A 57,671-nucleotide genomic window follows, 5' to 3' on the forward strand; every position below is an offset into this window, starting at 1 on the left:
CCCAGATTTTTTTGATTCCCTTTTCCAAAGGGGAAAATCCGGTGATAAAGGCGAGCGTTTCGCTTTTTCAGGTTTTTTCTGTCCTCTCCGTTATAGTGTAAATGAATAGTTCAACTTATATCGTATCAACTTGATGGCACAAGCTTTACCGATTTGATTTCATAGGGTTTAAACGTCAGTTTAAACACTCCACCCTCGCAAGTGAGCGGGACAAGCTCATCTTCCAGCAGATTAATGATTGAAGCACTCACGTTTTGTTCATTCCACTGCACCTGTACCGTTTCCCGGCCCCCACTCGATTCATAGAAACGCAGTACCGTTCCTGCTCCGTCCTCCGACACCTTGATCGTATCCAAAATGACATGTTCACTATGGAACTGAACCCAGCTGTGTTCCGAGGGTTTTGTGCCTCTATGTGGTGTAGGTGCAATCACTTGAACCGGATGATTCAGTTCCATCGCACGTTGCACGACATTAGCCTGGCGCCAGTCACCTGCATGTGGCAGTACGGAATATGTGAATTCATGCTGTCCTTGATCGGCATGTACATCCGGCCATTTTGGCGCTCGCAACAGTGAAAGACGAATCGTGCGATCCTTAATGTCGTAGCCATACTTGCAGTCATTCAGCAAACTAAAGCCGCTATTGCCCTCCGAAAGATCAGCCCAACGATGCCCGCACACCTCGAACTGCGCCCGTTCCCAACTCGTATTGTTATGCGTTGCCCGTTCCAAGGCACCAAACGGAATCTCATAGGTTGCTTTAGCCGCCACCAAATCTGCCGGGAACGCCACCTTGAGCAGCTTGTGACTTTCATTCCAGTCTACCCGAGTTTTAAAATCAACGCGCCGTTGATGATGAAACAAAATTACATCCTGGCTAATCTCGGATTCATTCAGCTTCCAGCGGAAACGCAGTACATCCTGCACAGGGCCGCGCTGAACAATCTCTCTGGAGATCAGCTGCACAGCACTCGCCCGCTGAGATTCAAATCTTGGGTCTATATCCCATGCATCCCAGTACGTCGGTTTGTCGTGGAAAAACTGCCACTCATTTGCTCGATCGCCCGGCCTCAACCATTCACGCTCTACCGTCTTGTCATACCATCTTGTGATCTCACCCAAGTCGTTGAATTCGAGCAAATAGAACTCGGTTTCCCAACAAGCAGGTATCTGCTCAAGCTTAGCTGTCTTTTGGATCGCTGAACTCACTTCTAGATCTGCATTTGTTGTTTTTTTCCCTACTGGAATGTCGCTCTCACCTGTTGCTCCTAATGCGCTATCCGCTCCCTGTTCTACAGTTACCGCTATTTCTTCTTTTGAATATCGTTCTACTTCTTCTTTTGTCTCGCGCAACCATATGGTGATATACCCAAAGGCAGGAATCGAAGGAACAAGAACATGCAATCTAACCCTATTTTCTTGCTCTTCCCGCTCTACCTCGCTAATCAAACGATTTCCATAGCGATCATACGCCGCCAAGCCCTCCCAATCTGTATCCCCTGCGATACAGATCACTTCACTCCGCTCCCAGCCAAGACTGTTGAATACAACGTACGGCTTACCTGATACTTCATTCGTTGCAATGTTATCCGTGAGCACATCGAGTGACCCCTGTAACACGTCATCACCAAGCGCAAACACCTTCGTATACTCCTCAGCAGAAGTTACATACACTTCGGGAATCGACGTACCCGGAATAATATCATGGAACTGATTCAACATGATCAGCTTCCAGCCTTCATCAAGCACTTCCTTGCGATCCAACATCCGGACGCGATTCTGATCCCACTGGCTCCAGATTTCTGCTTCGCGATAGAGTACCTCGGCCTTACGGTTGCTGCGTTTATTCCGTGCATGGGTTGTATATGTGCCGCGATGCAGCTCCAGATATAGATCACCATGCCACTTCGGTAGTGTTGGCTTACTCGCTGCAATGCCTTCAAAAAAGGCGCCCGCCGTGCTGAATTGACTGATCGGCTGCCCTGCCATCAGGTGAGAACGCTCCGCAAACTCCACCATTTCGTTCGTCACACCGCCGCCACCATCGCCGTGTCCATAAAGCAACATCTGCTCTGCATGAACGTCTTTTTGCTTGTAAGACTGCCAGTGTTCATGCACATCTTTGGGACGCGTATGTTCGTTTACACCATGATTCAGGTAAGACAGCACGGAGGTACCGTCAATCCCCACCCAGTCGAACAGATCATACGGAAACACATTCGTATCATTCCAGTTTAGTTTGGTCGTCATAAAATAAGGAATGTCGGCAAGCCTCAGAATCTGAGGCAGTGAAGCACAATATCCAAACGTATCCGGCAGCCATTCAATGCTCGAACGTTTGCCAAACTCCGACTGATAGAACTGCTGTCCGTACAAAATCTGCCGCACCAGGGACTCACCACTTGGGATATTCAGATCCGGCTCCACCCACATGCCACCGACCAGTTCCCAGCGCCCTTCGGCAATTCGTGCCTTCACCCGTTCATACAGCTCAGGATAATGCTCCTTAACAAAAGCATATAGTTGAGGCTGGCTCTGGGAGTACACAAAATCCGGGTATGTGTCCATAAGCGTACACATCGTAGAGAACGTTCGGCTCGATTTGCGCACGGTTTCCCGCACAGGCCAGAGCCAAGCCACATCAATATGAGACTGTCCAACCAGATGCATAAACCCGCTTCGATGCTGCTCCGGGTCTTCCCGCTCCACGGTCTGGACGATTCTCTGCTCCAGCTCATGTAGCCATACACCATCCTGCCAGCGTCCCGAATCATGGTACATCTCATCCATCACCTGATGGACAGACCGAACCAGTGTTGTGCGTTTCAAATCCTTCTCCGGTAAAGCCTGCAGCGATTCTGAAAGTACCATTATGCTGTACATCAGGCTCTGCAACGGTTGATTCACATGCACCAGCGCCGCTCGTATCCCCTGAATCGGGGGCTGAATTACCGCTTGCCGATTCAAGGGATCATGCGGTTCAGGGATGGGGTCATACAGCTCGATCTCCAGCTGTGGCGAGATTCCCACACGTTCTCTTGGGAGAGGTACGAAGGTATGATTACGATCCAGACCGTGATACGGAACACCGTTGACCTTCATCAACCCTTCCCCACCCGCTTCAAAAATGAATCCGATAGCCTCACCCTGCCACGTCTCAGGAATCTGCACTCTTTTGCTCAGAAAATACGTCGTTCCGTGTGTGCTGTTCAACGGATTCAGGGAATGCTGGATCTCCTCGTGCCCTTCCTGTTCAGATGCGCGCTCCTGACCATACGCATATCCCTGCTCATGTGCATATTCTTGCTCATACTCGTATTCTCCCGGCCGAATATATCGTGCTCGCTGCATCTGCCACTCGGGAAGCTCAACGACTTCCAGCCACTGCTTCTGCTTCAAGTCTTCGATAAACCTCTGCATTCGGATCATACCTTCACCTCCACCTGTTGTACATGCAGACTGCAAGCCGTCCAGTCCGCAGAGCTGCGTCCAACCATCAGCTTGAATTCACCCGGTTCCACCACAGACTGGAGACGGGAGTCGATCAGTGCGAGATGTTCCTTTTGTACAGAAAACGTTACGGTTTGAGTCTCTCCTGGTGCCAGATGGATTTTGCTGAAACCTTTCAGGGCAATTTCAGCCCGGGTAACGGAAGCCGTCACATCGCTAATGTACAGTTGTACGACCTCTTTGCCTGCCACAGCACCCACATTCGTCACTTCGACCTGCACCTGTGCCTCCTCGTCCGGGCCAATCACTTCCGGTGTCACTCGAACATTGTCGTACTTGAAGTCCGTGTAACTAAGCCCATGTCCGAAAGCATATTGCGGCGTTAGATCCATCTCCAAATACCGTTTGCCACGCGTCCGTTTCGCATGATAGTACACGGGAAGCTGACCTTCATGTTTGGGAATGGATACGGTCAGTCGCCCCGATGGATTCACATCCCCAAACAGTACATCGGCGATGGCATTGCCCCCTTCCTGCCCCGGATACCATGCTTCCAGAATGGCTGGAATGTGCTCGTCGATCCACGGTTCGGCAATAGGGCGCCCGTTAATATACACCACAACGACTGGTTTCCCCAGCTTATGTATTTCTTGCACCAGTTCCAGCTGCACACCCATCAGGTTCAACGAAGAACGGTCTATGCCTTCCCCGCACTCCATGTCATTCCACGGATCGTCGGTTACCACGGATGCCCCTGTTCGCAGATCAATTGTACCTTCGCCGAAATCACGCGCACTCGATCCACCCATCACCATAACGATGACATCGGCCTGCTCTGCACATGTCAGCGCCTGCGCAAAGCCTTCTCTCGAATCCCCCTTGATCCGACATCCGGGTGCATACAGCACCTGAGCAGAATCGGTCCCACCGAGTTTGCGCGTAATACCATCCAGCACCGTCACAATCTGCTCTCTCGGCTGCGGTGAGGTATAATCTCCAAGCTGGTTATAGATATGGTTGGCGTTCGGCCCGATCACAGCCAGTTTGGCTCCCTGAGTAGCAAGCGGAAGCACATGTCCTTCATTTTTCAACAGGACGATTCCCTCTTGTGCCACCTCCCGTGCAAGCCCAACATGCTCGTCACACCCGATAACCTTTTCTGCAAAATCAGGATCAACATACGGCTGCTCAAACAAACCAAGCCTGAATTTCATCTCCAATACCCGTCGCACCGCCAAATTTAGTTCTGCCTCTTCCAGTAAACCCTGTTCAAGCGCTTGTGCCAGATGTTTGCGATACATGAATCCAGACATCTCCATATCTACACCTGCCAGCAGGGACTGGGCCACGGCTTGCTCTCCATTCTCTGCCGTATTGTGTCCGTTCACTAGCATCTGGATCGCCCCAAAATCGGTAATGACAAATCCGTCAAAACCCCACTCTTCCCGCAAAAGATCATGAAGCAGATACGTACTGGATGTACACGGCACACCATCGATCTCGTTATAGGCCGTCATGACCGAGCAGGCTCCGGCTTCCACCGCTTGTTTGAACGGCAGCAAGTCGATTTCGTGCAACTCACGCATTCCCATATGCACTGGCGCCGCGTTGCGTCCTCCCTCTGAACTGCCGTACGCTGCAAAATGTTTAAGTGTCGCTATCACCGTCCGGTCTGAATTAAGACGCTCTCCCTGCAATCCATAGATGGCTTCTACGGCAAACTGCCCGATCAGATAAGCGTCTTCGGCAAAACATTCCTCCGTCCGTCCCCATCTCGGGTCACGCACAACATCCAGCACTGGAGAATACGTAGCTGCGCCGCCCTGACTCCGGGTTTCCACAGCGATCGCCTCGCACATCCTGCGATATAGATCGGTATTCCATGTGCTCCCTACCGTTAAAGGCACAGGAAAGACCGTTGCACCAATGGCCATATGCCCGTGGGAACATTCTTCTCCGAACAGAATCGGAATGCCTAACCGGGAATGTTCTATGGCATATTGCTGAATCACATTTGTGGCTACTGCTCCTTGCCGCGGTGTCAGTCCTGTATCCAAAGTAACTCCTGTCCATGGATCAGCCCTGAGTACACCATACAACGAGCCGACACCACCCTGCGCCATGTCCGCCTCGAACTCTTCGGTTACCTGTACCGTACCGTCTGCCGCTTTCTTGTACGTTTTCCACCCCATAGGTTGGATCAACTGCCCAATCTTCTCTGCGGTAGTCATTCGTTCGAGCAGATCCCGTACCCGCTCCTGAATGGGAAGTGATGCATCTTTGTAGCCCATTTGCGTTTGCATGTGCACATTCTCCTCCTGCCTGTGAGTTGGTCATACGTGGAGCTTACATCGCCTTGCGATAGTCACTTGGAGCCATGCCGACCACATTTTTAAAAGCACGATTGAAGGAATTGTAATTGGTATATCCCACTTCCTCACTGATCTCCTGAATGGCTTTGTCCGTCTGTTGCATGAGCTGTTTTGCTTTTTCGATCCGGTGACTGATGAGCAGATCCACGAATTTCTCCCCGATCTCATCTTTGAAAAGCTTGCTCAGATACTTCGGATTGATATCGAACAGATCGCTAAGGTAATTCAGCGACAGATCGGGATTGTTGTAATGCTCTTCGATATATTTGCGAATCTCCAGAATATGTGACCGATGTTTGCGAGAGCATTGCAGTGTCTCCATCTGCTTCGCCAACTCACGGAACCCTTCCAGGCACAGCTCGCGCAGATCATCCAGCGTCTCCCAACCTTCTAGCCGTGGTAACAATGGCGTAAATATCGCTGCCCATGACTCCTGATATTCACGCGGAAGCTCGGCAAACTCACGATTATAATGCTGGAACAACAGCTGAACCGTGTTCATAATCTCCTGACGAGACAGAACAGACTGACGAATCTGCTTAAACAGCCGTTCAAAATGCTGTTCCCAAACATCGTCTGATAGCCGCATTGCCTGCACGAGCAAGGAGATGGTCTTAAGAAACTCATACACGTCATTCGTCGAACTCGGTACATCTCCGCACGGTATGATCTGATTGGTGCCCAGAACCGCCTTGTACTCCAGGGCATGCACAGCCTCTTTAAGCGAAGCTCGAAGCCCGCGAATATCCACAGCAACCCGGCCCACACCAATGGTTACGGTAAAATTCAAATACTGACCCACCTGATCCAGATAACCACTGAGCAAGCGTCGCTCTGTCTCTTCAGATTGTTCGGCCTCAGGTAGCCACAGGATGGCATACAACCTTTGACTCGAAACCCACTCTGCCCATACCTCGGTTCCTTCTTGCCTTGCACTTTCCTGCAAAATGCTCGACAGCACAAATTTCAGGAGAGCTTGATCCTGCTGATGATACTCATCCACAAACACGTCATATCGATCCATCTCCACCACCATCACCGCCCAGCGATGCTCTAATTCCGGTAGCTTGAACTTGCTCATCTCCGCAGATAACTTATGACATGTGTAATCCCGCGTACCTTCCAGCAGTTCCTGAAAGAAGACCTTCTTTTGCAAAATCAGATTCTCTTCATGCTCCTCCTGATATTGCTTCGTCTGGTCGATCATGCGCTCCAGCGTGGTATGAATGAAACGGAATTCATTCTCCTTGCCATAGTTCAGTGCAGACGGTTTCTGTGAGGAGACCGTCTGAATCAGGGTAACAATCTGCTGGATCGGTTTATAGTTTCTGCGCGTCACATAAACGACCCATACAACTCCGATCAGTACAACAGCGACCGCGAAAATAAACCAGATATTATAAAATTGCAACGTAAACTTGATGATTTTCCCGTTATTTAGCCCCGTCTGCACCTTCCAGCCACTATAGCTGGATGTGAATTCAGAGAAAACCTCTCCTGAAGCGGAAGCTGGCTTGGAAGCAAGCATCTCAGCATCAGGCGTACCACCATGCCACAGACTTCCCCCGGATCGGTTGTAGATGTTCACAAACGTAAATTCAGGGTCGTACATCTGCATAATGGACTTTTGCAGCGTATTCAACTCCACGTTGGTCACTACAAGACCTCTGCCGTTCCCAACATTTCGCACAATCGTAATGACCTGCTCCGCCGATTGGGAAGGAAACGCCTTGAATGATCGTGCGCCGACCCACTTCTGCTCATCCTTCGTCCGGCTGTCTGCGATAAAGGCTGCATCGGGGAATTCGTTAATCGGAACAGCCTTGCCATTGCTAAAAACGGTGTTATCGCTGTACCTGACCAGGTAGACCGAGTCGATCAGCGGATATTCTATCTTCAATTCATCGATGACCTTAACGGCCTGAATGCCGGCATAGACATCCTCGCTGCCAGATACCGAGAAATAATTTTTCAGATTCGAGTTGGTCAAAATCTCGCGCAGTACCTTGAAATCGATGGAACGCAAGGAATTATCCAGATACTGTGTCACCTGTGAAGCCAAAAATTCATTAGCCTTGAGCGCTTCTCTCCGGTTCTGCTCATTAAATACCTGAAAGAAAATAAAAAATAAAATCGTCGTCACAATAAAAAAAATAGGCAAATACGATAACAGCAAACGTCTGAACCAATTGTTGTTCATCTCCGCGCCCCCCACCAATCCATTTCATGTTGCATGACGACAAACCACTTGCACCTTGCCTCTGTTCACAAAATTTTCATAATTATGCGTTCATTATATCGAATGACGTGGGGTTGTCATAGGAGAAGACTGCCCCGGTCACGGGTGACAGGCGGGACAGTCCTTTTGCATCACTTTTTCTCAATTGCACGCTGATAAATATCCAGATAATTGCTTAATCCAAGCCCATCGAAACCTTTCACGTATGAGTCCCAGTCCTTATCAATGCTCTTACTGCCGATGATGAACTGAGCCATATTCGTCTGCACATAATCTTTGATCGCGGTGGTCAGTTGAGCTGCTGTCTCGGTATCTTCTGGACGAATAAATACGTTGGCAGGGTATACTTCTTTCGGAGCGTATGGAGCATATACTTTCGTCGCTTGAGCAAGCCTTGTACCGTATCCTTCAGCAGACAGTGGATCTTGACCCTCTGCAAACAGATTACGGAACGTATTGGACAAATCATGCGCACCAATCTGTGACCAGCTCTCGTTCACAACCACGTTAGGATCTCGTTCAGGCAGGTTGTAATAGCTGTATTTGGCAGGTTCGCCGTTGATGTTTTTCTCATCCGGGCCTGCTTTCTTCCAGCCCTTTCCTTCCGTTGGGCCGTACTCTGCATAGAGTGCACCCTCTTCACTGAACATGTAATCTACAATTTTGATCGCTGCGATCTGTTGTGCTTCGGTCGCTTTGTTGGTGATGGCAAATTCAAACTCACCTACACTTTGCGTTGCTCCAGTCGTCTGCACACCATCCGGTCCTTTGAGTGGGGGCACAATCTCCCAGTGCTGGTGACGGGTAATTTTTTTGTCATACGTATTCACCAGATAGCTCACCAGTGCCGTTGTAATGGAACCAACCACTTCATCTCCTTCTTTGTTCCCCAGTTGACCAATCGCCTGGTCATTCTGTGTGAAGGAAGCCGGGTCGATCAGGCCATCCGCGTACAGCTTGTGCATGTACTCCAGCCCTTTCTTCCATCCCTCCTGGTTGGCGGCAAAACTCACCTTGCCATCGTTCACGATCAGGTATTTATCGTTATCGTTGTATATGAAGCTGTTCATCAGATAGGCATCGATGTTGCCGTTCCACACATATTTGTTTGGTGCACCTGTGAGCGGAATCTCATCGGCTTTGCCGTTGCCGTTCGGGTCTTGGGTTTTGAACGCCTTCAGAACGGTATACAGTTCATCCGTCGTCGTTGGCATTTTCAGTCCCACCTTATCCAGCCACTCTTGGTTGATCCAATACTTCTGCGCATACGTACAGTGGTAACATTCATTAAAAATAGGCAATGCATAGATGTTACCGTCCGGTGCCGTTATGGCATCCTTGAAATAAGGCTTCTCTTCCATCACTTTGGTGAGGTTCGGGCCGTATTGCTTGATCAGGTCTTGAAGCGGGAGGAACACGCCTTGTTTACCATAGGTTTGAAGATCCGAGGTGGTGAATTTGCCGTGCAGGAATACTTCAGGATAATCCCCACTGGCTAGCAGCAATTGTCTGCGATCCTGCAAAGCGTCTGTCGGGGCCAGATCCCATTTCAAGGTCACGTTGAACTTTTTTTCGATAAACTTGGTGAATTCATTGTCTTCCATCGGTGCTTTACCTTGTGGGGCAAAAAAAGTCATCGTCACCGGGCCGCCGCTCTCGCCGCTCCCCTCGCTACCTGTACCCGCTTTTTCAGATGAACTGCATGCAGATAATATCGTTATCGAAGCTAAGATCAGACACAAAATTGAAATCCAGGATTTTCTCAAGCTGACTCCTCCTTTTTATTCATAACGACAAACCTTTAGTTAAGCTGTTGGGTTGATATAGCCGGCGTGTGCCCCCACCTCCTTTCATAAACCGGCTACCATCTATCCTTTAAGTGAACCGACCATAACCCCTTTGACGAAGTGTTTTTGCACAAAAGGATACATAATCAGAATCGGAATACTTGCGACCACAATCAGCGCATATTTCAGCACCTGCTCAAACCCTTGATCTCGCATCTGCTGGCTTGTATTCGCAAGCATGGCCGGGTCAGCCGCATTCAGAATTAACAAGTTGCGAAGTACATATTGCAGCGGGAACAGTTTCTCGGAACGCAGGTAGATGAGTGCATCAAAGTAGGCATTCCAGTGACCTACAGCGTACATCAGGGTCATGACCGCCAAAATCGGTTTGGAGAGCGGCAGCACCACGCTGATCAAATAGCGAATATCCCGGCACCCGTCCATCTCGGCAGCTTCACCAAGTTCCTCGGGGATCGACGACTGAAAGAAGGTACGAGCAACGATGACCTGGAACACGGCAAGCGCTCCGGGCAGCCACATCGCCCAGCGGGTATCCAGCAGATGCAGGTCTTTCATCAGCAGGTAGGTCGGAATCAGACCCCCGTCAAAAAACATCGTAATCATCATGAAGATGATGATCGCTCCCCGTCCATAGAACGACTTACGGGAGAGAGGGTAGGCTAGCATAACCGTCAGAGCCACATTGATGAACGTACCAACCACGGTGTAGATGATCGTGTTGTAAAACCCGAGCATGAGCTGCTGGCTTTTGAAAATGGAGATGTATGCCTTGATGTTGAAATCAACCGGGAACAGCCACACCTGGCCGGATGTTACGGCACGTGACGAGCTGAATGAGGAACTGACAATGTACAAGAGCGGGTAGAACACCGTTAACAGAATGGCAATCAGAAAGATATAGTTGATGGTCATGAAAATACGGTCGCCAATGGGATCTTTGATTCGGTTCCGATTGATCAGATTAAACATGGACATGCTCCTCCTTTACCACAAGCTGTTCTCGGATACTTTGCGTGAAATGCTATTGACGATGACCAGCAGAATCAGGTTGATGATGGAGTTAAAGAATCCGACAGCCGCGGAGAAGCTGAAATTCGCTCCGATCAGACCGACCTTGTACACGTACGTGGAGATGACCTCCGAAGCACTTGTATTCAGCGGATTTTGCATAAGATAAATTTTCTCGAAACCTACGCCCATAATGCTGCCCAGACTTAGAATCAACATGATTACGGTGACCGGAACAAGGGTGGGAAGGTCGATGTGCCAGATTTTACGCAACCTTGAGGCGCCATCCATCTTGGCCGCTTCGTACAGGGATGGATCAACTCCCGCCAAGGCCGCGATGTAGATAATCGAGGAGTACCCCATGCCCTGCCATACCCCGGACCAGACATAGATTGATTTGAAATATTCGGGAATCCCCATAAAGTTGGTCATCGGGAAACCCAACCAGGTAAATAACTTGTCTACGACGCCTACATGCGGCGAGAGCATTAGAATGATGATGGATACCATGACAACGGTGGAGATAAAATGCGGTGCATACGTGACCATCTGTACGGTCTTTTTAAAATAACCCGTTCGAATCTCGTTCAGCGCCAAGGCGAGCAAGATCGGTATAGGGAAGCCGGCAATCAGGGAATAGAAACTGATGCCAATGGTGTTCTTGATCAGTAGCCAGAAGTTCGGGGAATTGAAGAAGGCTTCAAAATGTTTGAGCCCCACCCATGGGCTACCCCAGATGCCTTTGACTACGCTGAAATCTTTAAAGGCGATCTGCACACCAACCATCGGGATGTATTTGAAGATCAATAGATACAACACAGGAGGCAGCACAAGCAGGTACAGCTCCCAGTGCTTTTTGAAGCTTTTGATAAACGGATGCTGCTTCTTGGGCGCTGTCTGACGTAATTGCTGCAGCTCCATGTTCGCAGGTATGCTATCTGTACCTCGACTCATTTGCGTCACTCCTTCTCAGCCTCAAGTGTAATAATACATTACATTCACATCTCTTAAACGTTCATTTTCGATGCTCATTTGTTGCCTTGAATCCAATCAATGTTAACAATCATATCAGGTAGCGCTTTCTTGAATTGATATTACCTTGCCGGGGTCTTTTTGATCAATTTGCAATTTTCTCCGACCTCTCTTTATTCTAAAAACCCTTGTGCAGCAAGTGTTTAAAGCCCTGTTCTTTGGGGTTCTGTAAGTTTATATGTACAAAAATAAAATTCCGGAGGCCCTGATATCTCCCCCGGAATTGACATGCATTTTTATGATTTGGTGATCAATCTAAATGTATGAGTGATCGGTGCTTGGTTGCTTGTAGCGGATCGTGGCAACTCCACGAGCAGCCCTTCTTCGGTCTGCTGAAACGAAAGTACGTCATTCGTACCGATGAGTTCAATACGCTCCACCTTTTCCACATAAGGAATGATCAGGCGCTCTTCCGGGGTCTCGCTCTCGTTGCGATACATGCGGAAGGCATAGACGGTGTGTACGTCTTCTTTCTGTGTAAATGCCCAATCCTTCGTGTAAAACGGTGCGCAAATACGGGTGCTATAGATGCCTTCGCCGTGTGTGTTCAACCATTCGCCGAGCCCCTGGATGCCTCGAATCGCCCCTTTAGGTAGACGTCCGTCCGGCTGCGGCCCGACATTCAGTGCCAGATTCCCGCCTTTGGATACCACCTCAAGCAAAATATGTGCAAGTTGCCGTCCAGATTTATACTGATCGTCGAAGCCAAAAGCAAAGGAGTGCCCGACGGTAATACAGCTCTCCCACGGGATATTCATCGGATGCTCGGGGATCGTCTGCTCCGGGGTGACGATGTTTTCATACGGCCCGCCTACAGTGCGATCTGCGGACAGAAGCCAAGGCTGCGTGCTCTTTCTCGCCCGCTCGACCACTTCGCCAAGCCGAATATCCTGACCGTGGCGGCCTTCACGTACCCAGCCTGCATCAAGCCACAAACACTCGATCCGTCCGTAATTCGTCAGCAATTCCATGATCTGCTCATGAGTGAACTCCACGAACTTTTCCCACATCCAGGGATACTTGTGCGGATCATAGGAAGGCCCGCGCCACATATGCCGTCCACGCTCCATGCCCGGTGCCCAGTAATAAGGGGTGTGCCAGTCTGCTTTGGAAAAGTACGCCGAGATGCCAAGTCCCTTCGCTCGGAACGCGTCGAATAGCGTACGGCAGATATCGGCATATTTGTGCGTGTGAAACGGCGTATCTTTGCCCGTAATCCGGTAATCGGTTGTTTTGGTATCCCACATGCAGAAACCGTCATGGTGCTTGGTCGTAAACAAGAAGTATTTGAAGCCGTTGTCGGCGGCCATCTGTGCCCATTCCTCGGGCTGGAACCGGATCGGATTGAAGGTTTTGTTCAGGTCAAAATATTCACGTTTGAAGTCCTCCATGTCGTCCGTCCAGTCCACATCATCCCTCGACCAGTCGCCATCCTCATCACTCAGCGCCCATGATTCCACCAAGCCGAGCTGTGAGTATGGCCCCCAGTGCATCATCAAACCGAGCTTCTGATCTTTGAACCACTCCAGCCGCTCTAGTAGCAGTGGATCATCCGGCTTTACCCATTCGTCTTCTTTGCTAAAGTTGTGTACGCCTGCTTCAACGATCTGCTCTTCCTGCTCTGGCAGGGGGGAATTGGTTTGAGTCAAAATAAAGCATCTCCTTTAGTTGAAATTTCTCGCGCTGTAAAAAAAGATTAAATTTACACTAGGCCACTCCGATTGCAGTACCATCTTTCGATCGCTGTTACCCCCAGATTTCTATGAATTATTTCCCTGATGGGGAAATCCGGTGGTAAAGGCGAGCGCTTCGCTTCTCCAGATTGGTTCTGCACTCTCCGTTTCACGTGTAAATGGATGTTTTTACAACGCCAAAGACAGTTTCACCTCGTCGATCGGGTAACTTGGATACGTCGGGTTACTTATCCCTCCGTTTTGGGTAGAGCAAATGACTTAAGATCACTGGTGAATTTACACTAGACCACTCCGCGGTCAGAACAATCCTCCGAGCGCTGTTACCCCCGGATTTCTTTGAACTATTTCCCTGTTGGGGAAATCCGGGGATAAAGGCGCACGCTTCGCTTCTTCGGCTTATTTCTGACCTCTCCGTTTTCGTGTAAATAAATGCTGATACAACGGGCAATGACGGTTTCACCTCGTCGATGGGGTAACTTGGATACGTCGGGTTACTTATTCCTCCGTTTTAGGTAGAACAAATGACTTAAGATCACTGACAGATTTACACTTGAGCACTCCGTTCACGTGTAAATGGATTTTTTACAACGTGATCTCCTTGCCCTCGCGCGCCGATTCGTAGATAGCGCATAGCATTTTCATGACTTCTACACCGTCCTCGACGGGGCTGAGGGTTTCTTTTCGGCCCTGCGTGCTATCGATAAAGTGGTTGATTTCATTACGGAATGAGCCCATGAAGTCAAAGGATTTGAAATCGACCTGCGGTGTCATGTTCAGAATGGTATCGAACTTGTCGCCAACAATTGAAATCTCGGGCTCCAGCTCGGCTCCGCCTTTGTCGCCATACAGCTTAACTGCTGTTTCATCAGCCTTTGCATGCAGAGTGAAGCTGACATCGACCAGCAGGCTTGCCCCATTTTCAAAACGGATCAATGCATTCGCCATATCTTCCACGGTGTTCTGTTCCGCATCGTAATCGGCGGCCTTATAAAACGAAAGATTGCGAATGTTAGCCCGGTTGCCGAGACGATTGGAGACGTTAGCGGAAACGGATTTCACCTTCGGTCTACCCATCAGATACCAGCAAATGTCGATGACATGTACGCCGATATCAATTAACGGGCCGCCGCCGGAGCGACTTTTATCCGCAAACCAGCCACCAGGGTTGCCAAGACGGCGCAGACTGGAAGCTTTGGCATAATAGATTTCGCCGAGCTCACCTTCGTCGATGAACTTTTTAAGAATCTGAGCATTGTCACTATAGCGGCGAACAAAGCCGACTTGTAGCAACTTACCACTGCGATGAACGGCTTTTTCTACCTCAAGTGCTTCCTCCACCGTCTGGCAGAGGGGTTTCTCGCAGAGCACGTTTTTGCCCGCATCAAGCGCAGCAATACTGATCTCCGCGTGCGAGTCATTCCAGGTACAGATGCTAACCGAATCGATTTCCGGTAGAGCGAGCAGATCTTTATAGTCCGTAAACACATGGGTTGCTCCATACTGCTTCGCCACATCGGTTGCACGGGTTTCGTTCAGATCACAGATCGCATAAATCTCTACTTCCGGATTACTGGCATACGCTTGCAGGTGGCAATCGGATATTGAACCGGCGCCGATAACGGCAACTTTTAATTTGGACATTTCACTACCCCTCCAGAATTTAAAAATGAAAATGAATACCGTTCAGCTCGGCAGAGCCATCTTTTATAAAAAGTTGTACGACCTTGAATCATTCATACTGATCACATTTCAATGTATTTCATCTGAGAGAGAACTGATAACGACGTCTTCTTTCATACAGCCTACTTTTTTACTAAACCTCCTGTATAGAAGACTCCCTACACTGCATCTCACAGCACTAGACCAATCGACACGGGATAGCATAGCGATCCCATAATAGCAAGACACATACCGACACGGTTTCACGCCTCATCCCACAAACGGCGCACGTTATCCATTGCAATGCGCGAGGCGGTTCGGCAATCCTCCATGCCTTCGAATTCAACCGAGATATACCCGTCGTAACCGGACTGCTTCATCACACGGAACACTTCAGGCATGTCGATATCACCATGGCCCACGATAGCACCACGCAGATAATTGCCATGGGAAGTCTGGAACCAGCCTTCGCCGGGATTCCGGGTGGAAGGACGCCAGTAGAAGTCTTTAGCGTGAACGATGGACGCGTAAGAAATGTTATTTTTCACCGCACTCACCGGATCTTCATCCACACAGAGGAAATTGCCGATGTCCAGTGTCGTTTTGAAATTTTCCCGACCCGTCTCATGTAACAGCCGCTGAATCCGCTCGCTCGATTGCACATAATATCCGTGGTTCTCCACACTTGTTGTAATGCCAAAGCCTGCGGCATAGTCGGCAATTCGCTGACAGGCTTTGACGAGTACGGGCAGGTCGGCTTCAAACTGTGCTACAGTCCCCTCCGGTGCAGGCCGGAAAGCCACATCGTGGCGCATCAGCTTCACACCCAGGGCAGCGGCGACATCCACGTGGCGCATAACGCTTTGAATTTCTTCTTCCAACGTCTCGACATTCTCCTGAACCGCAAAGTTTGCTCCAATGGCATAATTCGAGATGTCGATACCAACCTCCCGAGCCGTAGCTTTGATTTCCTCAATTAACACTGGATTATCAATCAAACTGAAGCCCATCGGTACAATCTCCACATGCTGCCCGCCCTGCTCCGCAATCCACCGAACGGCATCCGGCACAGTTAGCTCCTTACGATCCAACGCTTGCTGCAAACTGTATGTGCTGAGTCCAACTTTCATCTTCCTCATCCTCTCCCTCTCCTGTGATGGGTGTCCATACCCAACGTATACCTTGTTCCAGTCCATAGAGCAATTGCCAATAATCGCATGGCTCACCGATTTTCCTTTTCTAGCCCAAATCCGGCTGATCCACGAACATGACAGCGGCATCTGCCGTCCCATGAAGCTCAAATATGATGATCTCGTTCTCCCCTAGACGGAGAAGAGGCGCAGGGACATACAACGTCTGTTGCGGGCCTTTATTCCAGTAGCGCCCCAGATTGAATCCGTTTACAAATGCAACCCCTTTTGTCCAGCCGTCCAGACGAAGAAAAGTATCCTTTATATCCAACACATCTTCAATATGAAGACTTCCTCGATAAAAAAATGGCTCCTCTGTTACTGTTCTTACGCTACTCTCAAGCTCAGACAGCACAGCGAAAGATAAACCCGAAAGATCGGTCATCGGCAAACAATGAATCGTCCAATCGTATAAAAACTGAAATCCATGCCGCACACCCTCCGTAATTCCCTTCGGATCTCTCAGGTACGGACCATAATTGATTCGCCCCATATTCTCAACGAGAATGAGCAACTCCGTGCCTTCCGCGGGTACTTCAAAGGATATCGTTGTCGCCGTGGGATTCCCACGTTCCAGTACTCCCTGTAAAAGGCCATCTACAAACACCATTGCCCGATCACGAACCTCCTGAACAACGAATTCCTGTCGTTCTCTTGGCCCGGATATCCGTGTCTGGTAGCTGATAAACCCATAATCCTGCCCCAGCTTCTCCATCGGCTCCGGATTTGTACGGTGCACTGGAATAGCCAGTGCGTCCAGTTGTTGCATCAAGCTAGCTCGCTGCGCCATCTCGACCCTACCGTAAGCAGCCGTTCCTATAGGTTCCGGTAAAACCATATTTCTCGGTTCAGAGCTACGATCATCTTTTTTAGAACCGCTATACCGCGAGAGAACCTCCCTCACCGCATAAAATTTCGCTGTGAGTTCTCCCGATTCACTAAGCAAAGAGTCATAGTCGTAACTCGTAATGGTTGGTTCGTATTGATCCTTTTGCTGACAGTTCGCTCCATTATAAAATGCAAAATTCGTACCGCCATGGAACATGTAGAAATTCACCGAGGCGCCTGCTTCTAACATTTCCTCCAGCACTTTAGCTACATCTTCTGCTTCCCGAGTGTGATGAGATTCGCCCCAGTGATCGAACCAGCCATTCCAAAACTCCATACACATAAGAGGTTCCTCTACCTGATATTCACGCAGCTTAGCGAACGCCCACTCTGTCCCCGATCCAAAATTCACTGTTGCCAAGTGTCCTGGCACGGAACCAGCCTGCAGCATATGATCGGTTGGCCCATCCGAGGTGAACAGGAGCACATCCATGCCCCGCCTCACCATGCCATCTCGCAAATATTGCAGATAACTCGCATCGTTCCCGAAGCTGCCATATTCATTTTCAATCTGCAATGCAATAACGGGGCCGCCAGAGGTGCTCAAAAGAGGTTTTAATGTGGGTAAAAGTACATCGTAATACCGATCCACATGCGCCAGAAACACCGAATCATTGCAACGAAGCCGCAGATGGTCATCCGCAAGCAGCCAGGAAGGCAATCCGCCAAATTCCCACTCCGCACAGATGTAAGGACTTGGACGAACGATCACATGCAGCCCCAAGCTCCCCGCAAGTCGAATAAATTTCTCCACGTCCGCCATGCCTTCGAAACAATACATCCCCGGCTGTGGCTCATGCATGTTCCATGGCACGTAGGTCTCCACCGTGTTAAACCCGCAGGCCTTCAGCTTCAGCAGCCGATCTTCCCAATACTCGGGCACCACTCGAAAATAATGAATCGCACCCGACAGAATTTGAAAAGGTTCTCCATCCAGCATAAATTGAGACCCCCGAGCCGTCAGTACCGCCATCTCACACGTCCTCCCGTTCACTGTAAAATAAACTGAATCTAGATAACGTCGGGAACCATCTGGACTCCTGAATGGTTACTCGAACCCGGCGTGCAGTCACTTTTGGAAAACAGCAAATCCGCTTATACCCAACCACCGTTCCGGCATAGATATCCTGCCACCGACCATCCTCACCGCATACTTCCAGCGTGAATCGTTCGATCCGTTGCCCCGATTGGATGTGCTCCATCAGCATCACACGGTCGAAGGTCTTTTCTTCCGGCAAAATCAATTCAATCCACGCCTGCTCTGTTCCTTCGCGTGGGCACCAATAAGCTTTTGGTTTGCGCTCTCCATACGGATTTAGCACTTGTGAAGCATCATGTGCTTCGTCCATCGTCTCCGAAGCCTTCGCCCGTGCGCCTTGCGCCAAGTCTTCACTGAACGTGGTACGCAGCGCTGAACCTAACTCCCACAGTCGCTGAACATCATTTTCATGAATCAGACCACGCTTGTCTGGGGGCAGGTTAAGCAAAAAACAGGCGTTGCCGCCCACGGCCCCGTAATAAACGGACAGCAGTTCCTCCAGCGTTTTGACCTGATCATCTTCACTCGCATGATAGAACCAGCCTGGACGTATCGAAGTATTCACCTCGGCAGGATACCACACCAGCTGATCAGCATAATCACGGATAACGCTCCGACTCCCCAGATCACGGTCCTGTGTATTGATTTTCCTCGCAAACGCTCCATCATCCACCTGCTGTGACTGCTCCTGAATCTTCTCATTATCCTGCATATGCGCCGGCACAACGCTCCATTCCGATTCCCGCGTATGTCCCGCCTCGTTGCCACACCAGCGCACATCTGGGCCACAGACCGAAATAACCGCTTCTGGCTGAAGCTCACGAATGAGCGCATAATAGGCGTGCCAGTCATAGACCTGCCTTTTCCCATTGGGCCCTTCGCCACAAGCTCCATCAAACCAGACACAGAAGATGTCACCGTAGTTCGTCAGCAGTTCGCGCAGTTGATGAAGAAAAAAGGCGTTATACCGCTCCGAATCTCCATAACATGCTTCATGGCGATCCCAGGGTGAGAGATACACCCCAAATTTCAACCCGGCGTCACGACAAGCATCGGCAACTTCTCGAACCAGGTCACCAGAGCCATTCCGCCATGGACTTGCTGCGACTGTATGATCTGTATAACGGCTGGGCCATAGACAGAATCCGTCATGGTGCTTGCATGTCAAAATCAGCCCTTTCATGCCTGCATCTTTACATGCCTCCACCCATTGCCCTGCATGTAGTTCAGTAGGGTTAAAGATTGCCGGGTCTTCCTCACCCGTCCCCCACTCCCGATCTGTAAATGTGTTCACGGTAAAATGGATAAAAGCATAAAACTCCATCTCCTGCCATCTCATTTGGTGCTCGGATGGGCTGACCTGTGCCGCTGTTTTAATCCAATCCGCTGGTGCTGGTAAAAGCTTTGAATTCATGGCTCACACTCCCTTATATGAAAAGTGCATTTTGCTTTTATTGCTTTTTGTTCTAGCTGCTCATCCGCTTCTTTAACTACCGCTATGTCGGCTGTTTCTAACAGCACCCACACAATGGATACCATTACTGCAACTCTTGTACTGCATGAATCAATGCCGCTTTGGCCTGAGCGACAAGCTGAGCATCTACAGGATGATCAAAACTCCCTCTGTGCCGCACACCCGATCCCATATGAATTTCGGTAATCCCCGTTCGGCTCACAATGGTTGGAATCCCATCAATCGTGACACCCGACCCCGCCATAATCGATATGTTCAACCTCTGTCCTATCTCCTGCAACTGCTGTAGTTCGAGCAAACCCTCAGGTGCTGTAAGTTTCCCTCCCGAGGTAAGTACACGCTCAACGACACTCTCCTCGCTCTTACTAACGCTTGCACTCTTGCTCTTGCTCTCACACTCACTCTTGTTCTTGCTGTTATTCTCGCTACTGCTCCTGTTCTTACTTTCACTAACACTCTCACTCTTGTTTTTCATCTCCCTCTCATACTCATACCTGCCCTTACCCTCGTTCCCTCCATTGACGCTACCAATGCTCTCCAGTGCTCTCACCACATGTGCACTCGAATCGATGGCGCGATGAAACGTAACTCCCATCCCCTGAGCGCTTAACAGACAAGTTTGTAAAAAGGAGCGATCTACTTCTCCCTCATCGGTGAGAGCTCCAATCACGATGCCTGCGGCACCAAGCTCCCTCGCCACACGTATGTCTTGAATCATCGCCCGAAGATCATCAGCGCTATAGCAGAACGAGCGGCTATGTGGCCTTATCATGACATACACTGGAATCGACACCTTGGATACAACCTGTTCAATCTGCCCATAACTGGGCGTAAGACCACCTTCGTTCATAGCCGATACCAGCTCGATCCGATCGGCTCCCCCCTGCTCAGCCGCTTGGGCATCTACTGCGTCTACCGCAATGACTTCCAAAGTCGGTTGTCTCTTAATGACTTGCATATTCATAGGAACACCTCCTCACAAGTAATCACGACAGAAAGGACCGATTAAACGCATGATCAGCGTTTCTGCGGTCCTTGCTTTATTCCGATGTGTGAACGTTCAGTTTCCAGAACGCAACCCGGTCTCTTTTCCACGTATACGAGATGTACAGGTTCTGCCCCTGAGATACGATGGCAGGATATGAATACTCTCCCGGCTCATCTTCAAGCACCCATTCATCTCCCCAGCTCGCACCATTGTCATTCGAAAAAGTAACCACCAGTGGTGTCCGGGGACTCTCTGTCGCATATCCGCTCACGGGATTGTAAACAAGCGCAAGCAAGCCACTCTCCAGGCGCGTGACATCGATTCCGCTATTGTTGTTTGGCAGTTCTGTCGGGTAAGCTTCACACCATGTCCTGCCTCCATCCACCGAGTCACTGCGGAAAATCTTCTCCTCCGTACTGCGAAGCAGCATATGTGCATCATTAGCACTTGAAGTCCATAAAGTAGGCTGAATCAGACCTTTTGCAATCCAATGATCCGCCCCCACATAAACAGACAAATTCATCGGCACGGGTTCACTTTTCCTCCATGTCTTGCCCTCATCGGTTGAAATATCAACAAAAGCTTCCCACACCTGCTTGCCCAGATTCTCCGTGTCCATTCGCTCAATAGAAGCCGGAGCCAAAATGGTTCCATCCGTTAGCCGTACAGGTTTATTGCGCACCGGACCACGGCCACCCACATCACCGGGAACCAACTCACGAGCCTCCGTCCATGTCTGACCACCATCCTCCGAGCACATGATGCGCGTATGCCAGTCTGTAATTTCGTGTCCCACCTTGTAAAAGAGGACAAGTGAGCACCCATGTGCATACAGCACCGGGTTCCAATGGGCAATGCCTTCTTCATCCGCTACTTTGCGCGGCGCTGACCACAAGCCATCTTGCTCCTGAATAGCCATCCAGATAGCGGTGTCGCTGGATTTTTCATACGAACCTGCGAACCAAGCTGCAATAACCACCCCACCTGGAAAAACAGCAATTGTGGATGCATGACTACTCTGAAAAAGCTGTCCTTCTCGAAAAACATATTGTTTCTCTGCCATCATGATCATGAGTGAGCCCCCTGCCTTTTACTTCTTTCACTGCCTCCATGACTCTTATTGCTTTGACTACCATCACTATTTGTTATTTTTGTTATTTTATTTGTTATTAAATTATAGCTTCAGTCTAAAACGTTAGGTATTGAACGTCAATACCCGAAGGTGAACCCTAAAACCACAACTTTATAGAATTCACGGTCTACCATGCAACCCTTTGATGGGCGAAAAATTTTTGAGACATGACGCAAAAAAGACGAAGCAGAAGAATCTCTACATCGTCTTTGTATCCTGTGCTAGCGTCTTTCTTACCTATTCCTAACCCTTTAACAAAGAAATAAAGGGCTTTCAAAATTGCTTTTTTCTACCTACTTGTCCCATCGGAGACCACACCGTTTTACTTGTTACGCCGGGCTTTTGTCATTCGGTTGAACATAATCAAAGCCACAATAATCATGGCAAGCATCGCAATATTACTGGACACCTCTTGCGACAGTCCAAACAGCATACACACGTTAGTAACCAGACCTCGCACAATTAATGCAACGACAATCAGCAGAATCGGACTTAAATAATTGTATCTTTTCATCGTTTGCCACACCCCTGACCCCATTATTCTGTTTGACCACGATCCCGTAACTCGATCATAACAGTCTGCTCCTCCGGTGACAACAAAAGGACACTGCAGGCAGTGTCCTTTGTTATCATCCCAGTAATGGTTCTAGCACCACACTATTACACTTTCTACTTAGAAAGAGACCCGAATGGATGCAAGTGCCAATCCATTTACATGTCACCTTTTATATCGCAAGCATACCCGTTAAAACCCAACCTACACCTGCTTGAATTCGATCCAATCGATCTGCAGACCTGGTTTGGTAAAGTCGAGCTTGAGTTCATACAGCCCGGCCTCCAGCTGCACTTTCACCAGCTTTTGTCTGATCCATTTGCCTTCTGTACCGTTCGTTTGAATCGTCGTAGCAAGCTGACCATTCAGCAACACATTACATGCACTTTGCGCCAGTTCAGGCTCAGGTGACATGATCTGCACAATAATCCGGTACTGGCCTGCTTCATCCACTTTCATATATACAGGCTCAGTTACCGCAGGTTTTACCTGTGCATTGTCAGCCAGCGACCGGGCGTTTGCCTCAGTCAGAGACGCATTCGCCTGGAACGCGGCCACGTTCTCTACTATCTCATGTTTGCGTGAGGATACCGGCGCGTTCATGATGAATTTGCAGATGTTGATCGCGGAGCGTTGCAGCTCGCCGCGGGTCAAAGTTCCATTTTCGAGCGATTCCATTGTATTATCATCCCAGCCGTTGATCTCTGCGCCATAGTTTGGCACAACCATGTACAGGTCGTTCTGAGCGCGAACCATCCAGTTCGTGAACTTGCGATCGGCTTCTCCACCTTCTACCACATCGTTCATAATGGCCCACCAGTCGGTCATCACAATGCCGTCGAAGTTCCACTCTCCACGCAGAATCGTTGTGTTCAGATCGTAGTTGGATGCAGCCCAGTGTCCGTTAATCGGATTGTAAGAGGTCATGATGGAGTTCGCTCCACCCTCTTTTACCGCAATCTCGAACCCTTTCAGATAAATTTCGCGTAACGCACGTTCGGATACAACAGCATCGACTTTGCTACGGTGTTTCTCCTGGTTGTTGCAGGCAAAGTGTTTCAGTGTGGCGTTAGATCCGCCCTTCATAATACCTTTCGTACAAGCTGCGGCAAATACACCAGAAATCAGCGGATCTTCCGAGAAGTACTCGAAGTTACGACCATTCAGCGGACTGCGGCGGATATTGAGTCCAGGTCCGAGTAAGGTGTCCACCTGATTGCGAAGCAGCTCTTGTCCTTCCATCACATACAGTTCTTCTACCAAGTCTGCATTCCACGTTGCCGCTAGCAGCGTTCCTATAGATACTTGTGTTGCTTTTTCCCCACTATCCATACGGATACCGGACGGACCATCTGCCGTACAGGCAACAGGAATGCCATAGTTAAACAGGCTGTCACTCACACCGCCAAAAGCCGATGCCGTTCCCGAAGTAACCAGCGGACTGCTCATGCCTTCGCCGCGTACAATTGCTGCCAGATCCTGATCGCTCAGTTGAGCTACAAAGGCCTCCAGACTCACTTTACCCGCCTTCACGTCACTCAGCTTGTAACCCTGATTTCCCGTTTGCTCCAACGTTTGTGGCAAGTTCTGCTTGATGCGATCCGCGATAGACACTTTGCGCTTTGGCACATCTACATAAGTCAGCTCATATGATCCATCTGCCTTGCGAATGCCCGGTTTCAACCGTGTAAAATCTTCCGTTGGCGCCATCGCTTCCTGCAATTGCTCCACCAGTTGAACCGTGTCCACAACGAAGCCATCTTGGCCATCCACGCCAACATGCTCTACCTGCTTCACACTCGTACCCACATGTAGACGGTACGTTCCAGCTTCAAGCACGTATGCGGAAGCATATCCCGTTACACCAGCATCATCATACGAAGCCATGCGATTTACCGGGAAACGAATCGTTAACAGCTCGGAATCGCCGGGCTGCAATAGTCCTGTTTTGCCAAAAGCGGCAAGTGCTTTCACCGGTTGTCCCAGTTCCCCTTGCGGTGCTTCATAATACACCTGAACGACCTCTTTACCTGCATAGGTTGTACCGGAGTTGGTCACGTTCACACGAACCTCGATCAATGTCTCACCGTTCTCGGTCACCGTGCGAGCTTCCTCGATTTGTGTGGCAAAAGTGGTGTAAGACAAGCCATAACCGAACTCAAATTGCACTTTTTCAGGTCGAAACGTTTCGAAAAAACGATACCCCACATAAATATCTTCCTGATACAGGTTCTTGAACTCATTTCCGTAGTTGCTTGTAGAAGGGTAATCTTCGATGGAATATGCAATCGTATCCGTCAGTTTACCGCTTGGTGTCACGTCTCCAGCCAATACGTCCGCGATCGCGTTACCGCCTTCCATGCCCCCGTGCCAGGAGTAGATCATACCTTGAATCGGATGTAGAACCGTTTCGTTCAGCCAGCTCATATCCATAATATTGGAGACATTAAGTACTACAATTGTATGTTCAAAATGGTTCGTCACATGCTTCAGCATCGCCTTCTCATCGTCGGTCAGACGATAACTTCCGGGTGCATCTGCATTATCCTGATCTTCCCCTGCGGTACGTCCAATGACCACAATGGCTTTACTGGATTTACTTCTAGCCTGTGCAACCAGTTCGTCCGTGAGTGGCATTTCCTTCTGATTCCACGGCTCGGCCGCCCATACTTTGCCGCCATCGTCAAACGGATTTTCCTCGATCCATTTCTCATAAACGGCTGCTAATTCCTCGTTGACTGTAATGTTCTTTTTGCTACGCAATCCATCCAGCAGATTCGTGGTATACGCGACATGAACACTCCCGCCTGAACCTGTGCCGCTACGATAATAATTTACTTGAATCCGGCCAAAAACTGAAACGTTTTCGGAACGACTAAGTGGAAGTACCTGTCCTTCATTTTTAAGTAAAACTGCTCCTTCGGCAGCCACTGTACGGCTGAACTCTGCAAACCCTTCCAATGGAACACCAATTAGATTTGTACTCAAATGATTTCCCTCCTGAAATGTCATCTCCATATCTGTGTGAAACGGCTATTTATAAACAAGATTAGATCGTACCCCCATTACTACGATGGCAAAATAACCTTAATATCGCTCTTTCCCCGACTAAGCTCATTTAAAAATAGAACTAACTTCATGGATATGGCTGATTTACTTGTACCTAGTCCCATCTTAACAGATTGCCTACATGAAAATATATGAGAAATATTTATGCTCTTATAGCAAAAATGAAAGCCACGAACAAAGTCGTCCGTGGCTCTTGCTTCTTTTTTATATAAACACAGGTCAAGTCGTCAGCTTCGCATATACCAGAAGGAACAGCATATCCTCACCCATAATCACATATCCGGGAACGCGGTAGATTAGATCCACCACCACAAAGGCCACTAACAGCCCCACCATGACCACCATATGAGTCGGACGGAGACGGAGATGCGGATGTCTGTAGCGATGAAACACAAGAGTAGTCGATAGGAAATACAACAACACCGAGCCAAATACAAACGCAAGCATAAACTCATAACTCAGCAGGTTCTGGTACAGCAGTTGGATCGATGCAGCGATCATACTCAGGGAGATGTAGATAAATAGATGCCCGTAGATAATTGCCTGCCCGGCGGTTTGCATCTCTTTGCTCACTTTTTTCTCCACGTTATCGAAGTACTGCCACCACATGGCGATGACAAACAGGGACGTAAAGACGGCAAACAAGATTGATTTCAAATCCCATTGATCGGCCGACAATACCGCGATAATGCTGACAACGGATTCACCGAGCAGAATGAGCGTAAAAAGAGCGAAACGTTCCAGCAGATGATGGGTCTGCACAGGCACCTTCACCAGATTTTTACGGCCGAGTAGTGGCAAAATAATATCCACGGCAATCCCGGCATACAAAATTACGTAACGCACCCATGAATCAAAGAACAGGGAACCCGATGAGATCACGATGCCAATGATGAACGAGAGGCCCAGGAAACGGGCGGCCTGCTGCTGATGCTCGCTTTTCGATTTGTGGATCGTCAGGTACTGAATCGCGGTAAATGCTCTGGAACCAATATAACCTACGAAAAAGGATAGATAGTGTTCGTCAAAATGAGTGGACAGACTTGCCGTCATAATGAGAACCGACAGCAGTTGAAGGATGAGGAAAATCCGATGGCTCAGAATATCCTGACCATAACGGTTGATGAACAAGGTCTGGCCTACCCACGCCCACCATACCGGGATGAAGATTAACACGAACTTTAATAAATATTCCCATGTAATGACGCCGTGCTCGGCATGTAACAAGACATGGCCTGCTTTGGAGACTGCCGCGACGAAAAGCAAATCATAGAACAGCTCCAGCCAGGTGACCTTTTTCTCCATCATCCCTCAATGCTCCTTTTGGTTTAGTTTCATATTCGTTGAAAAAAAGGTGTTCACACGCAAACTTGGAGGACAGAACAACCTTCCAATATCCTTTATCTCTCTACCTCACTCTGTTACAGCTGTGGCGGAATAAGTGTTCTAACTTGAATCGGCTGCAGATTATCCTCGATCTGAGTCCGGTATTGCTCAAACCACTCTGGCAGCATCAGTTTCTGTCCAAGTGCTTCGGCGGGTTCGTCTTTGGCAAAGCCTGGAGGATCAGTCGCAATTTCGAACAAAATTCCGCCAGCTTCTCTGAAGTAAATCGCGTTGAAATATTGGCGATCCCGGACTGGGGTTGGCTGGTACCCGTATTCACGTACAGCTTCGCTCCACTGCGCGTGCTGTGCATCATCGACTGCACGCCATGCGATATGGTGTACTGTTCCCGCGCCGCCCATACCAAGCGGTACGCGGGTAACAGGCACATCCACGATGTTGCCAATGTCTCCGATGGAACGGAAACGGGCATATTCTTCATTTTCGCCCACCTTCACAAATCCGAGAATACGCTCAAGCGCATCCATCGTACGCTGTGGATTCACACTGAACAGTACGGCTCCACCAAACCCTTTGATTGCATATTCAGCAGGAATACCTTCCTGCACCCAAGTGTTTGCCACTCCTTCTTCCCGCTCAACAAGCTCCAGACGCAAGCCTTCGCTATCTTCGAATTGCAGCAATTCCTCATCAAAGCGGTTAGTGCGAGTTAATTCGATATTAAAACCTTCCAGACGATTTTGCCAGAAGTCCATAGAACCCGGTGGAATGACATATGAAGTGATGCCGACTTGACCGCCGCCAATCTGGCCTCGTGGTGAACCAGCCGCCGGGAAGAAGGTAATAATGGTTCCTGGACTGCCGTGCTCATCTCCGAAGTACAGATGGTATACATCCGGTGCGTCGAAGTTCACTGTTTTTTTCACCAGACGAAGTCCCAGAACTCCGGCGTAAAAATCAACGTTAGCCTGCGGATCTGCAGCAAAAGCGGTAATGTGGTGGATGCCTGTCGTTTGAATATTCATGATTATTTCCTCCTTGGTTTGTATGCTTATTTATAGTGGAATTATATTATCTTTAAATTAAGATATATGGTCTGTGCTACTAGTTCCGGATTGAGACTAACATCCGTACGAGTAGCACAGTTTATCGTGAACTCCCGATCAGGGAACGTTTAGTGCCCCTCTGCTTCTGCAACAAAATCTATGGATTCTGTCTGGAAGCTTGCTCTTGTTTTAATTTATCTGGAGTCACGTCATCGCCGTTTGGATCGTAGATGGTGGCATTCAGCAAAATGTCGTTGACTGAACCACGGAAAGTCTGCAAATATTCCTGGCGAAGGCGAGTCTGTTCAGCCTGTTCCATCTCCGTCAATCCACCTGCTTTGGCTTTTCTCGCGAGTTCATTAATTCGCGTCAATGTTGGAATCATCATCTGGATCTCTCCTCCTGTTCAATCATTTGAAGATATTTATTTGAGTATATTCTTTCTTTAGCGTTGCTGTCACTTTCATTCAAATTAAATATCTTAATATAAAGATAATTGATTTTGTTTTGGTTGTCAACACTTTGTTTTTATGAAAAATCAAGCGGGTTTACTTCGCCTTCAAACGTCTTGCTTCTATAAAATTAAAATCAATAAAAGGTTAGCTCTACGGATATGATCTCCTGTTGAACTAACCTTTTATTCGAAGTTATACTTAGCATATATTAGATAAGCTTAAGTTGAATTTGAATCTTAAGTATCCCGTTACATCGGGAATCCGGATTTGGCAAGCGATCAGGCCAGCTTTTGTCCGCAGTTCGGACAGAAGTTGGCTCCTTCATTTTTGGCACCACAGTTCGGACAGAAGTTTGGCTTTTTGCCATCCCCACCAGAAGACGAAGGCGTACCCGCATTATTATTCTGCTGTTGACTTTGATTCTGGTCGCTTTGGTTATTCCCTTGGTTATTTGAATTTTGATGATTGGAGTTCTGATTGTTCTGGTTCATGTTTTTCAGCATTTCATTCGCCATGTTCATACCCATCATCATACCTGCCATATCGGAAGCTGCACCGCCGCCCTGTACTTTACCGGAAGAGATCCCGTCGGTCATACTCACCTGCTGGTACTTTTGCAGATTGCCGATCATCTCGTGGGAGGCCGTTTTGGTGATCATATCCTGAATTTCCTGCGGATAGTTAAAGCTCATCACCTGGAAGCCGGTTATGCCAATCCCGATATCCATCATCTGCATATCCAGATCCTCTTGAATACCGCGTGCAATATCCGATGCATTCGCTTGTAGATTGAACATGTCCTTGCCCTCACGGCTAATCCACTTCATCAGTAGCTGATCCAGCACAGACGTGATGCGGATTTTGACATCCTCCACCAGGTAACTCTGTTTAATGCCTGCGATTTTATCGATCAGGGTGACATAGTCACTCACCTTAAAGTTAAACGTTCCGTTCGCCCGAATCGGCATACCGCCCGGAAGCTGTGGTGTCGGAATCAGTACCGGACTTTGCGTACCCCAGCGGACGGTGAACTCCTTTGTATTTACAAACAAAACCTCAACCCGCATACCGCTGTTGAATCCGAACTTGAATCCTTTTAGCGTGGACAGAAACGGAATAATCTCCGAGTCGATATTAAACGAACCTTCGTCCTCAAAAATCCCTTCCACCTTACCGTTATTCAGGAAAATTGCATCCTGTCCCGAGCGGATAATCAGCTTACTGCCCTTTTTAATCTCTCGGTTGTTCCACTTCCAGAAGATCATATCATCTCTGAATTCTTCCCATTCCACTACGTTGGAGAACTGATTTCTAAAAAATCCCATGTTCGATCCCGTCCCTTCTATAGTAACCCTATCAAGCTTCATCTACGTTGTGCCATCATTCAATAAATGTTGACGATATGTCTGGTTATTGCGGTTAGAACGATCGGCTACTACCACTGTGCGAATGTCCACCTGCGGTCGTACCTCCACCACCGCCGCCTCCGCTGTTGTTATTGTTTTTCTCAATTTTGGTCTTCGTGACCGTTGTGCGAATATATCGATCCTGACGATCAATCACATGAGAGTTATCCGAATCCTCATAAGTAGCGCGGTTCACCGTCACACGTCCGCCCGAACGATAGGTCATGACACCAACGACAATACCACCAATCGCTACAGATGCGGCAAGCTGAAACCATGTTTTGAATAAAATATTATCCGGGTTCACTCCAGGCTTGAGATCCAGATATTCGTAAGACAGGTTCAGAAACTTTTCAAAAGCGATCCGATAATTGCCTTCTGATAAATCCGAGTAAATTTTGTCTGTAATTCTAGCGGTTCGGTCGTTGTCGACGTATTCTTCACCTTTATAAAAACCCGCCACATAAACCTTCCGATTGTACATATCCAATGTCAGCATAACGGTGTTCCCATGAGGTTTATCATACCCTGGTGCACGGTTATCGTAGAATTCCTGAGTCAGAAGCTTATCTTCCTTCTGTTCCTCGTTGTTAGTCGTGTAAATGATCAAGTCCGTCTGACGCTCCGCCGAATACTGATTCGCCAGTGCATTTAATTCATTTCGATCCTGTTCACTTAACAGGTTAGCCTCATCATAGATGAGGTTTTTATTTTCCGCTGCGGATGCTGATGATATCGGAAAGATCGGAGCGAGCATGGTCACTAGGAGTAAAATTAGCGCAGCTATCGCAACTAAGGGTCTTTTTTGGCTCACAGGAATCCGCCTCCCATCATCCACGACACCAGCTTCAGCGATAACAGCGAAACGGCGGAAACCCCCGTAAACCATCCAGCCACCTTAGCTTTACTGATCGGCGGTTTGCCAACCACTTTACCCGTCTGTCCATTCATGGCAAAGGTGTACTGTTTGTGGTTGTAATCATAGTTGACCATCCATACGGGTAACAGGACATAGTCTGCATTTTTGAGCGTGGTATCGATATGTTTATTGGTGTAGCTCACGCTTGTATATCCCGATACGGTAGAGGCGATGTAAGAATCAATGTAGGATCTCGTCTTATCCTTGGCCCGTGGGAAAAGCTCATCTTCGGAATAACTGTATTTTTCCGCAATATATCCCGCCAGATACGGGGTTTTGAACAATTTCAGCTCATTGTAGGGAAACGGCTCCAGCTTATCCATCAGCTCGTCGTTCATTTTTTCCGATGCGTCGATGGGCAGATTCACGTATTCCAACCGAATTTTACGATAAATATCAAAATGCTGCGTCTCCGTATAATGGTAGTCACCCTGCGTATAGGATCGTACCTTGGTACCCTGAGCATGGACCTCAATTCGGTTATGTAAATCATAAAGCCAGAACGGCACGTATATGCCGGTAACGCTCTGGATGCGATCAGCGGTCATGAAGCCACCGGGCGTGAGCAGACCGTTTCTGCACCATTTTTTGAACGCCTGTTTCGCTTGATCTTTGTTGATGGAAAAAGGAATCACCATCGCCGGGGCCAAATTGCCCGTCAGCCGATCACTTAGCACCACCGCCGCACCGCAGAAACTGCATGTCGTTGCACTTGTCTCCGGTTCGGTCACGATATCTGCTCCGCAGCTGTTACAGTGATATTCCTTCACTTCCCCCTCCGTAAACACCTGCTTCTTCAAGGGATCAGGGAGCTGTTCAATGTTGTCCTGCCGCCCGCAGCTCGGACAAGATAATGCACCGGACACACTATCAAAAATCATGCCGCTGCCGCAATTCGGACATTTATACTCTAATACCGGCATCTGTTCACCTCCGTGTCTAAATCGGATGTCTTACTTCCCTAGTTTCTCCTGGATCGCTGCCAGTTCCTCGTCCGCACTTGGACTTGGATTCTCTCTCTCCCTATTACCCGCATCCGCGTTCATATCCCGCTCCAGCTGTGCAATCAGTTCATCCAGATCATCTTCCTGTGCGCCTGCGCGAAGCTCGGCAAGTGCTTCGGCTTCATTTAATGCCTGATTCGCTTGATCTTCCATCGCTTTAAACGCAGATTCAGCACGGCTCGCAGATGCATTTTGTTCATTCAACTGCTGCTTTGCCTTCGCATCAGCCATTCGGCCTTTCAGCTCTGCATGTCTTGCCTCCAATGTCCCCAAATCTGCAACAAGTTTGTCGTTCATGTGTTTCATCATCTGCGCTTTGGCGGAGGCCCGGTCGTATGCCGCTTGCAATTCATTGCGTTTGTCAGCCAGCTTCACTTTTTTCTCCAAAAAGCTGCGTGCCTTGTCCACATCACCTGACTCCGCTGATTTCTCCGCATAACGTTGCAACTTGTTCACCTCAGCCTGGCACTCATCCAGTGACCGCTTGGCCCGATTTTCATCCGACAGTACCGCGGCTGTCTCGGCTTTCACCTGTCCCAGGTCACTGCTCAGGCTCCGCATGTACTCGTTCACCGTTTTCTCCGGGTCGCCTGCCCGGTTCAACATATGATTCACATTGGCCTTCATCACGTCTCTAAACCTCGATAAGATTCCCACCATTTGTTCCTCCTTCGGGTATGTTCATATGAATATAATACATGAATAACACCGCATACGTTTCATTAAAATGATTCTAAGCTCTGGCTACATCTCCTCAGGCAGGCTCTCCACCGCTGTAAAAAAGACATCCAGCAGCTCCACACCATACGCAGTCCGCACGTATTCTGTAATCTCTGCCACATCCTCTTGCCGCTGATACTCCAGGCACGGACGGCCTTCGCTCCACAGCACTCTGCAAGGGAATCGCTCCACCACACACTGGATAATATGGTCTGGATCAGCGGCTTTATGTATATTGGGCATATGTCTCGACTCCTTTATATAAATTAGCTTTGATGTCGCAAACGCGCTCTAACTATGCACTTAGCAAATCCCTTCCCCAATGCTTTAATTTTGAAATACATGTTGTTTTGATTCAGTGCAGTTCGTCACATCGTTCTTCATACCTCGCTTCACTCCTCTTCAAAGATGCCTTTCTTCTTCAAATTAGCTATAATAAAGGGATCAATGATTTTATAAAAGGCAGGAAAACTATGCGTACACGAGTTCATTTCATCGCTCCTTATGAATCGATGATTCCTATTATAGAAGAATGCATCCCGCGCTATCCTGAGCTATCCATCCAGACCGATGTGGGTGACTTGGCAAAAGGGGTAGAGCTAGCCATTCAAGCCGAAAAAAACGGTGCAGAAATTATTATTAGCCGTGGTGGAACCGCGCAACTTATTAAACAGGCGGTGGCCGTTCCTGTCATCGATGTGCAGCTATCTGGCTATGACATGATTCGTTCTCTCACACTGGCAAGCCAGTTTAACGGACACACGGCTATCGTTGGATTCTCCAACATTACATCTGGCGCACAGTCCATAATCGACCTGATGGATCTGCCGCTCAAAGTTTACACCATACATAGCTCCGAAGAGGTCGCCAGGTTACTACTGGAGTTGAAGGCCTCTGGGTACCAGCAGATTGTGGGTGACGTTATCACCGTGAATACCGCAAAGGCCTACGGTCTGGAAGGTTTATTGATTCAATCGGGCACCGAATCCATTCTCAGAGCCATGGAGGATGCACAGCTAGTCTACCGATATTTGAGCAAAAATCAGACGGTCTCCATCATACTCCATGATCTCGTGACCCAAGAGCATCGGAATCTGCTGATTTTGGACGAACAGGACGAAGTAGTTTTTGAAAACTGGGCTGATTTTGATCATAATCCACTCACCGAAAATCACTTGTATCTAATGAACACAAGTCTGGAGTTCCATCAATCCAAAATTCAGAACGTGTTTATGGTAGACGATTATCAATTGACGGTGCAGGCTTATGAAACCAAGCTGGATAACAAGAGCTACAAGGTGTATCTGCTGGAAAAAGGAGAACCTTACGCATTTGCACAATTCGGCATCACCACGTTCACCGATTCCTCGATGGAGCCCATCGTTGCCGAATCACCTGCCATGCAGGCTGTATTAAAGAATATCCGCGCACTCTATTCGCATAATGAAGCGATATACTTATTGGGCGAAGCCGACTCTGGTAAATCCTTTCTGGTCAAACATATGCATCAGATACATGCTGGCGGTGGACTTTTGTTGCAAATTGCTCTCTCTCAGGTTCCTTCAGGTCATTTGCACAAAATCCCGTTAACCAAGGTGAAAACGGTCGAGCTGAATCAGATCGAATCACGCCTGAACGATCCTGAGCTGCTTACCTTCATCGAGACCTGTCTCCAAAACAACATCGGTCTGTTTATTCTAAGTGAGCAAGTGCCTGATCCGAATTGGACACTCCGGCTGAAGCTGAACACACTCATGATGCCAAGCCTGGCCGAACGTACGGAGGATCTTGAACCGTTGATGCAGCACTTCCTGACGGGGTATTATCACAAATACGGCACTACCGCTGTACGAATCAAGGAGGATGCACTACAGATAATTCGGGATCAGGCCGCACAGATGAACGTCAATCAGCTGAAACATCTGATCAAACAAGCTGCGCTGAATGAACCGGATTATGTCATTACGAGGGGCACTTTAAACCGTCTACTTCATCAACAGTCTGCGGCAAATGTAAGTGCAATGAAGCTTGGTGGTACATTAAAAGAAATTGAGCAGGAAGTCATTAAGCGAGTGCTACAGGAAGAAAATAATAATCAATCCAAAGCCGCTGAGCGTCTGGGGATTAACCGAGCCACATTATGGCGTAAACTTAAAGATTAACTTTAAGTTTACGTCTTTTTTATGGGCTTTTTTTGCGGGTTTCTTTTTCAAAAGCAGCACTCCTTATGCTCGTTTAATGGATATTGGACTACGCATGATGATTGTGTTGCATTTTTAAACAACTTTGAACTTACTTTAAATTTACAATAATTTATTGTTGCTAATTTAAACAACTTAAGCTAACATAGTCTCTGCAAGCGCTTAAGAAAACGATTACTTCATAAGGAGCTACGACTATGAATATTAAAGCTACGCTCGATCGCATCCCTGGCGGTATGATGGTTGTTCCCCTGTTGCTAGGTGCAACGATCAATACATTTTTCCCGAATGCTCTACGCATCGGCGGATTTACAGAAGCTCTTTTTGTAAACAGTGCGAGCACACTCATTGCATTATTCCTGTTAATTGCAGGTACACAGATCACATTTAAAACAGCTGGTTCCTCTGTCGGCAAAGGTTTGACCCTGCTTACGTTCAAGTGGGTAATCGGTGCTGGTCTTGGTTTCATCGCTATTCTACTCGCTGACTCAAACGGCTTATTTCTAGGACTTGCTCCGCTTGCCATTATTGCAGCTATGACGAATTCCAACGGTGGCCTCTACATTGCACTTGCAGGTCAATATGGCAAAGAAGATGATAAAGCAGCCTACCCGTTCCTCGCACTTAGTGACGGTCCATTTCTAACGATGGTAGCGCTCTCGATCTTTGGTGCGATGGGCTTTGCGAACGGTATGTTCTCTCCGATGTCCTTTGTTGCGGTATTGCTTCCACTGATCGTTGGTGTCATTATTGGTAATCTGGATCGTAATATGGCTGAATGGCTGCACAAAGGCAGTGACAAGCTCGTTCCGTTTTTTGCCTTTGCGCTTGGTATGGGCATCAACTTCTCCTCTATTATCCAAGGTGGACTTGGTGGAATTCTGCTCGGCGTGCTGACTGTGCTTCTTACAGGTGGGGTTGGATACTTGCTCTTCAAAGCCATCGGCTGGAATCCCATTGTTGGCGCATCTGAAGGCTCCACAGCGGGTAATGCGGTAGGTACACCCGCTGCCATCGTAGCTGCCAACGCATCCTTTGGCCCTATTGCGGAGATTGCTACGGTGCAGATTGCGGCAAGTGTTGTGACCACGGCAATTTTGTTGCCGATCTTTATCGGTTTCCTCTCCAAACGGCTGGAGAAATCAGGCGGGGTCGCCAAATATAATGAACGACCGACCACATAAATAATGGGCATTAATACTGAGTAACTTTTTTTGAGTTTTTTACCATATAAATTGAACTATCTATTTACACATTAACGGAGAGGACAGAAAAAACCTGGAGAAGCGAAGCCAAAAGCTTTCTGAAAGAAAGCTACATCGGAAGCATAAGCTTCGCCTTTATCACCGGATTTCCCCCTTTGGAAAAGGAATTCAAGAAATCTGGGGATAACAGCGATTGGAAGGTTATTCTGTCATCGGAGTGATCCGTGTAAACACCTTTGGTTCAATTTATATGGTTAATGTAACAAACGAAAACTAAAGGAGGGATGACTGCATGAAACTGGCCATTATTGCAGATGATCTGACCGGTGCCAATGACAGCGGGGTGCAGCTAGCCCGGCATGGCCTGAAGACGAGTGTTCTATTTAATATGGACGAGGCCTCTCTGGCCTCTTATGATACCGTTGTTTTTGATACGGATAGCCGTTCTATTGCAGCAGAGGAAGCTTATAATCGCGTGTATCATGCAGCCAAGTTGCTGACGGAGAACGGGTTCGATACGCTTTTCAAAAAGATGGATTCCACCATGCGAGGCAATATCGGTATCGAGATCGATGCAGTATATGACGTTGTACAACCTGATTTTATGATGATCGCCCCGGGATATCCGAAAAATAATCGTACCATTCGGGAGGGCATTCATTACCTAAACGGCGTGCCACTTGCGGAGACAGAAATTGCTCTTGATCCAAAAACACCCGTAACGATCTCTTACCTGCCGGATCTGCTCAAACAGCAGACGAAATACCGCGTGGGCGAGATCACAGTTGGTGATCTGGAAGCCGGACAAAAGCAATTACATGCCAAACTGGAGCAGTTCAAACAAAACGACATCCCGTATGTACTGGTGGATTCCACGGGGGAAGCACATTTGGAGCAGATTTTGCAGATGACACGGGACATGCCGTATACATTTGCTTGGGCGGGTTCAGCAGGGATTGCGAACTATCTCCCGGCTCACTATGAGCTAGAATCCAAATCCGCCGCACTCACCATCCCGGAGAATACCGGCCCCATCTTAACCGTCGTGGGCAGTGTGAATAAAAACTCTCGTGAGCAGTTGTATCGTTTGCTCCGTCAGTCTCGGATCGCGTCCGTATCATTTCATTCGTTCAAAGCCGTATCGGCAGAAGCAGATCGTACTGCGGAGATGGAACGTGTCTACGATGAGGTCAGAACCAAAGCGTTGGAGGGAGAAGATGTCGTGCTCTATTCCACTGCCGAATCCATCGATATTGAGCTGGCACGGGCAACAGGTGAGAATCGCGGATTGAATCACACACAAGTCAGCAACGAAATCGTACGTGCGATAGGCGAAATATGCGCCAAACTGCTCGAAGAGGGACTTTTCAAAGGAGTATCCATGACAGGCGGTGATACCGCCAAACAGATTTGTCTGAAATGGAATATTAGCGGATTCGAACTGTTGGACGAGCTTGAAATCGGCGTGCCAATCTCCAGATTTATGGGTATTGAAGATTTATATGTGATTACCAAAGCCGGCGGATTTGGCAAACCGGACGTCTTTATCCGAGCAATTCAAAAATTAAAAGGGGGCATTCTCGTATGAAACCCACAGTAGGTATTACGATGGGCGATGCCGCAGGCATTGGACCGGAGATTATTATGAAAGCATTGGCACATCAAGAGGTGTATGATCAGTGCAACCCACTTGTGATCGGTGATGCAAAGATTTTGGAGCGTGTGCTACCCGTGATCGGCTCCAACTTGAAAGTGAATTCTATTCAGGAACCAGAAGAAGCAAATTATGAATTGGGTACTGTCGATGTCATTGATCTGAACCTTGTTCCAGCTGATCTGGAGTACGGAAAAGTGTCAGCTGTCGCGGGAGATGCGGCATTTCAGTTTCTTGCGAAGGCCATTGATTTGGCGAAAAAGAAACAGATTCACTCGATCTGCACAGCACCGTTAAACAAAGAAGCACTGCATCTGGGAGGTCATCTGTATCCAGGCCATACGGAGATTTTGGCAGACCTGACGGACACCGAGGACTTCTCCATGATGCTCACTACGCCTAACTTGCGCGTCATTCACTTGACCACTCATATGGGTCTGATTGATGCTATTGCGAGCATTAACCCGGAAAGAACCTACACGGTTGTGAAGCTGGCTCATGATACGTTGAAAAAAGCAGGCTTTGACAATCCCCGCGTCGCGGTATGCGGGATTAACCCTCATGCCGGAGAGAACGGCCTGTTCGGCAACGGGGAAGAAGAAGAGAAGTTGCAGCCCGGCATTGAGCGTGCGCAGCAGGAAGGCATTAACGTCGTTGGTCCACTGCCAGCGGACACACTCTTCTTCCGCGCAGGCCGCGGCGACTTCGACATCGTTGTAGCCTGCTACCACGACCAAGGTCATGCCCCAATCAAGGTGATGGGCATTGAGGAAGGCGTGAATATCACAGTTGGACTGAAAGGCGGCATCATCCGTACATCCGTGGACCACGGCACAGCCTTTGATATCGCTGGCAAAAACATCGCTGATGATAAAAGCATGCTGGCTGCCATCCGTTCCGCCATTGAGCTTGCACCGAAAGATTTGGTGTAAAGAGAGTACTATTTTCATGTACACTTATACAGTCAAAGTAAGTTAGAAAAAGCAAACCCGTTGATTAGCGGGTTTGCTTTTTCTGAATATAATCTATGTATAACTCAAATGACTACAAAAACGTGCGAATTTTATCCAGACATTCTCTGACGACTTCATCGGAGGCCTTAGCAACGATATCGATTTGACTAGCTTTCCAGTCCAGATTCTTAATTTGATCTGTTAAAATAACCCCATCAAAGTATGACCCTTCTGGTAGCAATACTTCAAACCCCCAGCCTCTTACCGTATGCGTTATAGGACAAACCGAGACAAATCCTGTTGCTTCATTAAATGCTGCTGGTGACAGCACAATAGCAGGCCTTCTGCCTGCCTGTTCATGCCCGGTTTGTGGATTAAAATTGATCCAGACCAGATCTCCTCGTTCAGCACTCATTTAGATTAATTCTTTTCCTTCTCTGCCAAAATCAATTTCATCATGGCGATTTTCTGGTTTGCACTGTGCCAGCAATTCTTCCAAGGTCGGCTTTTTCTTCTGAGGTACCACGATAAGTGTGTTATCATCACTTACAATTAAATCAACTTCCGTTCCTTGGTAAACCTCGATTTTTTCGGCAATATGGCTTGGAATTCGAATCCCTAAACTATTTCCCCATTTCTGCACAGTAGTCGACATCGAAAACCCTCCTTGATTCAGAGATTTTGGATTCATTATATCACGCCCCCCGCCCTTCCGTATACACATAGTATATACACCTGAAGCGGCAATGATACAGATGAAACATCATATAGATAAAATAAGGCAAACCTACTTCATTCGAAGGTTTGCCTTGTTATTTTTTATATCCATACACCTCTAATGAAAAGAACAGCTACGATTCCTCTGTCACCCATTTTTATGAACCAACATGGGCAACGCCTCGAATCTCCACCCATTGTTCAGGGAATGCCAGATAATTTACCCCAATCAGACTGCCTGCCGGTCGATGCTCACCAATATACTCTTTAAACATTTCGATGGCGATTTCCCCGTGCTTCTGCGCCTGAGTCAAGTAAATTTCAACATATGCAAGATTAGACCTGGTTACATCAAACTGTGCTAATACGGTATCCAAGTTCTCTAATGTCTGTAATACTTGTGCCTGAATATCCCCCTCACCAACAAAGCTACCTTCTGCGTTGTGAGAAAATTGTCCAGAAATGTGCAGCGTATTGTTGACGCAGTAGCCTTGAGAGATCCCGTGATCCCAGAGATCATGATTGTACGTTTGAATTGTGGTCATGTAACTAGCCCCTTTACTTTAAATTAAGGCTAGTATAGACTGGGCAAAAAGATTAGGATAGTACGCACAATAATGATAGGTACTATCTGAAAGGATAGTGTAAACATGGGCATATCCGACTTTGACGGCGAGAATATAGCTATTCAAGATACACCTTTTGGCTACACCATGTCTGTCATCGGTGGTAAGTGGAAGATGATTATTTTATATTTGCTCGCCGCCAAGCAACCGGTTCGTTTCAATGAAATGCAGCGGCAGATTGGAGCGATCACGTACAAAGTTTTAAGTGCACAGCTCAAGGAACTCGAGGCCGATGGATTAGTTACGCGTAAGGAGTTCCCGCAGATCCCGCCCAAAGTAGAATATTCACTGACATCGAAAGCACAGACAATATTACCCGTGCTGGAACAGCTGTGCGAGTGGGGCGAAAAGAATCGTTAAAGCGGTAATGCCTTTAGAGACAACGAATAAAGATGGATTCCCTGTCATTTTCAATGGTCTATATTCGGCATTCAGGTATCTTATGCTAAACTGAGTATATTCAGTAGATTGTGTTGCAGTCGCTGCACCATTTTACGATCACAAGACACGTTTTAGTTTTAAATCAGACGAAAGAAGAGATTGTTCATGGGAAGAAAGCAATCGTTTACGGAAACAGAGCTGCTGGATATGACCAAAAAATTGGTGCTTGAGCATGGGTACGACGGTTTCCACCTCAAGCTGCTTTCGCAGCATCTCTCCGGAGCTCGGAGTACCATCTATCAGTATTACGCCAATAAAGAGGAGATTGTGGCTGCTTGCATGAAAAGAGTCATCGCTAATGTATTGGAACATGCATCAGCCGTTGATGAGTCCGACCCATTAGAAGCGCTTGAAGAACTGCTACTTATTTACGTTGAAGAAGCTGCGCTCCATCAGCTTCTAGGGGATGCGAATAAAATTAATACCTCCAACTCTCCTGCAGCAGCAAGAGATCTTGAATTTATTGAAGAAGCGCATCAGACACTCAAACTTCAATTATCACGTTTGTTTGAACGCGCTCAACAGGATAAATCTCTCCGCCAAGATATCCCTCTACCTGTACTTATTGGTGTCTTTTTTAACTTGTTCAATACACCTAACACGATGAATTTGCCTACAGCTGATTGGGGTAGACTACTTTTTCAAACGTGGATTGGAGGAGCCAAGAGATGAGTTTTCTTCTTGGGACTAATTTGACACAAGTGTCAATTATATTGTTTAATAAATGAGAACGTGTGTCGCGACACTTCAAATTTGACACAAGTGTCATAAAAGGGGTTGAGAGAGTGTTTTTAGCTGTAAAAGAATTAATGCACAGTAAATTGAAATTTCTAATGATTATCATCATTTTTGTATTGATCGCTTGGCTGGTATTTATTTTATCCGGTCTAGGCAATGGGTTATCCACGCTAGCTGCATCTACCTTTAAGAATATGAAAGCGGACTATGTCATTTTTGAAGAAGGCTCCCAGTCTTCCATGAGCAAGTCTTTATTGTCTGGTCAACGGGTGCCGGAGGCTGAAAAGCTGCCTAATATTGAAGCTGCCGCACCCATGGGTAGCACGATGGCGACAGCAATGAAGGGTGAAAGTTCAAAGAATGAAGATAAGGTCGATATTGCGATTATAGGCATTCTTCCAGGAAGTTTTCTAGAACCGAAGGTAGTCGAAGGTAAACCTCTATCTTCGGATAATCCTACTAGTGTAGTGGTGAATACTTCCCTTAAAGATGAGGGCTTCAAACTCGGAGATACGTTTCAATTAGATGGTACGACCGAATCCCTAACCATTATCGGTTTTGTGGAGAATGAGACGTATAACCACGTTGCATCCGTATTTACACCGATCGATCAATGGCGGAAGATTGCCTTTGCTGCTCCAGGTTCCGATAAAGGCTTGGCTGAACCTGTGAATGCCATCATGCTGCAAGGCGAGAATATAGATGCAACTGAAATCAATAACAAGTTGTCTGGTACGGATACCGTTACTCGGGGCGAAGCAGTACAAGGCATGCCCGGATACAAAGAAGAGAACGGCACGATTCTGATGATGCTGGCCTTTTTGCTCGCTATATCTGCCTTTGTACTGGGTGTATTCTTTTATGTCATCACGATGCAAAAGACGAATCAATTCGGCATTATGAAAGCCATAGGTGCCAGCAATAAATTTCTGAGTAAAACGATCGTATCGCAAGTATTTGTGCTGTCGGTAACAAGTATTCTGGTCGGTATTTTGCTGACTTATGGAACTGCTGCGATTATGCCTAAAGGTATGCCATTCAAGCTGGAGACTAGTCTTGTTGTGACCTATTCCATCATTCTGCTCGTGATTGCAATGTTAAGCTCGTTGGTGTCTGTTCGCAAAATTACCAAGATTGATCCGCTTAAAGCGCTCGGGAGGGTTGAATAATGACTACAGGTCTGCAGATGAATGAAGTCACTATGGTTTACGGTGAAGGAAGTAATCAGATGAAGGCTCTTGACCATGTGTCCTTATCCGTAGAGCCAGGAGAATTTGCTGCTGTCGTTGGACCATCCGGATCTGGTAAAAGTACATTTCTGTCGATCGCTGGGGCGATGCTTAAAGCATCTGAGGGAGAAGTCAGACTAAATGGAAATCTGATCTCGACGCTTACGGAGAAACAGTTGTCCACGATACGGCTCAAAGAAATCGGTTTTATCATGCAATCATCTAATCTAGTTCCTTATCTGCATGTTCTTGATCAGCTCCTTGTCGTAAAACGAATGTCCGGAACCGTCAGTAAGGAGGATCAACAATTTGCCATGAAGCTATTGGAAGAGCTAGGACTCGGACAGAAGTTGCGGAAATTCCCAGAGGAATTGTCAGGCGGCGAAAAACAGCGGACAGCCATCGCTCGTGCTTTAATGAATGATCCTAACCTGATTCTGGCGGACGAACCCACCGCAAGTCTGGATACCAAGCGAGCCCATGAAGTGGTCAGTCTCATGGCACAAGAGGTGAAAGCACGCCAAAAAGCGGCCATTATGGTCACGCATGATGAGCGTATGCTTGCCTACTGCGATAAGGTATACCGAATGAATGACGGAATTTTAACGCTCGCTGCAACGTCTTAGAATGAACTTTAACCGATGACTACTATTTTAGTAGGATAACTGCTTCATTTAGCTATTTAGCATTTTCAAGATAAAAAGCAGCAGAAACTATTTTCAGTTCTGCTGCTCTTTATTATTGTTATTTATTCTGTGGTAGTCGGTACATATTCATTAACCTCAAACGTAAGGATTCTATCGAAAATGATATAGTCTTTTCTACTCTTAAACGGCCCGATATTATTTTTGCCTTTATCGACTGCAAACATTACGGGGCCATTACCCGAAGCTTTTGTTTCATACCAATTAATAAAAGCATTTACTTGGGGCATAGATAGATCAAATTCCTTCTCTAATCCCGTGTTCAACGTGATTGTTAATAGTGCTCTTTCTCGAATGATTAAAAGGGAGGCAGAAACCTCATTGGAAGATGCCCCTTCTCCAACACTATTTACGGCCGTTATTTTATAATAATATGTAGTTCCCTCTGTAACGTTAGAATCTGAATAGTTAGTTGAATTTACTGTAGCAATTGTTTCGTAGGGCCCATCAGCCGAAAGGGATCTTTTAACATTATATGAAGTTGCCCCATTAACGGTATTCCAGCTGAGATCAATCTTAGAAACAACCGGTTCTGCTTTTAAGATCGGAGAAGCAAGATTAGGATTGATTAAATAACCGGTATCATCAATATCAATGGCGTCTAGAACCCACCTTTTAGTATCCGTAGATTTTATTTGTACAGTATGTTCTTTTGAAACGAGGTCAGCTACTTCAAACACAAGAGCTTGATTGATTTGAACTGATGGTCCAGTTACAGAAACGGGAGCATAATCAACACCGTCGATGGTGATTAATAGATTTGATGTGTAGTCTTGATAAAGGGTACTAATGATTCTTAACTGTGTACCATAAAATGAGAATTTTACAGTTTGAGAAGAGTTCGTTGGATTATTCGGCAGATAATGCAACGAATTCCCATAGAATTGAGGTCCTGTCGTTGTCGTCCACTGGTTACCACTATAGACAATTCTACTATCCTTATCATCTATTCTGTGCCACCCTTGCTCAGCAGCTAATAACGGTTCACCCACTGTTGCAGCCATTACACTCGATCCAAAAAAAGATGAGACTAACAGGATGAACGCAGTTAGACCAATGAAACCTTTTAATTTCTTTAACATTACGAAACCTCCATTTTTTTTATAAACATCATACTATCCTTCATGTCCTCCTTTGTCCAAACATAAGATGGAATATATTGTAAATTTTGATGTGTGAAATAAAACTAAGATTATGTATAACTTTTTCATTCCATAACAAAGAGCCAGCATCATAACCTCTTTGCTGACTCTTCCTTTTTTACGCTAATCAATTTCCCCTCATTCGAATCTTCCACATAATTCAGACGATACTCTGTATTCAATTCCTCTCTTCATCTCGCTTAGGTTATTACGTTTTTCCCTCCTCCTACAAGTACCATCTGACGTTCATCCTGTGCTGGTCTGCTACGCCGATACGCACTTGGCGACATTCCATTCTGCTTATTAAAAATGCGATTGAACTGCGAAAAGCTGGTGAAGCCACATTGGGCAGCAATATCCGTAATTTTCTCACTCGAATGTAGTAACATTTGTTGGGCATTTCGAATTCGGGTCATCTGCACATATTCCGTAAACGTGAAGCCTGTGACTTTGTTGAACTGGCGCGATAGATGATGTGCACTGACATAAAAGCGTCTGGACACCTCATCCAGCGACATCTCCTGCTGATAGTGACTGTGAATATAGGAAGCAATGGCATACATCCGCTGAGTCATGGATGATCCTTTTTCCTCGCGAACATAACTATTCTCCGCCGCATAGCGATGAAGACCACATAGAAACTCGACAAACTTATGATGAATAGCTACCGATTGAATAGGAGATAACTGCTGTGATATCGCAAAAATATCGTTAAGAGGCGCAAGAATTTCCTTACGCCGTTCTTCCGAGAAGCGGAAAATGGGAACCTGCGCATTAAATATCGTAAACAGCTCGCTGTAACCGTTCTCAAGTCCAGGTAAACTGCGAGGCATAGCAAAATTAATCATTAACCTTTTGGGTGGCACACCCTTTGGATATTGGGTTTTATGAAGCAAAGCAGGCCGAAGCAACACAATATCATAGGGCTGCATCTCGTATAAACTGCCTTCAATAATATGTGCAGCGGTCCGATCCAGCAGAATGCAAATTTCATAAAAATCATGAAAATGCTGAAATTCCATATTGAGGTCATGCGAACGCTCGTCGTAATCCAGGTAATAATAAAGCGAATCCCCTGGCTGGTTCACATGGATCGCATATCCCTTCTCATATGTCAAAACCGATGATGTCATGGACATGCTCCTTCCCTAGGGCGTGTCTGAAAACGCTGAAGAAAGCAGATTTTGCCGAATTTTCGTTCCAAGCAAGGAAGTTTCCCGCAGGCGTGCCGGGGCACGTCAAGGGGAAGTGACGTAGCAGGGGGCGAAAAGGGGATAAAAGATGCACTTCAGTAGATTTCAAGACACGCCCTAATCATTCATACGTCTATTTTAGCATGAAATGCAATAAAAAAACGGCATTTCCAGCATACATTACGTAGTTTCTAGCATTTTTCGTTTGATATGATAAAGTTAAAATGTCAGCGTTTTCAACGAGTAAGCTTCTATTGTTGTTGAAGTAACCCTTACAGCCTGTACTTACTAAATACCAAGGTGGGAAACACATATGAAATTGAATTCCTTGTCTACTCGAATCCATACGATTGTGAAACACTTGGAAAGTGCGCGATTAACTTCAAAAACGTATATACCTGAGCTTTATCATAAAGAGAGCGGATACCATACCTGGGATCTCGTGCATGAAGACCCTTCTTCATGGAACGTGTTCCGCAAAGGTGATGGCTGGGGCGGCAAAGATGTACACAGCTGCTTCAAAACCCGCATTCGCATTCCCGACCAGCTGGAAGGAAAAAAGGTCGTCTGCGCCATCGTTACCGGTGCCACAGATATTTGGAACTACGATAATCCACAATTTCTGGCGTTCCTGAACGGAGAGCTCATCTGCGGTCTGGATGTAAATCATACTGAAATTGACCTGGCGCCTGCTGCTGTCAAAGGGGAAGAGTTTGAGCTGGCGCTGTATGCCTACTGTAGCACGTCCGCAGCCGATGTTTTCCTGAACGTATATATTGCCGAGCATCATGAGCCTGTCTCGAATTTGTATTATGACCTGAAGGCTGCACTGGATGCGGCAGACCTGCTACGCGAGGATGATCTGGAGCGTCTGAAGTTGATCGAACAGCTGAACGAAGCTGTAAATCTGCTTGATTTACGCCAAGAGAACAGCACAGCTTTTCACGCATCCGTACTGAAAGCAGGTGAGTATCTGCAAAACCATATCTATGGAGAAACTCGCCCCGACAGTGATCATATCCCGACCGTTCACTGCATTGGTCACACTCATATTGACGTAGCATGGCTGTGGACGCTGGATCAGACACGTGAGAAGGTTATCCGTAGCTTCGCGAGTGTGCTTTATCTGATGGATAAATTTCCGGAGTACACCTTCATGTCCTCCCAGCCTCAGCTCTATGCATATTTGAAAGCCGACTTCCCGTCTTTATATGAGAAAATCAAAGAAAAAGTGGCCGAAGGCCGCTGGGAAGCAGAAGGTTCGATGTGGCTGGAGGCCGATTGTAACCTGATCTCGGGTGAATCGATGATCCGTCAGATTATCTATGGCAAACGTTTCTTCAAGGAAGAATTCGGCGTAGAGAACCGTGTGCTCTGGCTGCCCGATGTATTCGGTTATAGCGCAGCGATGCCGCAGATTATGCGCAAGAGCGGGATCGATTATTTTATGACGACCAAAATTGCCTGGAATGATACCAACCAGATTCCAAACGATACGATGTATTGGAGAGGCATTGACGGTTCTGAGGTTCTGACACATTTCATCACGGCCAAAGACTACATTCCCCACCCGGAATTCGGAAAGCACCGTTTCGAGACCACATACAACGGACGTTTTAACGCTTCACAAGTGAAAGGCACATGGCAACGATACCAGAACAAAACCATCAACACCGATGTATTGCAATGCTTCGGATTCGGAGACGGCGGCGGTGGACCAACCGAGGAAATGCTAGAGCACGGCAGACGGCTTGAAAAAGGACTCCCCGGCGTACCCACGGTGAAACGTACATTTGTGCGCGAATTTTTTGAAAAGTTAGAGCAGAATTTAGACGGCGTACGTTCGGTTCCGCGCTGGTCGGGCGAGCTATATCTGGAATATCACCGCGGTACGTACACGTCTATGGCACGTAATAAAAAGTATAACCGTCACAGCGAATTTGCACTGTCCGATGCCGAGCTGTTCTCTATGATTCAACGTCAGGCGGATGCCCAAGCCGTCTATCCAACCGACACATTGGAACACGCTTGGAAGCTGACGATGCTGAACCAGTTCCATGATATTTTGCCAGGCAGCTCCATTGAGCAGGTATACATCGATTCGCAGGAGCAATATGAAGAGGTGTTGCGTGTCACGGACGAACTGAAGAGCAGCGCCTTGAACGGCATTGTAAGCCAGATTACGTCAGACGGCGAAGCCATTGTTGTCTTTAACAGTACCGGCTTTGCAAGGACAGATGTGGTGGAACTGCCCGCTTTTGCGAAAAAAGTAACCGTACACGATGGAGATCATCCTGTACCAAGTCAGTACACACCAGAAGGCGGATTGGTGTTCCTTGCCGAGAATGTGCCTGCATCAGGATACAAAACGTTCCGCATCACGCCGGATGCCGCCGCTGATCTTGGCAGTGCAGGTGTATCGGTTGCCCAGTGGCAATCCGAACAGCAATCCATCGAGACCCCTTGGTATGATATTCGCCTGAATGAAAGTGCTGAATTTGTATCCGTGTGGGACAAGCTGGAGGGGCGTGAACTGCTTCAATCCGGCGAGCGTGGCAATGTACTGCAAGTATTCGAGGATCGTCCTGCGGAGTACGAGGCATGGAACATTGACGATTATTATGAACAGCATATGTGGGAGATCAATGACCTGCAGTCGATGGAATGGGTAGAAAGCGGCCCGGTACGTTCCGTGCTTCAAGTGAAAAGACAATTCCTGGACTCTGTCGTTGAGCAAACTATCATTTTCTACGCACATACACGGCGGATCGACTTCCGTACCTTCGTAGACTGGAAACAAGAACATTTGTTGCTGAAAGCAGCCTTCCCACTTGATATTTGGAGTGAAAAAGCCGTCTATGAGATCCAGTACGGTAACGTAGAACGCGCAACACACCGCAATACAAGCTGGGATCAGGCTCGTTTTGAGGTATGTGGTCAGAAGTGGGCTGATCTGGCGGAGAGCGGCTACGGCGTTGCCCTGCTAAATGACTGTAAATACGGATATGACATTCACAATTCGGTGATGCGTCTATCCCTGATCAAGAGTGCAACCTATCCGAACGAGAATGCCGACAAAGAGCAGCATGTGTTCACCTACTCCCTGTATCCACATCAGGGTGATTTCCGTGAGGGACGTGTCATTCAGGCAGCTTATGATCTTAACCGTCCATTGGTTGGTCTGGAGATAGGTTCACAAACCGGAACATTGCCGGATACATGGTCGCTTGCTTCTGTAGATCAGGAGAATGTCGTGCTGGAGGTTATCAAAAAAGCCGAGGACAATGATGACATGGTCATCCGTGTCTATGAAGCCCATGGCCGCCGCAGCCGTGCCTCCCTGCAATTGCCTGAGGGAACAGGCGTCACAGCGTACGCATGTGATTTGCTGGAGAACATCGAAGCAGATTGCCTTGTGGAAAACGCGCGTATCGCTTTTGATATCAAGCCATATGAAATTCTGACGTTCCGTATTCCGCGCGTATAAGGCATCTGGCTGAGCAGGCTTGTCATAAAGCGGTACAGCCCAAATGATGTCCGCGTATAGACGAGTCCGAGAATCTGGTTAAATGCTAGCCGATACATCGTTCCATATGTAAAAGAGTGCCGCTTGTCCTTATGGACGAGGGCACTCTTTTTCTATGCGTTCTATTTCAAATGCTCAGTAATCTCGGTAGTCTCTCAAAATTCCTCATACTCGCTCGGGTCTTGATTCCATAACCTTCCATTCGGACGATTAAACGTAGCGATGACCTGCATCTCCTCTTTGTTCAACTCAAAATCAAAAATATTAATGTTCTCCTGCTGATGCTGCAAGGAGCCTGCCTTAGGAATCGGAATAGAGCCAAGCTGAATATGCCAGCGCAATATAATCTGTGTAGGCGTTTTGCCATGCGTTTCTGCAATGGGAACAATATTCTCGTCCTTCAAAATGTCCTGTAAAGCATCGTTCCCACGTCCGATGGGACTCCAGGATTCGTTCACAATGCCATGCTTCGCATCCTGCTCCCGTTGCTTCGCTTGATCGAAGAACGGATGTAGCTCGATCTGATTCAGACTTGGTGCGACGCCCGTCTCCTGAATCAGCCGTTCATTGTGTTCAGGCAGGAAGTTGCTGACACCGATGGAGCGGATATATCCGCGTTTTCTCGCTTCGATTAAAGCTTGCCACGCCTCCACATACATGTCTTTCTTCGGATTAGGCCAGTGGATCAAGTATAGGTCATAATAATCCAGATCGGCTCTGTACAGCGATTCCTGAATTGCGACCAACGCTTTGTCATAGGCATGATATCTGCCCGGCAGTTTGGAGGTAATGAGCAGTTCCTCTCTCGCAATGGAGCTTTGTTTGATTGCTCTACCAACGGTAGCTTCATTTTCATAGTTATAAGCCGTATCAATCAAGCGATACCCTGCATCCAACGCAGACGCAATGGACTGAACCCCTGCTTCCCCTTTCAAACTGTACGTACCAAATCCAATTGCAGGCACTTTCAAGCCATCATTCAACGTGTATTCCGGGATATGATTCATTCGAGAACTCTCCTTTGTAAAAGGTGGTATGATCTTTCCTGAACAGCACTGGAAATATAAAGCATTCTCTCGTTATTCTACCCCTTCACGCCGGCTTGAATCAATTCAGGCAACTCCCGTTCTATTTGCCATCTCCTATAATTAGATCTGTAATGATGTCCAGTTGTTTCTCTACCGCAATAGGGTCACTCGGAAGGAACTGGTCAAAATCAATAGAGTACACATGGCCTGATTTCCCCGCTGGTGAGGCATCGACCAGTTTCTGTACATCCTTGAGCTTGTCCTCCGCCCCCTTATTCACAGCCAGGAACAGACGGTCACCGATAAACTCGGGAATCACCTCGCTAGATACCTCCCACGTTTCGCCATGAATGACATCGGACTCTACCTTGGCTGCCGGCTTCAATCCAAGATACTTATAAATAATATTGCCACCCATATTGGTATCTCCGTATACAAAAAGGGCATCTGGACGTACGTTTAGTATAGAGAACGTTTCATCCGCACGAACATAAGGGCTGATTTTTGCTTTGTATTCTGCGATTTTGGCTGTAAACTTCTCATTCCACTGCTTTGCTTCTTCCTGTTTACCGAGAATATCCCCAAACATCTCTATGTCTTTGATGGGTTCATTATTCTGCTCGATCACAATGGTCGGGGCAATCTTGCTCAGTGCATCATACCCACCCTCCACAATCTCGGCTAATGCAGGTGTTGTTACAATCAAGTCTGGTTGCAGGGACAGAATCTTCTCCGCATCTGGCGGTATGCCGATATCGGTAATGCCTGTTTTGTCGCTAATATGCGGGTTGTCCAGAACATATGTCGTTGTGCCCACCGGTTTCACGCCAAGTGCGATCAGCTCGCCAAGATGAAAGAAACTGACAACACGCTGTGGATGCACAGGGATGGCTGTTTCGCCTTTTAAGTGTTTATAAACTCTCGTTTCCGCAGCAGCACTGTTTGATTTGGTCGCCGTTGCTGTTTGGCTTGCAGGCTCTTGAGCTGCCGCGGCCCCTCCTGTGGAATTGCTTGCCTGACATGCACTAAGAATCAACGATGTACATAATACCATCATGGCTCCAAAAGCAGGCCTTGAAAATCGAAACATGGATGTATCCCCTTCCTCACTCAATTGATAATAAGACTCATTCTCATTATGGGAATCAAAAGGAGGGGAGACAATGGACGATTCCAACCCATGTAATGGATTATTCTGAACCTGAGCTGCTTGTTGATATTCTGCGCGGAACTGAAGTGGGGAACGACCAGTGTGTTTTTTAAACAATCGACTGAAATAATATACATCTGCATAACCCACCTTGCTGGCAACGTCCTGGATTCGTGCATCCGACTTCAGAAGCAGCTGTTTGGCACGGTGAATACGCTCATGAATCAGATATTCGATTGGCCCTAGTCCAATCTGATTGCGGAATAAACGCGATAAATAACTCGTGCTGCAATCATATCTGCCCGCCAGTTTCTCCGCTGTAATGGACTCCATATAGTTCGCTTTAATATATTTGATAGCGTCGGTCACGATGTTGATTTTAGTATGCTCTGGTTGCGCCAATGTCTGCAGTTTTTGGCTCAAAACCCCGTACACCATCGATAAAAAGATGGATTGGGCTTGCAGCCGTTCTAACGACTCACTGCTTTTCAACAGAGCTCCCATCGCTTCACATTTTTCCTGAATTGGCAGCATTGCGTTTGGTGTAAACCCGTAAAACAGAGCTAGGTTCCCCTGATCCTCCGACGATGCAGCTGCTGCTGTATATAAAACCAAATAACCATCCCATTCCTGATTGTCATTGGGTACTACAAAACTCATGTTGTTATCGGCTCCTCCGTGGAAAATGTACGGTGCGCGACATCGATATATTTTATCGGACATCCTGATCTCGATCTCTCCACGCGTAAGAATAAAGAAAAAACCTGTGCTTGCCTCAAGCTTGAGCTCGGACAAATTAGGGGCTGGATTACCCTTCACATGATATGACTGAATAGACTGTAAATGTGCAGTTGCTCGACTCCACTGCTCGATATAAGCATTCCAATCTATTATCCTCTCCATCAACATCCCCCCCTATCTGTACGTGTACTGTATCTCGAATTCTATGAAGTCAGTTATTCTTTACCTGTATATTGAAGCAATAGCGATTTTCAGGAGAAACGTTACCATTCCTCATCATCTTCCCATACTCGCCTCATTCTATGTGCTTAAAATATGCCCTATTATATCACAGACAAAAAGCCATCAACCGGAGAGGTTAATGGCTATTCTAAATATCTTCTGAACTACGTAGTGTAACTATACTAGCGCTACTCACTGGAGCTATTTGTATAGCTACATCATGAAACTATGCAAGAATTGGAGAGTCACTCCCAAAAAGTGCTTGATGGATAGGATACCCCATTAATATTCTCGCACGTATTCTTTATTTTCCTTGAGCTGTACAATGTCATGCCCTGTTGGATTCTGGAAGGCACGCAGCCCGAACGTTGATGCAACTGCAAAGATATGGTCAAAGATATCTGCCTGCACATTCTCATACACAGCCCAGTTGGTGTCATTGCTGAACGCATAAATTTCGAGAGGTAATCCGCGATCCTCCGGAGCAAGCTGTCTCACAATCATCGTCATATCCTTATTAATCTTCGGATGATGTCGCAAATATTGATGAATATACTCACGGAATACACCGATGTTAGTGAGTTGTCTGCCATTTACGTTGCTTTCCCGATTTACCTGATGCTCTACGTTGTACGCTTCGATTTCTTTTAATTTCGACGTGACATAATCGGTGAGATAGTGGATTTTTTCGAATTCAGCCACCATCTCTTCGTCACAAAAACGGATACTGCTAATATCGATAAAAATGCTCCGCTTAATCCGTCTGCCGCCGGAAACCTGCATGCCTCTCCAGTTTCGGAATGAGTCAGAGATCAGCGCATAACTCGGAATCATGGTAATCGTCTTATCAAAGTTCATGACTTTCACCGTATTCAATGTAATGTCGATCACGTCGCCATCCGCATTATATTTCGGCATCTCAATCCAGTCGCCTACTCGCACCATATCATTGGATGACAGTTGCACACCCGCGACCAGACCCAGAATGGAATCTTTGAAGATGAGCATCAATACTGCTGATAAAGCCCCCAGTCCACTGAGGATGATTAACGGATTCTGTCCGACCAGACTGGAGATCACAATGATACCGCCAATGATAAACAGTACTATTTTAGCCACCTGAATATAACTCTTGATCGGGCGGATTTTAGACACTTCATAGGTACGATAGATATCATCGAACACGTTCAGCAATGCATTCAGCACCGTAATCATGATAACAATCATGTAGGTCATGGCCGCTTTTTCAATCAAAGCCTGATAACCCGGGAAAATGTAAGCCGTATAATAGATGATAATAGCCGGTACAAGGTGTGATAATCGCTGGAACAGCTTTTTCTGGACAACGATATGCCCCCATTTGAACCGGTTATGGCTCACAATCCGATGCACGGCCTTAAGTACAAGTCGTTTGGCAATATAATTGGCAATCATCGAGATCAGTGCAATAAAGATAATCATAATTACACTGGAAAAGTATCCAAGGGAAGGCTCAGTCATGCCGAGTTCCGTTAACTGTTTTTTGATAAAATCCATAACTTCCTCCTGACGCAGTCTAGTTTAGCCTACTATTATAGAGTAGATTAGAGGTTGAGGCAAAAGGACAGAAAATGGTTTATCCAGCTCATATTCAGATAAAGTAGAAAAAACTTTAGTTTGAATCCATAAGATCATTCAAAGAGGTGATGATCTTCTCTTCTTCTCCACTTTCATTTGTCTTAAATCTTTTCAGAGTATACCCAAATTTTTTGAATATAGATTCTTTCAACTTATCCCTTTTTATCTGCTCCGGATTATTCTCATGGAATTCAAATCCATCAACCTCTATTGCCATTGCAAATGATTGATCAAGGTTATAATGAATTACGAAATCAACAGAAGAACGATTCTTAACAAACTTTCGTTCCTCTTCGCTTAATCTATCAAGATCAGTGAAAAGGTTCATTAAGTATACCTGACTTGATAAAGAGAATCCTTTAAAATCAGGCCTCTCCAGTATTTGAGACAGTCGCGCCTCCATTAAATTTTCGCTTTTATGTCTTGAATTGTTATACCAGCGAGCACGATCTCGAAAATCTCTTAGCTTATCTGAATATTCCCTATATAATAGATCAAAAATGGATACTATTTCACTATCCACAACATTGTCATCCAGCGTACTATATTCCATATAACGCATAAGATCTCCCACTTCATTACCGTATTTACGAAATGCTGAGTGATCAGTCACAAGAATAAATTGATGTTGGGCACGTGATACAGCAACATTAATCAAACTAGGATTATTAACAAAATTCATCCCCATATTACCCAACTTTGTCTGGTCAAGAACGGTTGACATAATCATGATCTTCTTTTCTCTACCTTGGTATTTGTGAATGGTGTCACTCTCAATATCCACTGTAAAATGCTCCAATGCCTTTTCCAATTGCTTGCGATAAGGTGTGGCGAAGCCAATATCCGGGTAAACACTATCAATTTCTGACATACCCTGAAGAACTTCCTGCTCAATAACTTCAAGTTCTCTTGAATTAAACTTCCCCTTCTTTCCGTGCGTCAACTCTCTCATATGATTTCCCAATACTGTCCTATAAATCAGCAGCGGAGAATCAGACATTTGGGTATCTGTATACGTAATCAAATCCCCATCGTAATATTTCCTGTTACAAAATTCGATAATTGCGGGATGACAACGATAATGTTCTCTGAGCATAACGCTCGGAATCTCATCTCCATATAAGGCCAGCAGGGATGATAATACATTATGATCAAAATAATCATATGCTTTATCCATGTTAAGATATGGATCTTTTTTGAGCTTCTCTTTAATTTTAAAATCAACGATATGTGGCAACTGCTTTGTATCTCCTACAATGATGGCATGTTTACAACAGGACAAAGCAAGGGCTCCGGATAGTAAATCCACTTGGGAAGACTCATCTATAATACAATAATCAAACATATAGTTAGGTGGTACACAGTTTCTCAATGAATGTGTCGTACTGAGTACAACCGGGTAACACTCAATAAACTCTCTAAAAATGTCTAATCGAGTATACGATTTTTCGTCACACTGGATGACAGCTCTATGATGATATTTCTTATGTAATTTAAGTCTAAAGAGAGTCTCTGAGCAATGCTGATGTTCATCCAGCAGGTTCTGATAATGGTGCGATTCCAGTTCTTCCTCGATCTTCTGAATTTGGCTTGAAAGCTCTGCTATCCTCAGAACATAAAATTGCCTTTGATAATTTAATATGACCTCAATACCTTGTTTTCTCAACCTTTTAAAATCTGTAAAACCGTGCTTGAAAAATAACTTAAATGGATAAAACAACTTGTAGCTTTTCTTAATCTCTGCGGCCAAAAAACTGTCCTTCATAAACTCCAAAATTTTATTAGGTGTTTGTTTGTAGAATGACAGCTTCTCCATAAGAGAGACATCTTGTCGAGCAAAATAATTTTCAAAATGCTCCTGTTCAAGTAGATACGCTGAAAGCTTCTGCTTGCACTGTGCTTTTTCTCTATCACGTTCCATCAAACGCTGTATCTGATCATCAAGCTCTTTAATCCTATCCATACAAGCGACCTCCGAGATATCCGTCTCCCAATCGCTCATGTCCAACTTCGGCAAATTCGCAAAAAATTTCCTTTTATTCTCTTGATTCCCCAGACTAGCTACAAAAAATTGATATCCTTTACGTTCCAGCTTCTCCTGCACGTTTAGAACCGCTGCATTATTACCGGATACCACTGCCACTTTTTTGTCTTGCATTATTGCCAAATTAGCGATGATATTTAAGATCGTTTGTGTTTTTCCTGTACCCGGTGGACCCTCAATAATGCTAATGTTGCTTGTTAAAGCATGATCAAGAGCCGTCTTCTGACTTAGATTAAAATTGAATGGAAAAATAGGATTATTCGTAAATCTGCTCTCCTGCTTAATCGGATTTTTTTGAATAATCTGTCCTAAAACACTATTCGGATCAACATAATTCATTTTGGCGAATTCTTTGGACAGGAATGACTCTTTATCCTTGTGATTCTCATTTTCTTGCTCCTCTTCTTCATCCTCGCTTTTATTTTTTACGTATTTCGATATTTCACGCCAGTATTCTAAAACAGCTTTGGCTTCCGGCCGACCTGAAACACTCTGCTCCAGCCGAATTCGATCTTTGTCATAGGTACGCATACTTCCATTTTCAAATACCACTCGAATTTTAATACCAAAATCCAAGACTTGTTTAACATTATTGAACGGAATACTGTCGTGATAGATTATAGAATCGTTCTCCACCTGCACTACATCTGGCTCTTGTAAAATGAGTACGTCTTGAATTTTATATGTATAAATTTTATCTGAAGTTTTAAACGTTATTCTTACTACAGAAGGACCTACCTCAAAATCTGCAACCTGCTCTGTCTCTTCTTTACCTTTAATGATAATCATGATTTTTTCCTGATTCATAATATCCTCACTACATTCTATGTTGTTCTAAAGTTATATCTAAAATTTCTACAAATCAACCTTATATTCCTTTTTCAAAATACTCTCTAACAAAAAGACCCATCAATCTATAAAATGATGGGTCTGCTCTATTTTATGACAATTTGTTTTACAGCTTACAGCAGCATGTCACTCGGCCATTCTTAACAATTCACTCACCGTGACCATGCGATATCCCTCCGCCGTCAGTTCTTCCACCAGCAAACGCACCGCCTCTACGGTCTGGGAACGTTCCCCGTATCCGTCATGGAAGATCAATACACTGCCGGGTTTTACCACGGAACGAGTATGGTCCAAAATGTGTTCAACCCCGGGATTGTCCCAATCCTGTGCACCACCGTTCACCGCACCAATCGTCCGGTAGCCACGCTCAGCAGCCAGAGCCAGAATATCCTCATTCACGCCAAAATAAGGCGGACGGAAGCTGCGGGCAGCATTGCCCGTGACTTCTTGAACAAGGCGTTCTGCTTGCCGCAATTCTTCCCCGGCCTCATCCAGCTTAAGCTCGGTCAGGTTCGGATGAGTGTATGTATGATTGGCAATCTCATGGCCTTCACGATGCACCTGTGCCGCAATGTCCGGGTATGCCTCCATCTCCTTGCCGATCATGAAAAACGTTGCATGCCCGCCTGCACAGCGGAAAATGTCCAGCACTTGATGGGTATACACCGGATGCGGGCCATCATCAAACGTAAAAGCTACAACCTTTTCCTGTACAGATACCTGCTCAACTAACTGCGCCATCATGTAACCACATTCCCCTCTCTGACTGCTCAGTTCAACTCCCCCTTATTATTCCACGGCTGGAAGCTGGGGTCTAGTCCATATAAGTTGAACTTGATATGTTTACACAAGCACTCCAATGACAGAACAACCCTCCAATCGCTGTTATCCCCAGATTTTTTGACACTAGCAAAAGCTAACCTTTAATCGCACCAGCAATCATACTCTTCTGCACCTGTTTGTTCAGGAGCAGATAGATCACAACCGTCGGTACGGTCGTAATCATTAGACCCGCGCCAATGATGCCCCACTGCGTAATGTACGTTCCAACCATGGACATCATGCCCACCGTCAGCGTTTGATACGCCGTATTGTTAATAAACGTGACCGCAAACATCAGCTCATTCCAGCACGATAAAAATGTAAATATCGCTACCGTGGAGATCGCCGGAGTTACGAGAGGCAAAATAATGGAGA

43 protein-coding genes (1 of these 43 only partly in view) are annotated in these 57,671 nt (G+C 46.8%); 9 read left to right on the forward strand and 34 right to left on the reverse strand.

Translation table 11 applies throughout. The features are described from left to right. Positions 1–125: 125 nt before the first annotated feature. The 23 genes from BLQ13_RS24055 to BLQ13_RS24165 form a co-directional block, all read right to left on the reverse strand. Positions 126–3,431, reverse strand: a complete 3,306-nt coding sequence (locus BLQ13_RS24055; protein WP_090924234.1) for an alpha-mannosidase — start codon at positions 3,429–3,431, stop codon at positions 126–128. Beyond that, entirely contained in the window at positions 3,428–5,743 is a 2,316-nt protein-coding gene (locus BLQ13_RS24060; protein WP_090924286.1) for a glycoside hydrolase family 3 N-terminal domain-containing protein, read from the reverse strand. The genes BLQ13_RS24055 and BLQ13_RS24060 overlap by 4 nt, the downstream gene beginning before the upstream one ends. 55 nt (positions 5,744–5,798) lie before the next feature. Beyond that, positions 5,799–8,024, reverse strand: coding sequence for a helix-turn-helix domain-containing protein (locus BLQ13_RS24065; RefSeq protein ID WP_090924235.1), 2,226 nt, complete (start codon positions 8,022–8,024; stop codon positions 5,799–5,801). Between the two features lie 170 nt (positions 8,025–8,194). After that, positions 8,195–9,829: a type 2 periplasmic-binding domain-containing protein gene (locus BLQ13_RS24070; RefSeq protein WP_090924236.1), complete on the reverse strand. Its 1,635-nt coding sequence runs from the start codon at positions 9,827–9,829 to the stop codon at positions 8,195–8,197. A 102-nt stretch (positions 9,830–9,931) separates the two neighbouring features. Beyond that, positions 9,932–10,840, reverse strand: a complete 909-nt coding sequence (locus BLQ13_RS24075) for a carbohydrate ABC transporter permease (protein WP_090924237.1) — start codon at positions 10,838–10,840, stop codon at positions 9,932–9,934. A gap of 15 nt (positions 10,841–10,855) precedes the next feature. Then, positions 10,856–11,800 (reverse strand): ABC transporter permease, encoded by a 945-nt coding sequence (locus tag BLQ13_RS24080; protein ID WP_420848966.1) that lies wholly within the window; start codon positions 11,798–11,800, stop codon positions 10,856–10,858. 347 nt (positions 11,801–12,147) lie between these two features. After that, positions 12,148–13,560 carry an alpha-L-fucosidase gene (locus BLQ13_RS24085; RefSeq protein ID WP_090924239.1) on the reverse strand — a complete coding sequence of 471 codons (1,413 nt, stop codon included), beginning with the start codon at positions 13,558–13,560 and terminating at the stop codon, positions 12,148–12,150. A gap of 627 nt (positions 13,561–14,187) precedes the next feature. After that, positions 14,188–15,246 (reverse strand): Gfo/Idh/MocA family protein, encoded by a 1,059-nt coding sequence (locus tag BLQ13_RS24090; protein WP_090924240.1) that lies wholly within the window; start codon positions 15,244–15,246, stop codon positions 14,188–14,190. 281 nt (positions 15,247–15,527) lie between these two features. Beyond that, positions 15,528–16,394: a sugar phosphate isomerase/epimerase family protein gene (locus BLQ13_RS24095; protein ID WP_090924287.1), complete on the reverse strand. Its 867-nt coding sequence runs from the start codon at positions 16,392–16,394 to the stop codon at positions 15,528–15,530. A 109-nt stretch (positions 16,395–16,503) separates the two neighbouring features. After that, positions 16,504–18,315, reverse strand: a complete 1,812-nt coding sequence (locus BLQ13_RS24100; RefSeq protein ID WP_090924241.1) for a glycoside hydrolase family 35 protein — start codon at positions 18,313–18,315, stop codon at positions 16,504–16,506. Position 18,316: 1 nt separating this feature from the next. Then, entirely contained in the window at positions 18,317–19,795 is a 1,479-nt protein-coding gene (locus BLQ13_RS24105) for an alpha-L-fucosidase (protein WP_090924242.1), read from the reverse strand. Between the two features lie 124 nt (positions 19,796–19,919). After that, on the reverse strand, positions 19,920–20,819 hold the full coding sequence (locus BLQ13_RS24110; protein ID WP_090924243.1) for a copper homeostasis protein CutC: 900 nt from the start codon (positions 20,817–20,819) through the stop codon (positions 19,920–19,922). 76 nt (positions 20,820–20,895) lie between these two features. Continuing rightward, the gene (locus tag BLQ13_RS24115) at positions 20,896–21,915 is read right to left on the reverse strand and encodes a sialidase family protein (RefSeq protein ID WP_208606824.1); all 1,020 of its coding nucleotides are present in this window, start codon (positions 21,913–21,915) and stop codon (positions 20,896–20,898) included. A 382-nt stretch (positions 21,916–22,297) separates the two neighbouring features. Beyond that, complete coding sequence (locus BLQ13_RS24120) at positions 22,298–22,489, reverse strand: hypothetical protein (RefSeq protein ID WP_090924244.1); 192 nt, start codon at positions 22,487–22,489, stop codon at positions 22,298–22,300. A 243-nt stretch (positions 22,490–22,732) separates the two neighbouring features. After that, positions 22,733–25,516 carry a glycoside hydrolase family 3 C-terminal domain-containing protein gene (locus BLQ13_RS24125; RefSeq protein WP_090924245.1) on the reverse strand — a complete coding sequence of 928 codons (2,784 nt, stop codon included), beginning with the start codon at positions 25,514–25,516 and terminating at the stop codon, positions 22,733–22,735. Positions 25,517–25,816: 300 nt separating this feature from the next. Further along, positions 25,817–26,905: a low temperature requirement protein A gene (locus BLQ13_RS24130; RefSeq protein WP_090924246.1), complete on the reverse strand. Its 1,089-nt coding sequence runs from the start codon at positions 26,903–26,905 to the stop codon at positions 25,817–25,819. Between the two features lie 113 nt (positions 26,906–27,018). After that, on the reverse strand, positions 27,019–27,969 hold the full coding sequence (locus tag BLQ13_RS24135) for a ring-cleaving dioxygenase (protein ID WP_090924247.1): 951 nt from the start codon (positions 27,967–27,969) through the stop codon (positions 27,019–27,021). A gap of 178 nt (positions 27,970–28,147) precedes the next feature. Then, positions 28,148–28,375, reverse strand: a complete 228-nt coding sequence (locus tag BLQ13_RS24140; protein ID WP_090924289.1) for a DUF896 domain-containing protein — start codon at positions 28,373–28,375, stop codon at positions 28,148–28,150. Between the two features lie 348 nt (positions 28,376–28,723). Next, positions 28,724–29,770, reverse strand: coding sequence for an SPFH domain-containing protein (locus BLQ13_RS24145; protein WP_090924248.1), 1,047 nt, complete (start codon positions 29,768–29,770; stop codon positions 28,724–28,726). A gap of 94 nt (positions 29,771–29,864) precedes the next feature. Further along, positions 29,865–30,608, reverse strand: coding sequence for a TPM domain-containing protein (locus BLQ13_RS24150; protein ID WP_420848967.1), 744 nt, complete (start codon positions 30,606–30,608; stop codon positions 29,865–29,867). A gap of 53 nt (positions 30,609–30,661) precedes the next feature. After that, positions 30,662–31,693, reverse strand: coding sequence for a TFIIB-type zinc ribbon-containing protein (locus BLQ13_RS24155; protein WP_090924250.1), 1,032 nt, complete (start codon positions 31,691–31,693; stop codon positions 30,662–30,664). Positions 31,694–31,723: 30 nt separating this feature from the next. Beyond that, the gene (locus BLQ13_RS24160) at positions 31,724–32,431 is read right to left on the reverse strand and encodes a PspA/IM30 family protein (protein WP_208606827.1); all 708 of its coding nucleotides are present in this window, start codon (positions 32,429–32,431) and stop codon (positions 31,724–31,726) included. Between the two features lie 87 nt (positions 32,432–32,518). Then, positions 32,519–32,737: a hypothetical protein gene (locus BLQ13_RS24165; protein ID WP_090924252.1), complete on the reverse strand. Its 219-nt coding sequence runs from the start codon at positions 32,735–32,737 to the stop codon at positions 32,519–32,521. Between the two features lie 230 nt (positions 32,738–32,967). Here BLQ13_RS24165 and BLQ13_RS24170 point away from each other — a divergent pair, with 230 nt between their 5' ends. The 4 genes from BLQ13_RS24170 (at position 32,968) to pdxA (ending at position 38,486) form a co-directional block, all read left to right on the forward strand. Further along, complete coding sequence (locus BLQ13_RS24170) at positions 32,968–34,656, forward strand: PrpR N-terminal domain-containing protein (RefSeq protein ID WP_090924253.1); 1,689 nt, start codon at positions 32,968–32,970, stop codon at positions 34,654–34,656. Positions 34,657–34,892: 236 nt separating this feature from the next. Beyond that, positions 34,893–35,879, forward strand: coding sequence for a 2-keto-3-deoxygluconate permease (locus BLQ13_RS24175; RefSeq protein ID WP_090924254.1), 987 nt, complete (start codon positions 34,893–34,895; stop codon positions 35,877–35,879). Between the two features lie 313 nt (positions 35,880–36,192). After that, the gene (locus BLQ13_RS24180) at positions 36,193–37,488 is read left to right on the forward strand and encodes a four-carbon acid sugar kinase family protein (protein ID WP_090924255.1); all 1,296 of its coding nucleotides are present in this window, start codon (positions 36,193–36,195) and stop codon (positions 37,486–37,488) included. Then, positions 37,485–38,486, forward strand: coding sequence for a 4-hydroxythreonine-4-phosphate dehydrogenase PdxA (gene pdxA, locus BLQ13_RS24185; RefSeq protein ID WP_090924256.1), 1,002 nt, complete (start codon positions 37,485–37,487; stop codon positions 38,484–38,486). Before BLQ13_RS24180 ends, pdxA begins: the two co-directional genes overlap by 4 nt. A gap of 112 nt (positions 38,487–38,598) precedes the next feature. Here the strand turns inward: pdxA and BLQ13_RS24190 are convergent, their stop codons facing one another. The 3 genes from BLQ13_RS24190 to BLQ13_RS24200 form a co-directional block, all read right to left on the reverse strand. Beyond that, positions 38,599–38,922 (reverse strand): type II toxin-antitoxin system PemK/MazF family toxin, encoded by a 324-nt coding sequence (locus BLQ13_RS24190; RefSeq protein WP_090924257.1) that lies wholly within the window; start codon positions 38,920–38,922, stop codon positions 38,599–38,601. Next, entirely contained in the window at positions 38,923–39,162 is a 240-nt protein-coding gene (locus BLQ13_RS24195; RefSeq protein WP_240037094.1) for an AbrB/MazE/SpoVT family DNA-binding domain-containing protein, read from the reverse strand. A gap of 220 nt (positions 39,163–39,382) precedes the next feature. Then, positions 39,383–39,769 (reverse strand): RidA family protein, encoded by a 387-nt coding sequence (locus tag BLQ13_RS24200; protein ID WP_090924259.1) that lies wholly within the window; start codon positions 39,767–39,769, stop codon positions 39,383–39,385. Positions 39,770–39,874: 105 nt separating this feature from the next. On the opposite strand from BLQ13_RS24200, the gene BLQ13_RS24205 reads away from it, so the two are divergent. The 4 genes from BLQ13_RS24205 (at position 39,875) to BLQ13_RS24220 (ending at position 42,884) form a co-directional block, all read left to right on the forward strand. Further along, complete coding sequence (locus BLQ13_RS24205; protein WP_090924260.1) at positions 39,875–40,210, forward strand: winged helix-turn-helix transcriptional regulator; 336 nt, start codon at positions 39,875–39,877, stop codon at positions 40,208–40,210. 186 nt (positions 40,211–40,396) lie between these two features. Next, a complete protein-coding gene (locus tag BLQ13_RS24210) occupies positions 40,397–40,963 on the forward strand; it encodes a TetR/AcrR family transcriptional regulator (RefSeq protein WP_090924261.1) in 567 nt (188 codons plus the stop codon). A 113-nt stretch (positions 40,964–41,076) separates the two neighbouring features. After that, the gene (locus BLQ13_RS24215) at positions 41,077–42,198 is read left to right on the forward strand and encodes an ABC transporter permease (RefSeq protein ID WP_090924262.1); all 1,122 of its coding nucleotides are present in this window, start codon (positions 41,077–41,079) and stop codon (positions 42,196–42,198) included. After that, positions 42,198–42,884 (forward strand): ABC transporter ATP-binding protein, encoded by a 687-nt coding sequence (locus BLQ13_RS24220; RefSeq protein ID WP_090924263.1) that lies wholly within the window; start codon positions 42,198–42,200, stop codon positions 42,882–42,884. The genes BLQ13_RS24215 and BLQ13_RS24220 overlap by 1 nt, the downstream gene beginning before the upstream one ends. 122 nt (positions 42,885–43,006) lie before the next feature. Here BLQ13_RS24220 and BLQ13_RS24225 read toward each other — a convergent pair whose 3' ends face one another. Both BLQ13_RS24225 and BLQ13_RS24230 read right to left on the reverse strand, forming a co-directional pair. Then, positions 43,007–44,044: a fibronectin type III domain-containing protein gene (locus BLQ13_RS24225; protein ID WP_090924264.1), complete on the reverse strand. Its 1,038-nt coding sequence runs from the start codon at positions 44,042–44,044 to the stop codon at positions 43,007–43,009. A gap of 260 nt (positions 44,045–44,304) precedes the next feature. Then, positions 44,305–45,237, reverse strand: a complete 933-nt coding sequence (locus BLQ13_RS24230) for an AraC family transcriptional regulator (RefSeq protein ID WP_090924265.1) — start codon at positions 45,235–45,237, stop codon at positions 44,305–44,307. Positions 45,238–45,610: 373 nt separating this feature from the next. Here BLQ13_RS24230 and BLQ13_RS24235 point away from each other — a divergent pair, with 373 nt between their 5' ends. Continuing rightward, positions 45,611–48,784, forward strand: a complete 3,174-nt coding sequence (locus tag BLQ13_RS24235) for an alpha-mannosidase (protein WP_090924266.1) — start codon at positions 45,611–45,613, stop codon at positions 48,782–48,784. A gap of 194 nt (positions 48,785–48,978) precedes the next feature. Here BLQ13_RS24235 and BLQ13_RS24240 read toward each other — a convergent pair whose 3' ends face one another. The 6 genes from BLQ13_RS24240 to BLQ13_RS24265 all read right to left on the reverse strand — a co-directional run. Continuing rightward, positions 48,979–49,830 carry an aldo/keto reductase gene (locus BLQ13_RS24240; RefSeq protein WP_090924267.1) on the reverse strand — a complete coding sequence of 284 codons (852 nt, stop codon included), beginning with the start codon at positions 49,828–49,830 and terminating at the stop codon, positions 48,979–48,981. A 121-nt stretch (positions 49,831–49,951) separates the two neighbouring features. After that, positions 49,952–51,904: a helix-turn-helix domain-containing protein gene (locus BLQ13_RS24245; RefSeq protein ID WP_167375831.1), complete on the reverse strand. Its 1,953-nt coding sequence runs from the start codon at positions 51,902–51,904 to the stop codon at positions 49,952–49,954. 342 nt (positions 51,905–52,246) lie between these two features. Further along, the gene (locus tag BLQ13_RS24250; RefSeq protein WP_090924269.1) at positions 52,247–53,500 is read right to left on the reverse strand and encodes a mechanosensitive ion channel family protein; all 1,254 of its coding nucleotides are present in this window, start codon (positions 53,498–53,500) and stop codon (positions 52,247–52,249) included. A 115-nt stretch (positions 53,501–53,615) separates the two neighbouring features. Next, positions 53,616–56,432, reverse strand: a complete 2,817-nt coding sequence (locus BLQ13_RS24255) for an AAA domain-containing protein (protein WP_090924270.1) — start codon at positions 56,430–56,432, stop codon at positions 53,616–53,618. A gap of 168 nt (positions 56,433–56,600) precedes the next feature. Continuing rightward, on the reverse strand, positions 56,601–57,218 hold the full coding sequence (locus tag BLQ13_RS24260) for a polysaccharide deacetylase family protein (RefSeq protein ID WP_090924271.1): 618 nt from the start codon (positions 57,216–57,218) through the stop codon (positions 56,601–56,603). Positions 57,219–57,390: 172 nt separating this feature from the next. Then, positions 57,391–57,671, reverse strand: the 3' end of a protein-coding gene (locus BLQ13_RS24265) for a carbohydrate ABC transporter permease (protein ID WP_208606825.1). 601 nt of this gene lie beyond the right edge of the window; only the last 281 of its 882 coding nucleotides appear in the window; its start codon lies off the right edge, out of view; its stop codon occupies positions 57,391–57,393.

Source organism: Paenibacillus polysaccharolyticus (assembly GCF_900102085.1).
Lineage (GTDB): Bacteria > Bacillota > Bacilli > Paenibacillales > Paenibacillaceae > Paenibacillus > Paenibacillus polysaccharolyticus.

Coding starts and splice junctions, on each gene's coding strand:
- BLQ13_RS24055 (WP_090924234.1), bottom strand. CDS start 3,431: ATGATCCGAATGCAGAGGTTTATCGAAGACTTGAAGCAGAAGCAGTGG.
- BLQ13_RS24060 (WP_090924286.1), bottom strand. CDS start 5,743: ATGGGCTACAAAGATGCATCACTTCCCATTCAGGAGCGGGTACGGGAT.
- BLQ13_RS24065 (WP_090924235.1), bottom strand. CDS start 8,024: ATGAACAACAATTGGTTCAGACGTTTGCTGTTATCGTATTTGCCTATT.
- BLQ13_RS24075 (WP_090924237.1), bottom strand. CDS start 10,840: ATGTTTAATCTGATCAATCGGAACCGAATCAAAGATCCCATTGGCGAC.
- BLQ13_RS24080 (WP_420848966.1), bottom strand. CDS start 11,800: ATGGAGCTGCAGCAATTACGTCAGACAGCGCCCAAGAAGCAGCATCCG.
- BLQ13_RS24090 (WP_090924240.1), bottom strand. CDS start 15,246: ATGTCCAAATTAAAAGTTGCCGTTATCGGCGCCGGTTCAATATCCGAT.
- BLQ13_RS24095 (WP_090924287.1), bottom strand. CDS start 16,394: ATGAAAGTTGGACTCAGCACATACAGTTTGCAGCAAGCGTTGGATCGT.
- BLQ13_RS24100 (WP_090924241.1), bottom strand. CDS start 18,315: ATGGCGGTACTGACGGCTCGGGGGTCTCAATTTATGCTGGATGGAGAA.
- BLQ13_RS24105 (WP_090924242.1), bottom strand. CDS start 19,795: ATGAATTCAAAGCTTTTACCAGCACCAGCGGATTGGATTAAAACAGCG.
- BLQ13_RS24110 (WP_090924243.1), bottom strand. CDS start 20,819: ATGAATATGCAAGTCATTAAGAGACAACCGACTTTGGAAGTCATTGCG.
- BLQ13_RS24115 (WP_208606824.1), bottom strand. CDS start 21,915: ATGATCATGATGGCAGAGAAACAATATGTTTTTCGAGAAGGACAGCTT.
- BLQ13_RS24120 (WP_090924244.1), bottom strand. CDS start 22,489: ATGAAAAGATACAATTATTTAAGTCCGATTCTGCTGATTGTCGTTGCA.
- BLQ13_RS24130 (WP_090924246.1), bottom strand. CDS start 26,905: ATGATGGAGAAAAAGGTCACCTGGCTGGAGCTGTTCTATGATTTGCTT.
- BLQ13_RS24135 (WP_090924247.1), bottom strand. CDS start 27,969: ATGAATATTCAAACGACAGGCATCCACCACATTACCGCTTTTGCTGCA.
- BLQ13_RS24140 (WP_090924289.1), bottom strand. CDS start 28,375: ATGATTCCAACATTGACGCGAATTAATGAACTCGCGAGAAAAGCCAAA.
- BLQ13_RS24145 (WP_090924248.1), bottom strand. CDS start 29,770: ATGGGATTTTTTAGAAATCAGTTCTCCAACGTAGTGGAATGGGAAGAA.
- BLQ13_RS24150 (WP_420848967.1), bottom strand. CDS start 30,608: ATGCTCGCTCCGATCTTTCCGATATCATCAGCATCCGCAGCGGAAAAT.
- BLQ13_RS24155 (WP_090924250.1), bottom strand. CDS start 31,693: ATGCCGGTATTAGAGTATAAATGTCCGAATTGCGGCAGCGGCATGATT.
- BLQ13_RS24165 (WP_090924252.1), bottom strand. CDS start 32,737: ATGCCCAATATACATAAAGCCGCTGATCCAGACCATATTATCCAGTGT.
- BLQ13_RS24170 (WP_090924253.1), top strand. CDS start 32,968: ATGCGTACACGAGTTCATTTCATCGCTCCTTATGAATCGATGATTCCT.
- BLQ13_RS24175 (WP_090924254.1), top strand. CDS start 34,893: ATGAATATTAAAGCTACGCTCGATCGCATCCCTGGCGGTATGATGGTT.
- BLQ13_RS24180 (WP_090924255.1), top strand. CDS start 36,193: ATGAAACTGGCCATTATTGCAGATGATCTGACCGGTGCCAATGACAGC.
- pdxA (WP_090924256.1), top strand. CDS start 37,485: ATGAAACCCACAGTAGGTATTACGATGGGCGATGCCGCAGGCATTGGA.
- BLQ13_RS24190 (WP_090924257.1), bottom strand. CDS start 38,922: ATGAGTGCTGAACGAGGAGATCTGGTCTGGATCAATTTTAATCCACAA.
- BLQ13_RS24195 (WP_240037094.1), bottom strand. CDS start 39,162: ATGTCGACTACTGTGCAGAAATGGGGAAATAGTTTAGGGATTCGAATT.
- BLQ13_RS24200 (WP_090924259.1), bottom strand. CDS start 39,769: ATGACCACAATTCAAACGTACAATCATGATCTCTGGGATCACGGGATC.
- BLQ13_RS24205 (WP_090924260.1), top strand. CDS start 39,875: ATGGGCATATCCGACTTTGACGGCGAGAATATAGCTATTCAAGATACA.
- BLQ13_RS24210 (WP_090924261.1), top strand. CDS start 40,397: ATGGGAAGAAAGCAATCGTTTACGGAAACAGAGCTGCTGGATATGACC.
- BLQ13_RS24220 (WP_090924263.1), top strand. CDS start 42,198: ATGACTACAGGTCTGCAGATGAATGAAGTCACTATGGTTTACGGTGAA.
- BLQ13_RS24225 (WP_090924264.1), bottom strand. CDS start 44,044: ATGTTAAAGAAATTAAAAGGTTTCATTGGTCTAACTGCGTTCATCCTG.
- BLQ13_RS24230 (WP_090924265.1), bottom strand. CDS start 45,237: ATGACATCATCGGTTTTGACATATGAGAAGGGATATGCGATCCATGTG.
- BLQ13_RS24235 (WP_090924266.1), top strand. CDS start 45,611: ATGAAATTGAATTCCTTGTCTACTCGAATCCATACGATTGTGAAACAC.
- BLQ13_RS24240 (WP_090924267.1), bottom strand. CDS start 49,830: ATGAATCATATCCCGGAATACACGTTGAATGATGGCTTGAAAGTGCCT.
- BLQ13_RS24245 (WP_167375831.1), bottom strand. CDS start 51,904: ATGGAGAGGATAATAGATTGGAATGCTTATATCGAGCAGTGGAGTCGA.
- BLQ13_RS24250 (WP_090924269.1), bottom strand. CDS start 53,500: ATGGATTTTATCAAAAAACAGTTAACGGAACTCGGCATGACTGAGCCT.
- BLQ13_RS24255 (WP_090924270.1), bottom strand. CDS start 56,432: ATGAATCAGGAAAAAATCATGATTATCATTAAAGGTAAAGAAGAGACA.
- BLQ13_RS24260 (WP_090924271.1), bottom strand. CDS start 57,218: ATGATGGCGCAGTTAGTTGAGCAGGTATCTGTACAGGAAAAGGTTGTA.